44 protein-coding genes and 2 pseudogenes are annotated in these 57,671 nt (G+C 62.0%); 25 read left to right on the plus strand and 21 right to left on the minus strand.

All coding sequences use genetic code 11. From position 1 onward, the window contains the following. Nucleotides 1-89 precede the first annotated feature (89 nt). Nucleotides 90-218: a hypothetical protein gene (locus EDF58_RS26675; RefSeq protein ID WP_279388338.1), complete on the plus strand. Its 129-nt coding sequence runs from the start codon at nucleotides 90-92 to the stop codon at nucleotides 216-218. 16 nt (nucleotides 219-234) lie between these two features. On the opposite strand, the gene EDF58_RS22235 is transcribed toward EDF58_RS26675, so the two are convergent. Next, nucleotides 235-477: a hypothetical protein gene (locus tag EDF58_RS22235; protein WP_165921529.1), complete on the minus strand. Its 243-nt coding sequence runs from the start codon at nucleotides 475-477 to the stop codon at nucleotides 235-237. Here EDF58_RS22235 and EDF58_RS22240 point away from each other — a divergent pair. Beyond that, the gene (locus tag EDF58_RS22240) at nucleotides 476-853 is read left to right on the plus strand and encodes a hypothetical protein (protein WP_165921530.1); all 378 of its coding nucleotides are present in this window, start codon (nucleotides 476-478) and stop codon (nucleotides 851-853) included. The genes EDF58_RS22235 and EDF58_RS22240 overlap by 2 nt on opposite strands. On the opposite strand, the gene EDF58_RS22245 is transcribed toward EDF58_RS22240, so the two are convergent. From EDF58_RS22245 to EDF58_RS22270, 6 genes are all read right to left on the minus strand, one after another. Further along, entirely contained in the window at nucleotides 767-2,497 is a 1,731-nt protein-coding gene (locus EDF58_RS22245; protein ID WP_132269562.1) for an ATP-binding protein, read from the minus strand. The two genes, EDF58_RS22240 and EDF58_RS22245, sit on opposite strands and share 87 nt — an antisense overlap. Before the next feature lie 10 nt (nucleotides 2,498-2,507). Continuing rightward, nucleotides 2,508-3,758 carry a hypothetical protein gene (locus EDF58_RS22250; RefSeq protein ID WP_132269564.1) on the minus strand — a complete coding sequence of 417 codons (1,251 nt, stop codon included), beginning with the start codon at nucleotides 3,756-3,758 and terminating at the stop codon, nucleotides 2,508-2,510. A 153-nt stretch (nucleotides 3,759-3,911) separates the two neighbouring features. Continuing rightward, on the minus strand, nucleotides 3,912-5,069 hold the full coding sequence (locus tag EDF58_RS22255) for a Wadjet anti-phage system protein JetD domain-containing protein (RefSeq protein ID WP_132269566.1): 1,158 nt from the start codon (nucleotides 5,067-5,069) through the stop codon (nucleotides 3,912-3,914). Next, nucleotides 5,066-8,509 (minus strand): SbcC/MukB-like Walker B domain-containing protein, encoded by a 3,444-nt coding sequence (locus EDF58_RS22260; RefSeq protein ID WP_132269567.1) that lies wholly within the window; start codon nucleotides 8,507-8,509, stop codon nucleotides 5,066-5,068. The genes EDF58_RS22255 and EDF58_RS22260 overlap by 4 nt, the downstream gene beginning before the upstream one ends. Next, nucleotides 8,502-9,233 (minus strand): DUF4194 domain-containing protein, encoded by a 732-nt coding sequence (locus EDF58_RS22265; protein WP_132269569.1) that lies wholly within the window; start codon nucleotides 9,231-9,233, stop codon nucleotides 8,502-8,504. The genes EDF58_RS22260 and EDF58_RS22265 overlap by 8 nt, the downstream gene beginning before the upstream one ends. Further along, on the minus strand, nucleotides 9,226-10,638 hold the full coding sequence (locus tag EDF58_RS22270; protein WP_132269571.1) for a Wadjet anti-phage system protein JetA family protein: 1,413 nt from the start codon (nucleotides 10,636-10,638) through the stop codon (nucleotides 9,226-9,228). Before EDF58_RS22270 ends, EDF58_RS22265 begins: the two co-directional genes overlap by 8 nt. 435 nt (nucleotides 10,639-11,073) lie before the next feature. On the opposite strand from EDF58_RS22270, the gene EDF58_RS22275 reads away from it, so the two are divergent. The 4 genes from EDF58_RS22275 (at nucleotide 11,074) to EDF58_RS22290 (ending at nucleotide 17,153) form a co-directional block, all read left to right on the plus strand. Beyond that, complete coding sequence (locus EDF58_RS22275) at nucleotides 11,074-11,733, plus strand: hypothetical protein (protein WP_132269573.1); 660 nt, start codon at nucleotides 11,074-11,076, stop codon at nucleotides 11,731-11,733. Between the two features lie 432 nt (nucleotides 11,734-12,165). Next, nucleotides 12,166-13,914 carry an arylsulfatase gene (locus EDF58_RS22280; RefSeq protein ID WP_243654443.1) on the plus strand — a complete coding sequence of 583 codons (1,749 nt, stop codon included), beginning with the start codon at nucleotides 12,166-12,168 and terminating at the stop codon, nucleotides 13,912-13,914. A 132-nt stretch (nucleotides 13,915-14,046) separates the two neighbouring features. Further along, nucleotides 14,047-16,056: an alkyl sulfatase dimerization domain-containing protein gene (locus tag EDF58_RS22285; RefSeq protein ID WP_165921531.1), complete on the plus strand. Its 2,010-nt coding sequence runs from the start codon at nucleotides 14,047-14,049 to the stop codon at nucleotides 16,054-16,056. Nucleotides 16,057-16,520: 464 nt separating this feature from the next. Continuing rightward, nucleotides 16,521-17,153 carry a tyrosine-type recombinase/integrase gene (locus EDF58_RS22290; protein ID WP_132269577.1) on the plus strand — a complete coding sequence of 211 codons (633 nt, stop codon included), beginning with the start codon at nucleotides 16,521-16,523 and terminating at the stop codon, nucleotides 17,151-17,153. Between the two features lie 350 nt (nucleotides 17,154-17,503). Here EDF58_RS22290 and EDF58_RS22295 read toward each other — a convergent pair whose 3' ends face one another. The 3 genes from EDF58_RS22295 to EDF58_RS22305 all read right to left on the minus strand — a co-directional run bounded on the left by EDF58_RS22295 (nucleotide 17,504) and on the right by EDF58_RS22305 (nucleotide 24,077). Next, a complete protein-coding gene (locus EDF58_RS22295; protein ID WP_243654444.1) occupies nucleotides 17,504-19,897 on the minus strand; it encodes a carboxylesterase family protein in 2,394 nt (797 codons plus the stop codon). Then, a complete protein-coding gene (locus EDF58_RS22300; protein ID WP_207913107.1) occupies nucleotides 19,795-21,054 on the minus strand; it encodes a hypothetical protein in 1,260 nt (419 codons plus the stop codon). Before EDF58_RS22300 ends, EDF58_RS22295 begins: the two co-directional genes overlap by 103 nt. 158 nt (nucleotides 21,055-21,212) lie before the next feature. After that, nucleotides 21,213-24,077: a TonB-dependent receptor gene (locus EDF58_RS22305; RefSeq protein ID WP_165921532.1), complete on the minus strand. Its 2,865-nt coding sequence runs from the start codon at nucleotides 24,075-24,077 to the stop codon at nucleotides 21,213-21,215. A gap of 298 nt (nucleotides 24,078-24,375) precedes the next feature. Here EDF58_RS22305 and EDF58_RS22310 point away from each other — a divergent pair, with 298 nt between their 5' ends. After that, entirely contained in the window at nucleotides 24,376-25,536 is a 1,161-nt protein-coding gene (locus tag EDF58_RS22310) for a lactonase family protein (RefSeq protein WP_132269582.1), read from the plus strand. Continuing rightward, nucleotides 25,533-25,901, plus strand: a complete 369-nt coding sequence (locus EDF58_RS22315; protein WP_132269584.1) for a glutathione S-transferase N-terminal domain-containing protein — start codon at nucleotides 25,533-25,535, stop codon at nucleotides 25,899-25,901. The genes EDF58_RS22310 and EDF58_RS22315 overlap by 4 nt, the downstream gene beginning before the upstream one ends. Nucleotides 25,902-25,937: 36 nt before the next feature. Here EDF58_RS22315 and EDF58_RS22320 read toward each other — a convergent pair whose 3' ends face one another. Next, nucleotides 25,938-28,217 (minus strand): TonB-dependent receptor, encoded by a 2,280-nt coding sequence (locus tag EDF58_RS22320; RefSeq protein ID WP_132269585.1) that lies wholly within the window; start codon nucleotides 28,215-28,217, stop codon nucleotides 25,938-25,940. A gap of 327 nt (nucleotides 28,218-28,544) precedes the next feature. Between EDF58_RS22320 and EDF58_RS22325 the strand changes: the two genes are divergently transcribed. Beyond that, nucleotides 28,545-30,416, plus strand: a complete 1,872-nt coding sequence (locus tag EDF58_RS22325; protein ID WP_243654445.1) for a hypothetical protein — start codon at nucleotides 28,545-28,547, stop codon at nucleotides 30,414-30,416. Between the two features lie 84 nt (nucleotides 30,417-30,500). Here EDF58_RS22325 and EDF58_RS22330 read toward each other — a convergent pair whose 3' ends face one another. Further along, entirely contained in the window at nucleotides 30,501-31,745 is a 1,245-nt protein-coding gene (locus EDF58_RS22330; RefSeq protein WP_165921533.1) for a LysR family transcriptional regulator, read from the minus strand. Between the two features lie 452 nt (nucleotides 31,746-32,197). On the opposite strand from EDF58_RS22330, the gene EDF58_RS22335 reads away from it, so the two are divergent. From EDF58_RS22335 to EDF58_RS22370, 8 genes are all read left to right on the plus strand, one after another. Then, nucleotides 32,198-33,187: a PhnD/SsuA/transferrin family substrate-binding protein gene (locus tag EDF58_RS22335; RefSeq protein WP_132269591.1), complete on the plus strand. Its 990-nt coding sequence runs from the start codon at nucleotides 32,198-32,200 to the stop codon at nucleotides 33,185-33,187. Between the two features lie 193 nt (nucleotides 33,188-33,380). Then, the gene (locus EDF58_RS22340) at nucleotides 33,381-34,406 is read left to right on the plus strand and encodes an amidohydrolase family protein (RefSeq protein WP_132269593.1); all 1,026 of its coding nucleotides are present in this window, start codon (nucleotides 33,381-33,383) and stop codon (nucleotides 34,404-34,406) included. Between the two features lie 296 nt (nucleotides 34,407-34,702). Beyond that, nucleotides 34,703-35,557 (plus strand): amidohydrolase family protein, encoded by an 855-nt coding sequence (locus EDF58_RS22345; protein ID WP_132269595.1) that lies wholly within the window; start codon nucleotides 34,703-34,705, stop codon nucleotides 35,555-35,557. 45 nt (nucleotides 35,558-35,602) lie between these two features. Next, nucleotides 35,603-36,901 carry an MFS transporter gene (locus tag EDF58_RS22350; RefSeq protein ID WP_132269597.1) on the plus strand — a complete coding sequence of 433 codons (1,299 nt, stop codon included), beginning with the start codon at nucleotides 35,603-35,605 and terminating at the stop codon, nucleotides 36,899-36,901. A 131-nt stretch (nucleotides 36,902-37,032) separates the two neighbouring features. Beyond that, nucleotides 37,033-38,031 (plus strand): protocatechuate 3,4-dioxygenase, encoded by a 999-nt coding sequence (locus EDF58_RS22355; RefSeq protein ID WP_132269599.1) that lies wholly within the window; start codon nucleotides 37,033-37,035, stop codon nucleotides 38,029-38,031. A gap of 127 nt (nucleotides 38,032-38,158) precedes the next feature. Beyond that, nucleotides 38,159-39,016, plus strand: coding sequence for an aldolase/citrate lyase family protein (locus tag EDF58_RS22360; protein WP_132269601.1), 858 nt, complete (start codon nucleotides 38,159-38,161; stop codon nucleotides 39,014-39,016). Nucleotides 39,017-39,018: 2 nt separating this feature from the next. Next, a complete protein-coding gene (locus EDF58_RS22365) occupies nucleotides 39,019-40,572 on the plus strand; it encodes an acetolactate synthase large subunit (protein WP_132269603.1) in 1,554 nt (517 codons plus the stop codon). Between the two features lie 17 nt (nucleotides 40,573-40,589). Continuing rightward, the gene (locus EDF58_RS22370) at nucleotides 40,590-41,483 is read left to right on the plus strand and encodes a phosphate ABC transporter substrate-binding protein (protein WP_207913109.1); all 894 of its coding nucleotides are present in this window, start codon (nucleotides 40,590-40,592) and stop codon (nucleotides 41,481-41,483) included. Nucleotides 41,484-41,540: 57 nt separating this feature from the next. On the opposite strand, the gene EDF58_RS22375 is transcribed toward EDF58_RS22370, so the two are convergent. The 3 genes from EDF58_RS22375 to EDF58_RS26480 form a co-directional block, all read right to left on the minus strand. Beyond that, entirely contained in the window at nucleotides 41,541-42,809 is a 1,269-nt protein-coding gene (locus EDF58_RS22375; RefSeq protein ID WP_243654446.1) for an MFS transporter, read from the minus strand. A gap of 268 nt (nucleotides 42,810-43,077) precedes the next feature. Further along, nucleotides 43,078-43,314 carry a hypothetical protein gene (locus tag EDF58_RS26185; protein WP_207913111.1) on the minus strand — a complete coding sequence of 79 codons (237 nt, stop codon included), beginning with the start codon at nucleotides 43,312-43,314 and terminating at the stop codon, nucleotides 43,078-43,080. A gap of 264 nt (nucleotides 43,315-43,578) precedes the next feature. Next, on the minus strand, nucleotides 43,579-43,860 hold the full coding sequence (locus EDF58_RS26480) for a hypothetical protein (RefSeq protein WP_243654447.1): 282 nt from the start codon (nucleotides 43,858-43,860) through the stop codon (nucleotides 43,579-43,581). A 183-nt stretch (nucleotides 43,861-44,043) separates the two neighbouring features. On the opposite strand from EDF58_RS26480, the gene EDF58_RS26730 reads away from it, so the two are divergent. After that, on the plus strand, nucleotides 44,044-44,319 hold the full coding sequence (locus EDF58_RS26730) for a hypothetical protein (protein WP_347812904.1): 276 nt from the start codon (nucleotides 44,044-44,046) through the stop codon (nucleotides 44,317-44,319). Between the two features lie 4 nt (nucleotides 44,320-44,323). Here EDF58_RS26730 and EDF58_RS26490 read toward each other — a convergent pair whose 3' ends face one another. The 3 genes and pseudogenes from EDF58_RS26490 to EDF58_RS22390 form a co-directional block, all read right to left on the minus strand. After that, entirely contained in the window at nucleotides 44,324-44,575 is a 252-nt protein-coding gene (locus EDF58_RS26490; RefSeq protein ID WP_347812905.1) for a DUF1016 N-terminal domain-containing protein, read from the minus strand. A gap of 53 nt (nucleotides 44,576-44,628) precedes the next feature. Continuing rightward, nucleotides 44,629-44,820 (minus strand): annotated as a pseudogene (locus EDF58_RS26495) (DUF1016 N-terminal domain-containing protein); the annotation flags it as partial. Further along, nucleotides 44,820-45,029 (minus strand): annotated as a pseudogene (locus EDF58_RS22390) (transposase); the annotation flags it as partial. The pseudogenes EDF58_RS26495 and EDF58_RS22390, both read right to left, overlap by 1 nt. 387 nt (nucleotides 45,030-45,416) lie before the next feature. Between EDF58_RS22390 and EDF58_RS22395 the strand changes: the two are divergent. Beyond that, on the plus strand, nucleotides 45,417-45,755 hold the full coding sequence (locus tag EDF58_RS22395; protein ID WP_132269607.1) for a response regulator: 339 nt from the start codon (nucleotides 45,417-45,419) through the stop codon (nucleotides 45,753-45,755). Between the two features lie 636 nt (nucleotides 45,756-46,391). Beyond that, a complete protein-coding gene (locus tag EDF58_RS22400; protein ID WP_207913112.1) occupies nucleotides 46,392-46,685 on the plus strand; it encodes a helix-turn-helix domain-containing protein in 294 nt (97 codons plus the stop codon). Nucleotides 46,686-47,068: 383 nt separating this feature from the next. Here the strand turns inward: EDF58_RS22400 and EDF58_RS22405 are convergent, their stop codons facing one another. From EDF58_RS22405 to EDF58_RS22415, 3 genes are read right to left on the minus strand one after another with little or no spacing between them, the layout of a single operon-like run. Then, nucleotides 47,069-48,652, minus strand: a complete 1,584-nt coding sequence (locus tag EDF58_RS22405) for a DHA2 family efflux MFS transporter permease subunit (protein WP_132269609.1) — start codon at nucleotides 48,650-48,652, stop codon at nucleotides 47,069-47,071. Further along, nucleotides 48,649-49,731, minus strand: a complete 1,083-nt coding sequence (locus EDF58_RS22410) for an HlyD family secretion protein (RefSeq protein WP_243654449.1) — start codon at nucleotides 49,729-49,731, stop codon at nucleotides 48,649-48,651. The genes EDF58_RS22405 and EDF58_RS22410 overlap by 4 nt, the downstream gene beginning before the upstream one ends. 14 nt (nucleotides 49,732-49,745) lie before the next feature. Then, nucleotides 49,746-51,197 carry a TolC family protein gene (locus EDF58_RS22415; protein ID WP_207913114.1) on the minus strand — a complete coding sequence of 484 codons (1,452 nt, stop codon included), beginning with the start codon at nucleotides 51,195-51,197 and terminating at the stop codon, nucleotides 49,746-49,748. Between EDF58_RS22415 and EDF58_RS22420 the strand changes: the two genes are divergently transcribed. The 5 genes from EDF58_RS22420 (at nucleotide 51,189) to EDF58_RS22440 (ending at nucleotide 57,562) form a co-directional block, all read left to right on the plus strand. Next, entirely contained in the window at nucleotides 51,189-52,058 is an 870-nt protein-coding gene (locus EDF58_RS22420; RefSeq protein ID WP_207913115.1) for a helix-turn-helix transcriptional regulator, read from the plus strand. The two genes, EDF58_RS22415 and EDF58_RS22420, sit on opposite strands and share 9 nt — an antisense overlap. Nucleotides 52,059-52,456: 398 nt before the next feature. Continuing rightward, nucleotides 52,457-53,350 carry a hypothetical protein gene (locus tag EDF58_RS22425; protein WP_132269615.1) on the plus strand — a complete coding sequence of 298 codons (894 nt, stop codon included), beginning with the start codon at nucleotides 52,457-52,459 and terminating at the stop codon, nucleotides 53,348-53,350. 99 nt (nucleotides 53,351-53,449) lie between these two features. Beyond that, nucleotides 53,450-54,841 carry a hypothetical protein gene (locus EDF58_RS22430; protein WP_132269617.1) on the plus strand — a complete coding sequence of 464 codons (1,392 nt, stop codon included), beginning with the start codon at nucleotides 53,450-53,452 and terminating at the stop codon, nucleotides 54,839-54,841. Then, nucleotides 54,831-55,424: a hypothetical protein gene (locus EDF58_RS22435; RefSeq protein ID WP_207913117.1), complete on the plus strand. Its 594-nt coding sequence runs from the start codon at nucleotides 54,831-54,833 to the stop codon at nucleotides 55,422-55,424. The genes EDF58_RS22430 and EDF58_RS22435 overlap by 11 nt, the downstream gene beginning before the upstream one ends. Beyond that, a complete protein-coding gene (locus EDF58_RS22440; protein WP_132269621.1) occupies nucleotides 55,421-57,562 on the plus strand; it encodes an AAA family ATPase in 2,142 nt (713 codons plus the stop codon). Before EDF58_RS22435 ends, EDF58_RS22440 begins: the two co-directional genes overlap by 4 nt. Nucleotides 57,563-57,671: the final 109 nt, after the last annotated feature.

Below are 57,671 nucleotides of genomic sequence, written 5' to 3' on the forward strand. Positions count from 1 at the left end.
TGGAAGATGCCACCACGTGAGTGGACCATGGCAAAGGCACAGTTTGCCGTGATCTTCGGCGAACGCTTCATCAGAGCCATGGCGGCCTGATGATCGACCGCCTGCCCACACACGGAATTCCTGACAGTCCCGAGGGCATCGAACACGAACTCGCAGCCTATCTCGCTGGTGCATCGCCCACCGCTGCTCTCACCGACGGCAAGAGCATGGTTGCATGAAACGCGCGGTATCGGCCTATTCGTTGTTCTCGACCCTTCCCGGACACCCAGAGCTATATTTTTGCTCACCAAGTGCAGACTGTCCGCTATTCCCGCAGCTATGACGCAATTTGTCGCGCCGGATCTCGTCGAGGGCACGCTCGAACAGGGCTTCGACTTCCTGGAGGTACTCGACGACGCGTTCCAGCGCGCCATGTTCATGATGATCATCGTCAACGAATTGCATCCCTTCGCCGATAGCAATGGTCGGTCGTATCATGATAAACGCCGAGTTTGTCGCGGCCGGCGAGGAGCGGATCATCATCCCGACCGCCTATCGCTTCGACTATATCGGCGCGCTAAAGGCCTTTTCGCAGAGCGGCCGTGCCGATCCACTCATCCGTATGCTGGGTGCCGCGCAGGCCTGCACGCACAGCATCGACTGGACGTCTATGGCGACGGCGCAGGCGCAATTGACCGCCACAAACACCTTTGCCGAAGGCGAGGACGCCAAGCTCAAGTTGGCCCGATCCCGATCATCGTCGACTGGATTGTTCAGGCAGCAGCGCCTATTTGAGCCATTGGTCGAAACTGACCGAGAAGCCGGCCGCATGCCACGGATTTTTCCAAATTTCGTAATAGCGGATGTCATTTGACGACGGCTGGGGCGAACATGGCCTGACATAGACCACGCACGGCATTGTGACGGCATCACCGATGAGCAGGGCCTCGCCCTGTTCAAGCGCCGGGAGGCCAGCGGTCAGATTGCCGAGCGTGTCGGGCAACAGCCGCTTCACATAGGCCTGATCCTCGGGGTTCGTAAGGCGCATAGCGAGGAAGTTGCTGCACTGGGAGAAGATCGTTTCGGAAATCTCCGACGGGCGCTGGCTGGAGATCAGCAGGCTGACCCCATATTTGCGGCCTTCCTTGGCAATCCGCTCGATCGAATTGAGCGAGGCCTTGAACCGCGCGAGATCGCTGCGCGGCGCATATTTATGCGCTTCCTCATACACCAGCAGGAACGGGGTTTCGCAGGTGCCGCTCGTCCGGCGCGCATGATAGGCGAAATCGAATAGGAGCCGCGTCACCAGCGAGACCGTGATGCTGAGCACCTCGAACGGGATGCCGGACAGATCGATGATCGTGACATTGGCGCTGCTCGTCTTCTCATAGCCCGTGATCTGGCGAAGCACGTCTTCCAGCGTGGCTTTCGCGGCCTTATCGCCGAACATGAAATTGAGGCGCGGATTGCCGATCTTGGCCGCGATGCGCCGCACGAACTTGTCGATGCTGCCATCGGCATAGGGGCCCTTGTTGATCTTCGAATGCTTCGTGGCGGCAAAGTCGATCAGCGCTTGAGCATAGGCCGTTAGCCGCGTGCCCTCATCGGCAAAACTTGTGACGACGCCCGCCTTGGTTTCGATGGTGAGCGGGTCGCTGGCATCCTTGGTCTCGCGCGCCAAGTTGGCGAGACAGTTTTGCAGATGGGTGATGTCGTAGGGCACCGGGCTGTCGAAGCTCACCTTGACCGCGCCCGGGTTTGCCATCTCCTTGCAATGCGTGATCAGAGTGCGCAGCAAAGCTTCCTGATTGTAATTGTTGCTGTCACCGGATTCGAGGAACATGTCCTCCATTTCTCCGTCGCTGAGCAGCCAATAGGGGAGGACGATATCGTCGGCGCTGAGTAGGTTCGCACTCGGAAACGCGGACTTATACTCGCCGTGAATGTCGAAGATGACGATGTGCGAATTGTTGAGGCCGGTATATTCGCTGGCCTTAGCCGAGGTCGCTTCCTGAAGGATTGTCGCCACGCTGGACGACTTGCCCGAACCCGTCGCGCCGACGACGGCGATATGCTTGTTGAAGAAGCGATCGCCATGGACAGGGACCTTGACGTCGCGCTGACGCGTGAGCGTCGAAAAGCAACAACGCTGCGCTTCCGCAAAGGCATTAGCGTAGATCGCCGCGATCTCGGCGCGCGACGCGGGCACGACCTTTTTCGGCGGGATGGCCAGCTCATCGCCACCGCGGCGAAACACGCCGCCACACAGTGTGCCGAGCGGATAGGCCTCGACGATATAGACCCGCTTGGTATCGTCGCGCTTTTCGCGCAGCTCGATCGCGAAACTCTCGATGATGCAGATCAGCGATACATCGTCATTGTCCGATATCTTCAGGAACGAGCCGACGCGCAGCGACTGCTCGGCGATCTGAAAGGACGCCAGATCGTCCACCGCGATCCGAACCTTGTTCGGAAAAACCGAGACGACCTCGGCATTGATGTCTTCCTCGCCGCTCATGCCTCACCCCTTAAACGATCTTTCTGGCCATGCTGGCGCTGTTGATGGGTATCGCAATCTGCTGGATCGCCGGCGCGACATCGTGCGGATCGCCAACATGGAGTTGGATCACCAGCCGCGCGCGCTTGGCCGCAGCAAGCGCCGCCTCAAGCTCCTCAGCACTGCCGACGAACCGCGCCGAAACTGGATAGTCCCGCGTCTGCGGCAGCATCAGATGGTCCGTCGAGAACGCAGCGCCGTGATAGGCGAAGCCGTCGGTGATCTTGTGGCCGTCGCCCACCAGCCGCCCTTTGAGAGCCGCCAGCGTCGCCGCCGTCACGCCCGGCAGGAAGAAAAACGGTGCGTAGCGTTCCTTGGCGGGCGTCCTGCCCATCCGGTGGCTGCTCCACCTGCCGATAATATGCTGAACCAACTCATGCAGCTCGTCGATGCTATCGGTTTGGGCGAGGGTCAGGATGAAAAAGCGCTCGCGACTGTCGATGTTCAAGCGCGCGAAATGCAGCTCGCGAATCTTCTTGCAGTAGGTGTTCTCGCCTTCTTCGCGCAGCGCCCAGGCAGAATAGATCGCGACATTGGGGCGGATAAGCTGCAGGAATGCAGCCCGGTTGGTCGTGCGCGCCGACTTTGTCGTGACCGACGACAGGGCGGCCATGGCCGTCAGGGCAGAAGGATAGCTATAGTGTTCGGCCTCCAGCTTCGAGACGCCAAGGGCACTGACCAGCTCCGCGATGACACGGGCGCGGTGGGCATCGAAGGCTTCGCTGAGCTTGACGGAAAAGCGGCTGCAGAAATCCGAAATCTCATCATCCGTCGCACCGACTTTGCTTTGCAGATTGACCTCGACGCGCACCTTTTCGCCGGTCGCCGCGTCGACCCGGTACGGGCGCTGGATAAGAATATGCTGCATGTCCGCGAGGCAATAGGTCGGAGCGGTTTCGGGTGCCTGTTTGAAATGGCCGTACAGGACGTAGCGCTTCCGCTTCCGCATGTCGGCCGGATAGCGCAGAAAGCCCTCAAGCATCGGCAGCACCGCATCGCGGACGGTGGCGTTGGTGAGCTTTTGCGCCTCATAATATTTGACCTGACCGTGCGTGTCAGTCTCACCCGCCAGAACGTCGAAATCTTCGACGCCCTCGACCGTCACCGTCTCGTCGCTCGTTGCGCCAAGCACCGCGAGAATGCTGGCGTCGAACTGATAGATATAGCCGCGGATCGTGGCCGTCGCTTCGCGTTGCGCCTCGATCGCATCGCTGTCCGCCATTAAGCAATCGCCATTAACCATAGTTGCGTGCTCGTCATACCATCCCCCTCCCAAGATTCTGTCGCGTCAAATATATGATGGCATGCCAGATAACGAGCCTCGATCTCGCGCATGGCACGAGAAATCCAGTATAGGTCTCTGCCATCCCGCCTTTCATTCGATCGACTGCACACAAGCTGGCTCCAGAACTTCCTGTTCGAGCCAGTGCGCGTCTTCGGAGGCCAGGAATTGCGCGAGGCCGGCGAAAGCGGAATCCGTTGGCATGACGATCGCGGTTGAAGCCTGCCGCTTGCCGTGCGCCCGCGCCAGCGCCTCCGACATCAAATGCGGCCGTACGCGCAGCCCCACCGCCTCTTCGAGATAGCGGCCGATCCGGATGCCCCCCGGATCGATATCGCCCCAATGACGCAAGATGGTCAGGTTCGCGGCCTGCATCAGATGGCGCACGATCCTCACGACGCCGAGCGGCGGAAATCCAGCGCAATAGACCACGACCCCATCCGGCTCGCGCGCCTCGCGAACATGGCGGTGAAAGCTCTCCAGATTTTCGATCGTGAGCACCGATCGCACCGGCCGTGTCAGCGAAATGGACTCCAGGGATTCGGGCGGAATGCCGAGATAGGGCAGTCGGTCGGCGCCCATGTTCGCAATCTTGATCGGCCCCGCGACCAGTACCGGTTGCGGAAATTTGGCGAGCCCAAGCGCATCGAGCGCCGCCTTGCGGTCGAGCGAATTTTCAAGCCGGCCGCTGCGTTTGAGGTGGCCAATGAGCCGGCTGAGCTGGCGTTCGAGCGCCTTGCTGTCGCCGAGCAGCCGCGCCGACCTCGTACGCAACGGTAGCGGCGCCTCGCCCAGATCGGCAAAAGCCGCGTCCGCTGCACGCACCAGCGCCAGTGCATCGTCGAGCTTGTCCGGGCCAAGCCCAAGATAGGCCGCACCAGCCTGCCAGCGGTGACGCACCGCCTCCAGAATTTCGATGCCGATCTCGCTGTTCGGCGAGATCGTGGCCAGCCCGGCAATCGCCGAAGCTGTAAGCGCCGGCGATGGGGTGCGCCCGAGGTGCCGATACAAGATGTCCGCATCGGCAAGAATGACCCGCGCGACCAGATGCGGTGCATCGCGGTCCCATTCGAGGAGCACCGCACCTGCCTCCCGCGCTGCCGTAAGGCCCGCAATCAGCCCATCGCGCGCGCCGCTGTCCGCAAAGGCTTGCGCCGGGCGCGCGATGATCCGCCGCGTCCGGTCCGATTGCCGTTCGTGCGCGTCGATAAGCCTGTTCAGCAGGCGCGTCGGATTGCCATCACGCTTCATTCCGCCGCATCTTGCGCCAGCGGCCGGAACGCCTCGATCCCGCGATGCGCTGGATTGGCGTCCATGAGCGCCTGTCGCGCTTCCAATCTGGGGTAGGTCACCGTGACGACCGGCTCCTGCGTCGCCGGATGCCGGTTGACCGACACGATCGTATCTACGGTTTCGAGGAACATCGCGCGCACCTTCTCCGGCGCCGCAATCACCGGCTGGAGGCTGAGATCGCGGAAGAAGGCGAGCAATGCCTGCGTGTTGGGCGCATCGAGATTGTTGAACGCCTCGTCGAACACAACGAGGCCGGCCCCCTCAGGTTCGCCATGGCTCGTCTTGGGATAATAGGCGGCCGCCATCGCCGCGCCGACCGCGACATAATAAGGTGCCTGCTTCTGCCCGCCCGATCCGGTCACCGATCGTTTCGACAGTGTCGTTTCCTGGCCCCGGTCATTGGTCATGTGCAGATCGAAGTCGTAGAACCGCCGATAGTCTCGCAAGTCCTTGACCAGTTCCTCGTCGGACAGGCGCCGTTCGAGTTCGCGGAACCCTTCGCGCACCTTGGGGTCGAGATCGACATCGTCGAGCATCGACAAGCCCACACGCGGCTTATCGGCGATGGCTTCGGCCAGCGCATGGATCGGCTTCATTGCCGCATTGATATGGTAGCGGAATGCATAGCGCTGGCCGGTGAAGTGACGATCCTGGAGCGTGCGATTGAGGCGCTCGATCTGCGAGCGGGCCTTTTGAAACTTGTCCGAGAGCCGGTTGATCAGCCCTTCGGTCAGGTCCGCTTCCATCTGGATACGGGCATCCTCGAAGGCCTGGCGATATTGCCGCAGTTCGTCCTGCTCAAGCTGCCGTTCCTTTGTCTGGCACCAGCGCAGGATCGCGATATCGCTGTCGTCGAACAGCGGCGAGGCGCCCAGATAATCCTGGACGAACTTGCCGTAGAGCGCGCGGCCCCGCTTGACGCTCTCATCGGCAAGTCGCGGCAGTTGCTCAGCGTCGCGGCGGGCCTGCGCGACATGATCCGCCAAGCGCGCGACCGGGTCCTTTTCGGCGGGTGACAGGTCGATCAGCACGGCTACGCGCTGGGTCGCATGGTCGATCACATCATCGATCTCGGCAATCTCGATCAGCGTCGCGATCGGCTCGCCGCCCTCCCGCTCGACCGCGACGGCTTCTTCGGCTTCGCGGGTCGTGCGCTCCTTGTCGGCAACGCCGGCCTGGACCTGAAGCCGGGTATCTTTCTCCTGCAATTCCTTGATGCGCGGTTCGATCTCGTCCGCAATCTCCTGGCGATAGCCTTTGATGTCGCTTTCAAGATCGGCGATCTCGGCTCGGGTATGCTTGACCTCGAGCGTTTCCGCCTGCTCGCGGGCCTTGGCGGTGCCGCGCAGCCTTGCCTCGGCTTCCGCCATATCACCGAGCGCAACCGCCAACACGTCCGCGGGATCATCGACCAGCGCCGCCATTGCCGCCAGCCCGGCGAGTATGGCGTCGCGGATGGTCGAAATGGCCGAATAGTTCTGCGACAAGGCGGCCAGTTCGTCCCGGTCGCGCTGCGCCGCCGATGCTTGCGCGGTCTTACCGAACTTGGGTTGCAGGTCCTGATAGACCCGCAGTCCCATGCCGGCGGTTGTCTTGCCGCGCTTGGTGATCGCCTGTTCCATGCGCCGCAGGTCATCATCGGTCTCCGCGCGCTCGAAGCGCCCGACCTGCCGTTCGATGAAGGCGCGCGCATCCGGATTTTCCGTCACTAGGATCGCGGCGATCGAGTTCGACGACACGCTGCCGCGCCACGCAGCCGTTTTGCGCGTATCGATCAGGCGGCAGCCATGGAGGTCGCGCCGTTCGCGATAGAGGATACCAAAGGCGTCCGAGAGGCGTTCGCTCGGCACGATCAAGGCTTCGCGATTGGCGCCGAGCAGCATCTCAAGCGCCATCGCCCAAGCCGGGTCCGACACATCGACGATGTCGGGAAGCGCGACCGCGCTGATGCCGTCAGCGGCAAGCAGCCGCATGAAGTCGCGAACATGACGAGATAAGATCGCGCCGTCGGTCGCGGTCTGGAGGCCCTGTTCCAGCTCATCCATCCGCGCTTTGGTCCGGCCAAGCTCGACCCGGAGCGCTTCCTCCTGTTGCTGCAAGCTCTGGCGCGCGCCGGTAAGAGCAAGAACCTGCGGTTCGAGCGCAACCAGTTCGCTATCCACCGCGCCGAGCTGTTCGGCGCCGCGACCGCGAGTCAGCGCGAGCAAGCTCGACGCCGCGGCAAGGTTCGCACGAAAGACGTTCGGGATGCGGTCGGCGATCCTCGAGAGTTCGGCCAGGCGCGTGAGCTGGGTCAATCGGCGCATCGCGGCTGTCTTGCCGCCGCGCAGCTTGGCCTGCGCCGCTTCCTGCTCGATATCGAGCGAGCGCAACTGACTCGATCCGGATTCGGCGAGGACCGATTTCAGCCGGAGGATGTTGGTTTGGCACTCTTCGATATAGCCGAGCGACAATTGGCGCGAGCGTAGCTCGCGGGCGAGGTCCTGCGCGAGAACCCCGCGGTCTTGCGTGATGCGTGCTAGCACCAGATCGAGGCGGCGGCGATCGCCATGAGCGATCTCGAACCGCAAGACATTATGGCGGACATGATGCCGCGCCCAAAGCTGCATGCGTTGCCGCGCCTCGGCAATCTCGGCGAGCTGCTGTTCGCGCTTCTTCACCTCGGTTTCGAGGAAACGATAGCGCTCGATCGAACCTTTCAGTCCATCGACGTCGATATTGTCTTCTTCGAGGATATGCTTGCGCACGAACTTCGTCGGGTCATCGATCGGCTCGAAGGCGATCGACTCCTTGAAATTCCGCAGCACCTGTTTGGAATCCGGGGCCGCACTGCGCGGGCGCATCGCCAGCAGATAATCATCGACATAGCCGATCGCGGTACCGAGGTGGTTGCGCAACTGCGGACAAAGCACCTTCAACCGGTCGAGCAGTCGCGCCGCGACGGGCATGACCCGGCGATTATCGTCGCGCACCTCGACCAACTGGTCGAGCCTGAGGCCAAGGCCCGGCGCCACGAACCGCGCGCGCAGGTCATGTTTTGCCTCGTCCTTATAGGCCGACAGGATCAGGCCAATGGTGATCGGCGCACCTGACTGACGATCACGAAAGACTAAGGCGATCAGCGAGTCAGCGCTATCGCGGGCGGGACCATCGGTGGAAATATGGCTGTCATAGCCGAGGCAATAATCGCGAATGCGCCGCTCATTGCGTCCGCCCGTCGACTTGTTGAGGTCATAGAAATTGGTGTTCGCGCCGGTGATGATCACCTGCAGCGCATCGATGATCGTGCTCTTGCCGGCGCCGGTCGGCCCCAGAATCGCGACACTGCCGCGCAGGTCGATATCCTGGCTGGCGAGCACACCCCATTGGTGCAGGACGATACGCTCAAGTTCATGCATTGGGATCGTCCTGCGCGTCTGCCTCGTCGGCCATATCAGAGCTTTCCACCGGCTCTGCGCCGAGATTGGCGCGATAGTCGGCAAGATGCGCGAGCATCGAGTCGGTGGCCGGCTGCTGCGCGTCGGCTTCTTCACCAAATGCGCGCTGTTCGAGCCAGAGGATCACGGCTTCGACATAGACATCCGGAACGAGCACGGTAATGCCGGGCATGATCTGAAGCTGGAGGATCTTTTCTTCCGGATCATGTTCGCCGAGGCGTACCAGACCTTTGCGCTGGAACCCTTTTAGGATCTCCACCAGCCGCGTCATGGCTGGCGGCTCTTCACCCGCCGTTCGCAGCCGATCGTGAATGTCGTCGGTATTGCTATACACACGGCCGCGTTCGTCGAGCGAGCTGATGCCCTCGGCATAGAGCAGGCGCAGGATCAGCAGGGCGATCGTCTCGTCCTTCTTGAGCCGCGCCATATGCACGCCGTAGACGACGCCATCCGCTTCGAGCACCACCATGCCGGCCACGGCGTGATTGACGAGCCGGTAGCCAAATGCGCGCACGATCGACTGGACCGTCGCGAAATGCCGGACGATCAGGCGATAGGCCGGTGGATAGGGCCAGTCTTCATAGAGGCACTGATGAAACAGCAGCGCCTGAAGCGCGGTCTGCAATTCTTCTTCGGTGACCTTCGCGCCATCGAGCAGGTTTGCAACCTCCCTGAGTTCAGCCATCGACCGTCTCCAGCTTGCGGCGCACGACGAAGTTTCGGCGCTCGATCCAATCGTTGGCCACGGTCCCGTTCAATTCCTCATAATCAAAACGATCACTCAGCGGCGCCAGGCCGGCTTCGTGCAGCCGTTCGAAGGCCAGGAAGTCGTCCAAATCGCTCACCGGGAACTCAGCGGCAGCGAGTTCTTCCCGCGTCCCCATCGCGCGCTCGACATAGGCGGCAAGGCGCTCGGGCGTGATCCCGACGCGCATCTGGAAGAGATCGACCGCGCGCAAATAGAGCGCCATCGCCGGATCGGGGAGCCTGATCTCGACCTCTCGCTCTTCGGGCGGCCGCCGTTTCCGTGCCGGCAGGTAAAGTTGGGACGTGGCCATGGGCAGCGTTTCAAGCTGTAGGCCGATGCGCGCGCCGACGTCGTCCTGCTCGACGAGCGTCGATTTCCCCAAAAGCTCGATCGCCACTAAAATGCGTTCGGTGCTGATCGTTGCCATGCGGTCGCTGAACCGCACGACGTTAGTCATACGCCGTTCGATCCGATGCGTCGTTGTCTCGATATCGTGCACATGGTCGTCGATCGCGGAAAATACGCGATTGATGTCACGCAGATCGGTGATGATCGCTTCGCGCGCGGCCTCGGCCTTGCGCGCAATACCGCCCGTCACCCAGCCTAGGGCGATGTCGCCGAGCGCGGCCTCATCGGCAAGCAGCCTGTCGCCCAGCTCGATGATGTCACCACGAAAGCGGTAGGGACTCTCGCGCGACTGGAGATTGCGATAGTCCTGCACGACACTGGCTTCAATGAAATCGGAGACGAACCGGCGCACGAGCGCGGTTGCCGTCGGCTGCGCCATGATGAGGTTCTCGACCCGTCGCATGGTGCCGGCGACGGTGCGGAGGTGGTTCATGAATCCCCGCGCGGCGAGCGCGGCTTCGCGGATGTTGAGCGCTTTGGCCGCCGGCTCCTGCTCGACCGACTGCAACAGGGTCAGCACATTGAGGACCGCACCGCCATAAGAGCGGACGCGGCCGCTCTGAATGTCGAGCAAGGTATGGAGCAGCAGCCGGGCAGCGGGGTCGAAATCCACGACCTTGCGATAGCGATCGCGATATTCGATCAGCCAGCCAGTATCCCGGAGCCGGTTATACGCGGCCACATAGCTTGGGCCACTTCCAAGGTCTTCGCCAGAAAGGGCGTCGAGCGCAGCCGCCCGGCCCGAGCGATCGATGAACTCCGAAATCGACCCGAACAGTCGCTTGCGCGTCACGATCTCCCCGGTGACGCCGAAAGGGTCGTCGGCAAGGTGAGTCAGAAGATCGGCGAAGAAATAGCGCGAGGCTCCGCTGAACAACCTGAAAAGGTTGCCAGGCACGGTTCCAAATAGTGGCTTCTCTCCGTCACCGGACACGCCATGCTCCACAATGGCGAGTCCCGCATCGCCCCCTGAACAATATCTCAGACAGACGCCGGCCAATTGCAAGCATCGTGTAAGCGCCGCAACCGTTTATTGGTTCACGGCCTAGCATATGCTGCCCCGGCCGAACGTTAGCACCTTCGATTTCGTTCGAAATGTAGCGATCGCTCCATCCGAAGCGCACCTCAAGCCCTCGTACAGCTAGGTACTACGGCATGCCTTTTCCAGCATCGCGAGCGCTCTTGCCTGTGCACAAAAAAACACATAGGCAAGAGCGCTTTTGGCGAATGCCAGCCGCCGATTACGCTTTATGGCTCCAGGCTGAGGGGTTCGGCGGCATTACGCCCCAGGTGCCCGCGGACAGCTCGAGCCAGAGGAGCCGGATAACCTTTCATTGCTGCGCCTTATGGACCGCTTGCCAAGTCAGATATGACGCTTGCTGCGGAGGCAGTCATAGACCTTGATTTCAGATTATTTTCGACACACTCGTTCGAGCGCTTTGCTCAATCGATGGCGATGCATATGCTTGGATCAGGCATCTTCATTTTTGGTGACGGACCGGACGGCACGCGCGAAGCAACTATGATGGCACGCTCGATTAGGGCCATGCAGCAGTCCGGCCTTCCTGCTCTCCGCGCGACGCATTGCATGAGCGAGCGACTTGCATTCGACCAACAACACCGCGTTATCATCGATCGCGGCTACGTCGATTTGCTTCTTCTCGACTGTGTTCGGACCGAACGGCAAGCAGAAAGTCTCATCGATATTGATCTGTCGGTAGCCAAGCCGGTAGAGTTGGCACCAGATATCGTCCTCGAACTGCACACTATGGCTTTTCGCCTTGCGCAGCCAAGTCTTTGGTTTGAGCGGCGTTTGGCGAGAGCGGCGCGCGCGACAAACAGAATGGTCGTCGAGGCGATGATATGCCGTCCACCGGCTCTCGTTCACAACCGAAAACGCCACAAATCTCTGCGATCGAGTGCAGCGCAGCGACCATTAGCCATTGGATCTGCAACTGAAACGTTCGCCAGCCAGCTGAACGAAAGACAAAGGGCGCATTGTCGCCCTCAAGTTCTCGGCAACCTATGAGCTGTGGAGCTTTTTTGGTCTGCTGTTTTAAAGCCCACGTTCGGGAATGTCCCCTTCCAAGCCGCCGTTGCGGGATCGCGTAGCGGCGAAGCGAACGTCGGCTTTCCCGGGGCGGCCGCCGGTAAGCAGACTGTCGCGAATGTCCCACGTCACGGCGTTTAGGTTCAGCCATAATTCGGTTGAGTAAAGGCCGTGTATGCAAAAAGACCTTTCGTGTATGCAAGATTCGCTCTTGGTCGTCCTTTAAGGCTGGGACAAGCGCCGCCAGCGCCAAGCGTTTCACCCGGCGCATTTCCTGAGATTGGGCGCGAGGATCGCGATAGCCGGGCTTGGAGAAGTTTCTCTACTAATTTAGTTGAGAAATCTTTTTAGACTACCGTGCAGCGCGTGGTTAGGGTTGCCGCGTCATACATAGCTAAGAACGGAACCGACGTGACGGGAAAGTCCGCCTTGATTGCCGCAGCTCTCGTGAGCACCTTGATGTCTCCCATCGCTATGGCGCAAGCGGACCCGGAACCGGTAAATCAGTCGCCCTTGAGCGGATCTTCATCCCAACGTGAGGCTTCACGGCCCAATTTCCTGGTGATCGTGGCCGATGATCTCGGATGGTCGGATCTGGGCGCCTTTGGTGGTGAAATCGCAACCCCGAACCTCGATGCGCTTGCCGCCAGCGGCGTTCGGTTCACCGGATTCCATACCGCGCCGACGTGTTCGCCCACCCGCTCCATGCTGCTGAGCGGAGTGGACAATCATGAGGCGGGGATCGGCACCATGGCGGAATCGCTATCGCCGTCACTTGCAGGCCGGCCGGGCTACGAAGGCTATCTGAACGACCGCGTAGCTTCGATAGCCGAGCTTTTACAGCAGGGCGGCTATCGCACGTTGATGTCTGGCAAATGGCACCTTGGCTTGACCGAGGATCGCGGCCCGGCGGCGCGCGGATTCGAACATTCCTTTGCCTTGCTGCAGGGGCTGGGCAATCATTTCGGGGCCGATCAGGACGGCGCGTGGAAGAAGGCCAAGGCGAACACGCTTTACCGGGCGGATGGAAAGCTGGTCCGGTTTCCCGTCGGACGTTACTCCGCGGACTACTTCGCCGATCAGCTGATCTCCTTCCTGGATGGCGGTGCGAAAGATGCACGTCCTTTCTTCGCTTATCTTACGTTCACCACACCGCATTGGCCCATGCAGGCCCCGGCCGAAACGATCGCGAAGTACAAGGGCCGCTACGATGCCGGTTATGAAGTGCTTCGCGCCGAACGTCTTGAGCGGCAGAAGAAGCTCGGCCTGGTCGCCCTCGACCAGCAGCCCCATCCCCTTGACGGAGTGAAGCCATGGGCCAGCCTGACGAGCGACGAAAAGGCGCTCGAGGCGCGAAAGATGGAAGTTTATGCGGCCATGGTCGATCGCATGGACCAGAATGTGGGCCGCGTGATTGCTGAGCTGAAGCGCACCGGCCAGTACGAGAATACCGTCATCGTTTTCTTATCGGACAACGGCCCGGAAGGCAGTGAGATTAATGCGCCTTTTCAGGTTCGCGGAGTTCCCGGCGGGGCCAAAAAGCTGGGCATCGACAATAGCCTCGAGAATATCGGGAATGCCACTTCATATGTGGGCTACGGCGCCGGATGGGCGCAGGCAAACAGTACCCCTTCCTGGCTAGTCAAAGGCTATCCGACCGAGGGCGGTACCCGGGTCAGTGCCTTTGCCGCTGGCAAGGGCGTCGTCGGCAATCGTATCGCCCGTGGGAATCTGAGTGTCACTGATATCGCGCCAACGCTGCTTGACCTCGCCGGGCTGGCGCAGCCGACAACGTTCAAGGGCCGCGCGATCCTGCCGTTCGAGGGGCATAGCCTGGTGCCGGTCCTCGCCGAGAAATCTGCCGAGGTTCGAACCCCCGACGAGCCTGTCGGCACCGAACTCTTCTTCCGACGGGCGCTTCGGAAGGGAGACTGGAAACTCGTCTACCTGCCGACTTCCGGTTCGACCTATCCTCGTGACGGCGTGGGCGAGGGCAAATGGCAGTTGTTCAACCTTGCGACCGATCCGGCAGAAAGCACGGATCTGGCCGTCAGATATCCGGACAAGTTGGAAGAGCTTGTTGCGGACTGGGGCCGTTATGCCGCGCAGAAAGGCGTGGCAATTCCTGAGGCGGCCACGGGTCAATCGTCCAAGCCCTGATTTAGGCGTAAATTCTACCGGCAAGCGGAGTGTGGGAGAGGCGGGCCCGATTGCACGGCGCGCCTCTCCTTACCTTGAGATCGCCGCCGTCAACCGGTCTTCCATCATTGCTTGAAAATTCGAGAGGATATCATGCATAATCGCAGTGTTTGTGCCGTTTCAACCGCCGTTCTTGCTCTGTTGGCGGTGCCTGCCCTGTCTCAGGAAGCCGCGCCCGGTGGCGCGCCCGAAGTTGGGGCTACGGTGAACGCTGGAAAGCCGGCCAGCGCCGTGACCCGTGAGCGTCTCAGCGCCTTCGCACAAACGCTACCGACGAGCGATCGCGAAGATTATGATCTGGTCCAACGCGGCTTCATTGCGACCGTGGCGGATGGCAAGCTGCGCAATCCGGATGGTCAAGTTGTCGGGGATCTGGATAGCGACGCCTTCTTCAGTCAAGCGTCGCCCGATACGGTGAACCCCAGCCTTTGGCGCAACGCGCAATTGCTGCAGAAGCATGGTCTCTTCAAAGTCGCTGAACGGATATATCAGATCCGCGGATTCAGCATCTCCAATATGACGGTGATAGTCGGCGATACGGGCTATATCGTCGTGGACCCGGGATACGACGCTGAAGCCTACACGGGGATGAAACTCGTTTACGAGCATCTCGGAAAAAAGCCGGTCACGGGCGTCATTTACACCCACAGTCACACCGATCACTATAGCGGCGTGCGTGCGGTGATATCCGATGAGGAAGTCGCGGCCCGGCACGTGCCAGTGATTGCACCGGAAGGCTTCATCAAGGAGATTCTTGGGGAAGCGGTCATCGCAGGCCCGGCGATGATCCGTCGGGCTGCCTTCCAGTTCGGCTTTGGACTTCCCGTTACGGCTACCGGCAACGTCAACCTGGGTCTCGGTCCGCAGATCAAGCCGGTCGAGGCGCAGCCGGGGCAGGTTCCTGCCACACCACGCGCTCGCCTGCCGATCATTCCCAACCACGATATCAAGCAGACCGGCGAAACGCTGACGATCGACGGATTGCGCTTTGAGTTCCAGATGGCTGCGAATACCGAGGCTCCGGCGGAGATGTTTTTCTATCTACCCGAGCTCAAAGCCTTGTGCCTGGCCGAGGATGCCAACGGTACGCTGCACAACGCCTTGCCTGCGCGCGGCGCCCTGGTGCGCGACACCAAGAGCTGGTCAAATGCACTGACAGAGGCGATCAGCCGCTACGGTGGTCGCACCGAGGTTCTGTTCACCTCGCACTTCTGGCCCCGTTGGGAACAGGAGAAGATCGTTGATTACCTGGGCAACCAGCGCGACGCTTACGAATACCTGCACGACCAGAGCGTTCGCTTGATGAACGACGGCCTCACCGGGCCCGAGATCGCGCGCACCCTCCAGTACCCCGATAGCCTTGCGGCCAAATGGTACAATCACGAATACTACGGCACGCTCAGCCACAATTCCCGGGCCGTCTACCAGCGCTACATGGGCTATTATGACGGGAATCCGGCCAACCTCGATCCCATGACGCTGACCGAAGGCGCTAACCACTATATCGATGCGCTCGGCGGCGATGCGCACGTTCTGGCACTGGCCAAAGCCGCGATCGACAAGGGCGACAATCGCTGGGCGGTCGAACTGCTCAACAAGCTGGTATTCGCGGATCCGAAAAACCGCAATGCCCAGCTCGTGCTGGCCGATCTGTACGAGCAACTTGCCTATCAGGCGGAGAGTGCAACCTGGCGCAACGGCTATCTCGAGGCCGCAGTCGAACTGCGACGCGGTCCGCTTGAGCCGAAACGGGCCTCGCCTTTCGCCGGGCTACAGGGTCTGCCGACCGATCTGTTGCTGGATACCATCGCGGTGCGACTGGTGCCCGAGCGGGCAAAAGGCGTGAAGCTTGCCTTCACCATCGTCGACCCGGCGACTGGAAAACGACAGATCGTGCAAGTGCGCAACTCGGTGCTTATCCATGAAGAGGCCGACGCGCCGCTTGGCGGCGCGCCGATTTTGAAGCTTTCAGCCGCTCAGTTCTTTGCGGAATTGACAGGTGATGGTCATTCCATCCTTGGGTCAGACGATTACGCCTTGGTGCGGCGCTTCGCCGGCCTGTTTGACGGGCCTTTGGGCAACTTCCCAATTGTTACGCCGTGAGTATTGGAGCGATCTCCAGGTTGTTCGACTACGATGATCCGAATGGGGCGGATAAGGACTTTATCCGCCAACGCTCATCTTCGCACTGAACCGAAACATGCTCATGATGGAGTTGTGATAAGTTCGCTCCAAGGAGGGCTTGATGACGCTATTACTCACTGTTGAGAAGAGTTACCCGATCAAAATATTATAAAACTGCCCGCTTCTTGGCTGTCTACCGCTATGATCGCGAACGGCTCGCTAGCCAAGACTCGTGATTCGCGTTCAGACTGACGAACGACGGTTTGGGCTCACGCCGGGTTGTTCAGGTTCATCCATAACTGGGAGAACCAACGGCAGCTATCAGGGATCCGAGATCACGTGCTCTACTACCGCTCTGTCGGCGGAATAAGTGCTTTTGGCCCGCGAGCCATGCTTCAATGGAGTATACTCCGACTGGCAGTTGATGCCAATGGAGAAGCGCCATGGGACATTCAGACTTAGATCCTGCCGTTCATGAGCGGCGTCCTTGGAACGCAGGCCAGAATGTGGGGCCAAAACGTCCGCTGAAGTTACGCGACATCTGGGCTATCCGGTTTTACCTCGACGAAAATAGGCGACTGCGCGACCGAGCGCTGTTGGACCTTGCCACTGACAGCAAGCTACGCGGCTGTGATCTCGTGAAAATCCAGATTGGTGATATTGTTAGTCGAGGGAGCATTCGTAGCCGCCCGACGGTTATCCAACAGAAGACCGGAATGCCCGTCCAGTTCGAGATCATGACGGAAGCGCGAAAGAGCCTGACGGCTTGGCTGGACAGACGCGGTTGGAACGTAGACAACTTTGTTTTCCCGAGCCGTGTCGATTATCTCGGTCACATGAGCACGCGGCAGTACGCGCGCCTCATCGACGAATGGGTTACGACGGTCGGCTTGGACAAGCGGGAATACGGCACGCACTCGATGCGGCGCACAAAAGTCTCGCTCATTTACAAGGCGACCGGTAACCTGCGAGCGGTGCAGATTTTACTCGGCCACTCGAACATCGAGAATACCGTGCGTTACCTCGGCGTGGATATCGACGATGCGCTGACTTTATCGGAGCGTACCGAAATCTGAGCAGAATACCGGCTCCGCGACTATTTCAAGGGGCCGGCATGCCGACATTGACAGTCGGCAGGCAACGGCAATGCGTCATGGGACGTTTGGAGGGCGGCTATAACGGCGAATTCACTCACAATTACAGGCTTTCCCACGATTATCGCAAGCGCCTTTGGGCTATCCGGTGAGGCCGCGCCAGTCTTACCCTGATGGAGGCCATTGATCTGCGCCCGGTAAACTTTTCTTCATTGTCATCGACGATTCCTAAACCACCCACGGTGGGCCATGACCAGATAGCGGGACGATCAAATATCAAATAGTCGAATTATAGCCCGAACCAGACTGCCGCTTCCAATTCGTCGGCCAGCTTACCAAGGCGTCTGGGTCGCATAGAACCGTTTCCAGAAGTCGATCTTTTCTAAAGACGCCAAAGGCATTGGGGCGAAATGATCTCCCAACTCCATGACCTGTGGCAGCTGGGCGCTCCAGGCCGGCCATTGTGGGAGCCCGGGACCGTTGGGATTTCCAGTCTTCACAATGTTAGCCCAATAGGATGACATCGTGTCCGCGATCTGGCGGTCTTCGCGCGTCCACGGGAGGTCGACCGCATCCAGACTGTTGAAGGCATAGGGGATCTCAGAGCCATGGAAGGCGCCGCGCGTATCGTGGGTCGGTCCGGGTTGGGCGTGGGTCCAGAAATAAGTGTGGAGGGGCAGAGAATTGGTCTGGCGCCACAAGGTGCCCCAAAGCCAGGTCGAGATCCGCGAATTATCCCTTGCCGAAGCATTATTCTGCAGCGCCGCCTCCGCATCCGTGGAGGCTGGATAGAGCTTGAGGAAATCATCGGCGAGGGGGCCGAACTTGCGACGCACCGCAGCCTGGAACTGAGCGACCGTGACGCTAGTCTGGGGCATCCCAGCGCGAGGCGGGGTCGTGCGGGCGCGCAGCACGGCGAAGGCGGTTTCGGGGACCGCGCCGGTCTCGTCCTTATTGTTGCCCGCCACGTAGGCAACCTTGTTCTGGCTGCCTGATTGATACGTATCCCAATAGGACTTTGGGATCACCCAACCGTCGACCACCGGCCGGAAAAGCGGTGGTTTGCCGTCGCTGCCGGTCTCCACGTCGGGATCGATCGCGGAACTGCCCTCGATCAGTTGCTGCCAGGGCATTTGGCGCAGCGCTGCAAGGGTGCTTGCACCGTGCTGGGCAGCGTACTGCGTGCCGGACTTTTCTGCCGAGGCAAGCGAGCGCCAGGAAACCGACAGATAGCGTAGCTCGGTGTCGCGGGGGTAGCGGGCATGGCTTTCGGCTATCCCGGCGCGGAAAAGGCCTTTCGCGAGGGGTGACATTGAGAGGAAACCGACCGATCCCGCCCCTGCGGACTGCCCCCCAATCGTCACTTTCGCAGGATCGCCGCCGAAAGCGGCTATGTTGCGTTGCACCCACTGGAGCGCGGCGATGTCGTCCAGCAATCCGTAGTTGCCCGAGGCGCCATGCCCGGATTCCCGGCTGAGTTCCGGCGTCGAAAGGAAGCCGAGAACCCCGACACGGTAGTTGAGGGTGACGACCACGATGCCCTTCTTCGCCAGCCCTTCGCCGTCGAATTCAGGACTTGCTCCAGTACCGCCGATGAAGCCGCCACCATAGATCCAGACGTAGACCGGCCGCTTTTCACCGCTGCTCGGCGCGGCCGCCGTCCAGACGTTGAGCGTAAGGCAGTCCTCGCTCTGTGCCATGCCCCGCGCCATGTCTCCGCCGGGCTGCGGGCAGGCTGGCCCAAAGGCATCGGCTTTGCGTACGCCTTGCCAGGCTAGGGGCGCAGCAGGCGCACGCCAGCGCAGCGGCCCGACCGGGGGGGCGGCATAGGGAATGCCCTTGTAGACAGAAATCGAGGGATCGCGGCCAGGAATACCGCTGATAAGGCCGGTCTCGACCCGGATCGGCTTCCCCGTGGTCTGAGCCGCTGCCATCGCCGGTTTCGCGGCGTAGCCCACGAGATCACCCGAGGCCAGCACATGCCCTGTCATCGCTGCCTTGAGCGCCGAGAAGCTCTGGCCGTCCCCATGGGCAAGGACGATGTCGAGCGCGAACACTTGCGTGTGATAGGCGTGACGGTTGGCGTCGTGAGTATGGGGGCCGGCATAAGCGGCGGCGGGGCCGTGGACATTGGGCCCGTAAACCGCGCCGGCAGGTGCCTGCGTCATGCCCTCGGAAAGCGTCGTGGTTCCAGCAGGGAGGTTGTAGAGCACGAGGTGAATACTGGTTACGGCCCGGCCCGGATCGCTTTCTGCAGGCATGCCCTGCATGACCACGACATATGAGCGCGTACCCTGGGGGCCTTTCGACCATGAAAGGCCGGGAAAGCGGTTTTCGCCATATTGCGTGCTGATCAAGGGCATGTTCGCATCGGCTGGAAATGCCGGACTGGTCACTTTCAAGGCTGCGCCGACCCGGGCGGGGACCGCTGCGATCAGAAGCTGCGGGTCGTGGCCGATGGTCGATGCAGCATCTGGTGAAAGCCGCGTGGAAGCGTCCTGAGACCACGCCACGCCGGAAACCGCCAGAGCAAAACCTCCCGCTGCCAGAACAGTGCAATGCGCTAGGGCACGACCGGTTTTCATGGTCATCTTCATATTCCCGTTCTTCCGTGGCTGGAACCTCAATGCACCGCTGCGAAGCGGCCGGGCTTGCTCAACCAGCTGTCGATATGATCGTAAGTCGTCTTTTCGGTATCGCCGAACTCGCCGGGTCTGCGCTCGCATTCCTTGCAGGTGTCATACATGTGCGTCGCACCTTCCACGAAGGCGATCGACTTGTCCGGGCTATGCGAGAGCTGGTAGAGCGTCTCGCTGGCAAGGTATTCCCAGTGCCCGGTCATGCCCATCACCAGCAGGGGCACCTTGATACCCTGCACGTTGCCCGGCGGGCTGGCATAGGTGGAAGTCCAGTCCACACCGTGCACGCCTGTCTCGTCGTAGCCGAAGCCGGGTCCAGTTCGAATTGCATAGGAATTGAGGTAGTTGCGCAAGGTCGTCTTCAAGGCGCCTTGCATGAGCGAAGGAGTCTGGCTGCGGGTGTTCTGGGGCACGCGCACGGTATGGACGATCTCGGTCGTCTCGCGGCCGCCGGCATGAAGCAGGGGCCAGGCCTTGCGGGTATGCGCCATGAGCGCGACATCCTGCGAGAACAGCTTGTTGTTGCTGCCGAGCAGGATTGCGCCAGGCACGACGAAGGGGGCGTCATCCTCGTAGGGCCCCTTGCCAGCGGCGACGGCGGCCAGCCGGCCTTCGGCTTCCGATAGCAGGGCAATGTTTCGAGCACCCTCGGCCTGGAGAAACCGCCGCGTGAAGACGGGACCATACGCAGAGCCGGTCGGCCGGAAGCCGTTGGCGGGCGCGTACATGTCGAGCCGAGTATCGGTGGCCATCCCCCCATCTTCGCCGCGCACGGCAGGGTCGATGCTGAACAGCGTCATCGCTGCCAGCCCCCAGTTGGAATCGATCAGCATGAGCCCGTCCGCTGGAGGAAGGTCCGCCAGGGCATCCGGGCACTTCCAGATCTTCTCTTTCGATCGGCAGGCGTTCGTGCCACCTTCCGCGATGAACTGGTAAGCGCTCATCACCGTGCCGCCTCCGCTGTGGCCCAACAGCACGACATGCTTCACGCCGGGTACGGTGCGCAGCCAGGCGATACCTGCCTTTGCTTCCAGCAGGACCTGATCGAGCATCCCGTCGTTGGAAATGCCGGACTTGCTCGTACTGTTATTGGCGCAAAGCACGCGGTACCCGCGCCGGGAGAGTTGGGTGCAGGCCGAAAAGCTCAGGTAGTCAGCGGAAGAGTGCATCACGAACACCGCCGTTTCGGCCTTGGGGCCGATATTGGCAGGCTCGTAGAGCACGGCCGGCACACCGCGTGCCAAGTGTACGAAAGCGGTGCGGGGCGCGGCTGTCTCCGGGCCCTCGGCACGTGCAGCGGTACCCTGCTGGCACGCCAGCAGGATGAGTGCCCCGCCGAGGGCCGCCTTTATGTTCGAGATAGCGCGAATGATCGCCTCCTGTTCGCCTGCGCGGGCAGGTCTTAACCCTTGACCTTGAACCCGATCACGAACGCTCTGCCGGTGGGGTCGTCGGAGAATTCGTAGGACTGTCCCGCCGAAGTGGTTCCGCTGTAGTAGCCGCTGAGCGGTGGTTTGGCATCGAAGAGGTTGGAGACGCTGAAGTACAATGAGCTGTCGGCGATCTTCCAGGCGGAGCCGGTGTCGAAAGTCAGCGTCAGGTTGGTCGTGGCATAGCTCTTGACGTAAGGGTCCGTGAACACCTGCGTGGCCACGCCGCTGCGGCGGAACTTGTTGCGATAGTGCTCGAAAAGGTCGAGTTTCACGCCGTCCGTCACCTGATAGCTGAGGAAGCCGGCCAGTTGCACGCTTGGGCTTGGCATAAGTCCGTTCTGGCCCCAGCCCGCGCCGCCCTGATCGATCGTGGCAACCCCCAGCTGCTCATAATAGATGTGCGGCTGATAGTTCACCAGGAGTCGCAGGCCGAGCGACCGGCCGGCCAGCGACGTGTTGTAGTCCAGTTCTCCGTCGATACCCCAAGTGCGGACTTTGGCGATATTCTGCGGCTGGATATAGAAGGCGGTTACGTTGCCCGCTGCGTCACGCTGGATCAGCGAGCAATAAGGCGAGGTTCCATTGCTGGAGTAGCAGGCGTTCTGGATCGCGGCGTTGAAGCCCTGAACAGTGGTGATCGCGTCGTCGACGACTGTGTGATAGTAATCGACCGTAAGGGTAAGGCCCGGCACGAAATGGGGCTTGTAGACGCCGCCGAACGTATAGGTATGCCCTACTTCGGACTTCAGAGCGGTGTTGCCGTTGTTGATGGACGGCACGTAGACGGTCGCCCCGGTGGACGTGTCCACGAAGGACCCGGTGACCACCGTTTCCGGCTGGAACAGGTCGTAGAGCGTGGGCGCGCGGATGTCTCGGGAGAGTGTGCCGCGGAACTTCAGGTCATCGTTCACTTCCCACACGCCGCCGAGCTTCCACGTCGTGTAGTGGCCGCTCGTGCTGTAGTCGGTATAACGGGCAGCGCCGTTCAGCGCGAGCGACTTGGCGAAGGCGACGTCCTGCAACAGTGGGAATTCCACCTCGATCGCGGCTTCCTTCACGCTTTGCGAGACGGTGTCGCTGTTCGGGAAGGTCGTGGGATAAAGCGTCGTGGTAGAGGTGCAATTGTAGCGCAGACCCGTGCAGTCGGCATAGTCGGTGGGTGAAGTGGTGCTGGCGGCGTCGAACGAGATCCTGCGCCATTCTCCCGAAAGTGCGACGTTAACCGGGCCCGCCCAGTTGTCGAACACCGGGCCGCTAATCGAGGCGTCGGCCGCATCCATCTTCGTGTGCGTGAGGAAGCCCACGCTGCCCAGCACATAGTCCAGCGCGGCGTCACTGCTGGCGGTCGGGCCGAACAGGCTGAGCGGCACGCAGCCGCCATAAGCAGACGGATTGGTCAGGCTGGCCTGACAGACGATCTGGCCGGTCGCCGGATCGGTGACGGCATCGAGCGCGGCGGCAAGGCGCTGGGCATTGGGCAGGTTGCTGATCGTGGTCTTCAGGCGCGAGGTGCCATGGGTGTAAGTGCCGTTCCAGTCGAAGGCGCCCAGTTTGCCTTCAATCCCGGCATTCAGGTAAATTTGCCGGGTCTTGGACATAGCCTGGATACGCGGCGCCCCGTTCCAGATCTCGTTCATCGTGAAAGTCGACTGGCCTGCCGCCGCGAAGGCATCCTGATAGTCTTGCGCAAGGTAGGCGTTGGTGGCGCTGAAGGTCAGGCCCTGAAGCTGATTCCATCCGGTGTAGGAGGTATTCTTCTTCAGGTTCGCCGCGCCCTGGACATAGACATGAACATCGTCGGTCAGATCATAGTCGAAGCGGCCGAAAATCTGGGTGCCCTGGAAGGGGGAGATCATCGAACTGTTCTGGTAGGCGCCGTCGCCGCCGATCTGGCAGCAGGACGACCCTGTCGCAGTACCCCTGTCGAACGCGCCGATTACGCCGTCGGACGCGAACTGCTGGCCGGAAAATGCGCCCTTGGACGTGATGTAGCCGCCGAAGGCATAGTTACTCAGGCGGACATTCGTGGCGAGCGTATAGGGATTGGCGGCCGTCCCAGCGCCCTGCAATGCAGCCAGATTGTCCCAGTTTCGCGCCGTGGCGCGGTTCAGGATGCCGTCATTCTCGCGGTGCTGGACGCTTGCCTCGAAATGCCCGCGGGAACCGACGTCGAAGCCCAGGGCGCCGCCAAAATCCCGGTTGGCGGCGTCGCCGCGCTGCGAGATACCCGCTTCGGCATGGGCCTGGAATCCGTTGAATTTGCGGTTAAGCACATAGTTCACGACGCCCGAGACCGCGTCCGACCCGTAGACGGCCGAAACACCGCCGGTTACCACATCCACGCGTTGGATCAGTTCCTGAGGGATAAGGTCGACATCGACGGTGGAGTTGTAGAGCGTAGGCGGAATGCGATGGCCGTCGAACAGCACGAGCGTGCGATAGGCGCCAAGGTTGCGCAAGTTGAGGACGTTGGCCGCGCCGTTACCGCCTTGCACACCCGTGGCATTGGAACCTGGGTTACTGAAGGAATTGCGGGAGCCGGAGAAGACCGGGAGGTTGTTCAGCGCATCCGAAATCGAGCCTGAAGGCGCAGCCGCCATAAGCGCGTCAGTGGTTACCGTGGTCAGCGGCGTGGGGCTGGCCGAACCGTTGCGTAATACGCGTGAACCGGTGACGATGATGTCGGCAGCGGAGGGAGCGGCCGGTTCCGACGCGGGTTCGACTTCTGCGGAAATGCCTTCCGAAGCGGCGCCCGATTGTGCGAGAGCAGGCATTGCCAGGCCCAGGGTGCTCACGCCTACCAGCAGGCCGCACGTCAGGATTCTGGTGTTCATCATATTCCTTCCCGATATCGTTCGCGGCGCGCGCCCTTGCAGCGCGTCGTTCCGTCCCGAACGTTCGAGACGCTGATCGCATGGTCCAGGATGTCTGCGGATATCAGTTTTGGTCGGCGCCGAATAAGATCAGCATTATAGAATTGTAACTCTGGCTTGTTAAATCGGCCGCAGGCCTTTCGTCAGGCGCTATGAATCGAGCGCCCTCCGATAGGTTTCGGGAGTACGATCCTGTCCACGGTTCCGGTGGTGGTTTACCTTTGGCGATTCAAACAGTTTGCATTCGGAGAGAGGCGCCATGAAACCAAAGTCTTTGTTGGTCCCTGGAATTGCAGGGCTATTGCTCTCCGGCTGTCAGTTGGAGTCGGGGCCGGTCGCGCAGACTTTGGCTTATGTCGGCACCCAGGCGAGCGGGCCGGGCGAGGGGGTGGTCGCGATCCGGCTCGATGCCGCGAACGGGTCCCTCAAGTCGCTCGGCGTGATGGCGCAAGTCGACAAGCCGACCTGGGTCCTGGCCGATCCGGCGCATCGGCGCATGTTCGCGGTGAGCGAGGTGGGCAACGACGGCAAAAGCGACGGCGCCGTCTTCGCTTTCTCCTACGACCAGGAAACGGGCATGTTGCGAGCGAACGGACAAGGCGCATCGGGCGGCGGGGGACCGACGCACCTGGCCCTGAGTGCTGCGGGTGAAACCCTGTTCGTGGCCAATTACGGCACTGGGCAAGTCGCGGCGATCTCCGTCGGCAACGACGGGAGGCTGGCCACAGCACCGACAAGCATCGCCGCACATAGCGGCACCGGGCCGAACCGCCGGCAGAAAGGTCCGCATGCGCACGGCGTGACGCTGGATCCTTCCGGGCGCTATCTTCTGTCCCCTGATCTCGGTGCTGACAGGGTTTTCGTCTATCGGGTCCAGCCTGGACCACGCCAGCTGGAGCCTGCCGATGCCCCCTTCGTCCAACTCCCGGCGGGATCGGGACCTCGGCATATTGTCTTCGCGCCGGATGGACGCCTCGCGTTCCTCATGGCCGAGATAACGGGCATGATCTTCAGTTATGGCTGGGAGCCGGGTAAGGGCAAACTGACGGAACTGTCGCGAAAGCCCCTCGATAATGCCGGTTACAGCGGCCCGCCCAGCGGCTCCGAACTGGCGGTTTCCCGCGACGGGCGCTTCCTCTACGCCGGCAACCGTGCGGCGGATCGCATCCAGGTCTATGCGATAGCGCGTAGCGGTGCGCTCGCCCTGGTGCAGAGTATCGATTGCGGCGGGAAAGTGCCTTGGGGGTTCGCACTTAGCGGCAGCGGCAAATGGCTGGTGGTGGCCAATCAGGGATCGGGGAACCTGGCGAGTTTCGCGGTGAACAGGTCCAGTGGTCGTCTGAAGGCAACCGGCAATCGACTGGAGCTTGGCAAACCGACCTCGGTGTCGTTTACGGACCGTTGTAAGGACCTGCCATGATCGAAGCATTCCGACCTGTCCTCTATCTCAAGTCCACTTGTCCCCACTGCCTCAAGCTGCGGATATTCCTGTTGGAAGCCGGCTTGCTGGAGCGGTTCGATCAGCGCATCTTCACCCAGGGAGACGATGCGGAAGCTGCGATCCGCGCTGACCTCGCGGCTCATTTCGACAAGGTCACTTTTCCGGCCGTCCAATATGAGCCGGGACGCTTCATGAAGGATTCCGACGCTATCATCGCCCATTACGCGGCGGTGGCAGGGGTGGACGTCGAAGGGCTGCCGATCTTCGCCGCCTATGCACAAGGCGTGCTGCCGAAATACATGGAAACCCGCCGGGAATTGACTGCGCTGAAGCAGGATGCCTGACGTGAGGGGGGACCGTGCCGGTCCCCCCTCCGTTCCTCAAAACTCGAAGCCTGCCGTTACCCCGTAAGTGCGCGGTGCTGCATAAGTGCCGTTGTCGCCGCTGTTGGTGGCTCCGATTTGGCTCCAGTAGAACGTATCGGTCAGGTTCTTGCCCCAGAGGCGCACGAAGAGATTTTCGCTTGCGGGTCGCCATGTCAGCGAGGCATCCAGCGTCTCGTACGACTTCTGCTTTACGCGCTCATCCGGCGAACCGACGAAGCCGGAGTTGTGGTAGAAATTGCCGGCAAGGGTGAATTTGCCGATACCGGTCCGCAAGTCGTAGGCACCGCCCACTGAGGCGGTGAAAGTGGGCGTGTTTTGAAGGCGGTTGCCCGAGGCGTCCCCGATCAGCAGGCAATTGCCGCCCAACTGGGCGTATGGGCTGCCATTGGTGCCAAGGCAGGTCTGGCCCACCGGGATCGTGAAGCCGGTCGGCAGCGGATAAGGCGTGGTGATCACGGCCGTATCGAAGTCTGTATAGCGGGCATGAGTCCAGTTGAAGCCACCGAACAGGCGGAAATCGTTGGTCACTCGCCACGTAAGGTCGGCATCGATGCCGTAGATATGCGCGCCGTCGGCATTGTAGACGGTTTGTGCGCCCGAGATTACCTGCATCACCTGGATGTTCTTTTCGTCATAGAAATAGCCGGACACGTTGAAGCGCACGCGGCGGCCGAACAAGTCGGATTTCAGGCCCAACTCGTATGCGTCGACGATTTCCGGCTGGAGCAGGACGATAGGATCGGATTGGGTGATGAAAGTGCCCGATCGGAAGCCGCGGTTATAGCTGGCATAGGCAAGCAGTTCGGGCGAAAAGCGGTGGTCGAGCGAGAGACGCCAGGTGACTTTGCTGAACGTCTTGCCTTCGTTGACCGTGTCGCTGGTTGTCGTCAGTCCGGCCGGAGGCACATTGCCGTTGAGCGACACGTCGTAGGCCGAGAGGTTGCGCTTGTCGCTGGTGTAGCGGATGCCGGCGATAAGGTGCGTGCTCTCGCCGAAGCTGTAGGTTCCTTCCGCGAAGCCGGCATAGCTGTCCAGCTTGATCGAATTGTAATCGTCGACATAGCCGTTGTTGCCGAAAGTGAAGAGGCCGGTGGTGCGCGATCCATCGTTACCGGCGTTACCATGCATGTAGAAGCCGCCCAGCACCCATTTGAACGGGCCGTCACCTTCGGAAACGAGGTTGATTTCTTGGGTGAACTGTTTGTCGTAGAGATGGTTGTCTACGACGATGCGCTTCACGGTCGTGCCGTCTGGATCGAAGTTGTAATTGAATTCGGAATGGCGGTAGGCGGTAATGCTCTTGAACGAAACGCCGCCAAGGTCCTGCTCGACAGTCAGGCTGGTGCCCCAGGCCCGTGTTGTCATGTTGGGATCGACGTCCGCCAGGATGTCGCGATGTGGATCGCCGCCGAGTGCCTCGATCTGCGCCGGCATATTCTGGCCAAGGGCATTGGTGGTGAAGTTGCGGAAGGCCGGCGCTGCGGCATTGCGACCGTTGAAGTCGCCGGAGAGCGTTACTTTGGTGAGTTCGCTGGGCTTCCAGAGCAGCTTGGCGCGCCCAGCCCACGACCTGCTGGTCTGGATGTCGTTGCCCGTGAATAGGTTTTTGCCGTAGCCGTCCTGCTGGTTGTCGTATTGACCCGAGAGACTGATCGCGACGGTATCGGTCAGCCCACCCGAGACATAAGCAGCCGAATGGACCGTATCGTAGTTGCCGTAGCCAATCTCCGCCTTGCCGTTCCAGTCGAAATCGGGGCCGAGAGTCGACATCTGGATCAGGCCGCCGGTGGCGTTCCGCCCGAACAAGGTGCCCTGCGGGCCCTTGAGCACTGTCACCTGGTCGGTGTCGAAGAAGTTCTGGAGGATACCGAACGAAGCGCCGTAATAGACGCCGTCGACATAGACCGCGACCGGGTTCTCGATGCCCGGTCCCTGGCCGGTGGCGCCGATGCCGCGGATGCGGGGAAGTCCGATGCCGCCCGTGCCCGTCGTGATATTGAGGGCTGGCACGGCCGCCTTGAGATCCAGAGTGCTGGTCACGCCGGCACTCTTCAGCTGCTCGCCGCCGAGTGCGGTAATGGCGATCGGCACGTCTTGTGCGGATTCGTCGCGCTTCTGGGCCGTGACGATGATCTCCTCCACGCCGCCCGCATCGGCGGACTGCTGCCCCGCCGACTGCGCTGCGACAGTGTGCGGCGCGCAGGCGGCGAAAGCGGCGCCCGATAGAAGCGCTTGGCGCAGCGAAACGAATAGCGATCTCGAGATATGCTTCACGGTTTTCCTCCCAGGTTCCGACCCTTATTGGATCGGACAATTTCCCCCCCGATCAATCGCCGCCCTGCCTCATGATGCCGAGAACCGGCGTGCCGGTCTGACCGGCGCACAGGGCGCAATTGCGGTATGGCCTCGATGTAGTCCGGGAAGCGGAGCCTGCGGATATAGGCACTCGACCGGCGCCGATAATTTCGGCGACGGCGCTGATGCAATGAACCGAAGGGTCGCCTAACACGAGTGTCTGCACAGGAAACGGCTTTGCAAGGGGCCGTACCGGGAAAGCAACTTGTCCAAAAACGCGAACCGGGTTGGCGGGGAGAGAGTGAAGTGAAGCGTAGAGATTTCCTGGCGGTCGTCCCCGCATCCGTCCTCATCAGTCAGATCGGGATCGCCAAGCCGGTTCCGGCAAAAAAGGGCGTGATGATGATGAACCGCATCGCCCCTTCGGTTTCGGAGCTTTACGTCGCCGCCACAGACGGTAGCGGAGAACGCAAGGTGTTGGCCGAGAGCGCCTACGACTACAACGTCGCGCTGTCGCGCAACGGCGCCCGCATGGTGTTCACCTCGGAGCGACTGGGCGATGGCAACTCCAGCCTGTTCACGGCGAGCGGGGACGGCACCGGCGTCAGGGCGATTGCCGGAGGACCGAGCGTGGACGATGCCGCCGCCCTGTCGCCGGATGGCAAGTGGCTGGCCTTTGTTTCGACACGCAACGGCTACAGGGCGAATATCTGGCTGATGAACATCGATACCGGCAAGCTGAAGCAGCTGACCGGTATCGGCGAAGTGAAGGGTGCGGCCGATAGTCCCGACACCTACTTCCGACCCGCCTGGTCACCCGATGGCAAGTGGATCGCCTTCTCGTCGGATCAGAACACCAGTTGGCGCGGGCATGATGAGGGGCACGGTTGGGAACATACCCAGGAACTGGCCATTTATCGGATCCGTCCGGACGGGACCGGCTTTGCGAAAGTTTCCGCGCGCAAGGAGTGGTGCCAGGGATCGCCCACCTGGTCGCCCGACGGCAAGCGCATCGCCTTCTACGAACTCTCCACCGAGGCGACTTGGGGCGCGCGCCGTCCCGAATGGATCGGCCGCGTGACCTCGCAGATCGTCTCGGTCGACGTCGAGACGGGCGACAGAATCGAGCACACCGATTCACCGGGGCTGAAGGTCTCGCCGCACTGGATCGACGCCGACGAGATCGGCTATGTCGTGAAGGGCGGCCCGGACGAGGGCATCGCCTATACTTCCGGTCGGCTCGGCTTCAAGAGACAGGGCCTGCGGGCGCCGTTCTGGACGGCGGACGGCAAATCGGTGATCTACGAGGTGCAGGCGTTCCGCCCGGTGCGCAAGCTCGACAAGCCTCTGTTCAGTTGGGACCCGGCCTACGACTACCGTTTCATGGACGTTTTCCCGATCCTCTCGCGTCAGGGCATCATGGCCTTCACCGAGAAGCAGACTGGCTCTTCCTCCATCGTCACTTGCCGCCCGAACGGAACCGAACGGCGCGTGGTGTTCGACAATACAAAATCCGGGCTCGATCCGGAGATGGTCAGGAAGGGGCTGGCCGGGGCGTTCCAGCCCTGCTGGTCGCCCGATGGCGAATGGCTCGCGTTCGGCGTCGGCACCTGGTTCGGCGAGCGGTCTCACTCGAAGGCCGTGGTGGTGCGGGTGCGCAAGGACGGCACGGGACTGGAAACTCTGACCGACGGCAGCGTTCATTCGGGCTTCCCCAGCTTCTCGGCAGATGGCAAGGAACTCGTCTTCCGGGTTTGGGGCCAGGACGGAGAGCGTGGCCTCCGTATCCTGAACCTGGAAACGCAGCAGGTCCGGGTCCTCACGCGCGAGCTGGACAACCTGCCGGGCTGGTCGCCCGACGGCGAACGCATTGTTTTCACACGCAAGGTCGACGGCACGACGTTCCAGGTCGCCACTATCCGGCCGGATGGCAGCGACTACAAGGAACTAACCACTGGCAAGCAGAGCGATGGTCACGCCGTCTGGGCGCCGGATGGCCGCGTCATGTGGTCGGGGTCCGAGCACGGGTTCCGCGACGAGGCGGCACTCTACGACAACACCTTCCAGCAATATGGTCAGATCTACGTGATGGATGCCGATGGCCGCAACAAGCGCCTGCTGACCGACAGCAAATGGGAGGATTCGATGCCGCTCTATATCGACAAATCCTTGCTCTGACCCGCTCTCTCCCCTGACGGGACAACCTTCGGGGAAGATGCCGCCTCGGCATCCTCCCCGTTTTTCGTCAAGCAAGGGTCTGGTTCAGCCAGCTTGTCGAAGCAGCGGCGGCGGCGCGCAGACGTGCGTGCGGATCACCTCGATGAAGGCGGATTGCACCGGTGTCGGCATCCACTCCGCGCGCGTCGTGATGCCGATGGCGGGGACCGGCTCAATCGGTCCGCAGTGCAGAGTTCGCAGGCCTTCCTCGAAGCTGATCTCGTAGGAGGTCATCAGCGTCAGGCGATCACTCCCTTTGAGCAGGTGGCGGATGACGGGCAGGGCGCAAGTGGCAACGTGGGTCTGCGGTCCTTTGGTACCCTCGAAAATCCGGTCGAAGCAGGCACGGCGGCTGGAGCCTGCCGTGCCGGTGATCCAGTCGTAGGCCATGAGCTCCTCCACCGTGACCTTGCCCGCGCGGGTGAGCGGATGGCCTTGCCTGGCGACGACGGCATAAGGCGTTTCGATCAGCGGCTCGCAAACAAGTTCGGGCGGGGTTTCCGCCGGCAGCAGGCCGACAACGAAGTCCACTTCGCCGCCGCGCAGGCACTTGGTCATCTCCACCGCGCTTTCGTTCATGATGCGGATGTCGGCGCTGGGGTGGCGTTCGAGGAAGCGATCGAGCACCGAGGCCAACAGCACGCTGCCACCAAAGGGCATGGCGCCGATCACCACCGGCGTCGCGGTGCCGTCCAGCGCGGAGTCGATCTCCCGCACGCCCCATTCGATCTCTTGCAGCGCCAGCTTGACCATCAGGCCCAGCTTCATGCCTTGCGGGCTGACGAGCATGCCTGCTGCCGTGCGGTAGAACAGAGAGACCCGCAAGTTGCCCTGCAAGTCCCGCGCGGCGCGCTGGAGCGATGCGGCGGAAATGTCGAAGCACTCGCTCGCCTGCTCGAAAGAGCCGTGCTCCATCACGCCCACCAAAGTGCGCAGTTGCGAGCGGGTGAGGCGGTTGACGATGGCGCGGGCGCCGTCGGCATTCACGGCGGCGCCGATCTCGATCACGGCGCGCTCGGTCTGTTCGAAGAAACGCTTCACGCGGGCATGAAACACCATGCCGAATTCGTTGAGGTAGCTGCCGCTGGCGCGCCGGTCGACCAGCGTGGCGCCAAGCTGCGCTTCCATCTTGGCAAGGGCTTGGGTGACGGCAGGCTGCGACAGGCTGCATGCTTCCGATGCGCGGCGCACGGACTTGAGATCGCCGATGGCCTCGAACAGGCGAAGCTGGCGAAAGCTCAGGCTCTGGGCGCGTTCGTGGCCCGAGGTCTTGTGACTCGTTTGCGTCATGTTTTGATCCTCTCTCCACTGCGGACCTAGCGCGAAATTTATCAGGGCTGCAATGAGTGCAGCTATCACCCCGGCCTTCGCGGTTGCGACAGAAGAGGAGGGGTGGCTCACGTCCGAACGCCGGATATACTGACGAGAAATGTTGCAAAACAGCCTCTTGCGTTGCGGATCATTTGGATGATGGCGGAGTCCGCACCGCATCATCCTGCGACAGTCCTGTCAGCGAACCTATTACGCCCGGCGCTGGATTTATATGCCGGGCGGCGCAAATTCTATCACAAGGCCCCGGTGCCAAGAGGTTAGCCTCTATAAATTGTGTGCTCGCGCCGACCGGTTCGGGATGGGGCCGCGTTGACTTGGAACCGGGCTGGGCGCTTTTCGGGGGGCAACCGGTATCGGACGTTGCAGCAAACGCCGATAGCCGTCTTTACTCATTCCCGAGGAGAGCGACCTTGAGCCAGAAAGTCCGCCTGAAGTTGGCGATTGCCGACCATCCGCACACTGCCGCGATCCGCGACGGCAGCATTGAGATCGAGGGCGTGGACGCCGAATTCGTGACGGTGAAGCCGCAGATCGGCGCCTTCCGCCGCATGGTCCGCGATGTCGAATTCGACGTCTGCGAACTGGCACCCACCACCTACATCATTGCCCGCTCCTATGGCGCGCCCTTCGTCGGCCTGCCGATCTTCGTGGTGCGCCGCTTCCACCACGGCGGCATGCTCGTGAAGCCGGATTCGGGCATCCGCCACCCGAAGGATCTGGAAGGCAAGAAAGTCGGCGTGCGCGCCTATTCCGTGACCACCGGCGTGTGGATCCGCCAGGTCTTCATCGACGAATACGGCATGGATAACGACAAGGTCACCTGGATCGTCGATGACGAGGAGCACGTGACCCAGCTCCAGCTCCCCGCCAACGTGCAGCACACCCCCGAAGGCGTGTCGCTGGCGGACATGATGGCCAGCGACCAGATCCAGGCCGGCGTCGAGGCTGCCGCCGGCATCGGCCGCACCGGTGCGCCGACCGGCGGCTGGCAGGAAGTCGACACCAGCATGTATGTCGACCTGATCCCGGATGCGGCCGAGGCCGAGGCGGAATACTATGCCCGCACCGGCGTCTATCCGATGCACGGTACCATCGTCGTCAAGGACGAGATCCTTGCGGAGCACCCGTGGATCGCGCGTTCGCTGAACGACGCCTTCACCCGCGCCAAGGACGAATGGCTGGCCAAGCTTAACTCGGGCGAGGCGACCGGCAAGGGTGCGGACAAGTACCGCGCGCTTCAGGAGATCGTCGGCGCCGATCCGCTGCCCTATGGCATCGAGGAAAACCGCGCGACGATCGAAGCGCTGGAGCAGACCGCCTTCAAGCAGGGCCTGACGCCGCGCCGGATGACGATGGAAGAACTGTTCGTCGATCCGGCCAAGGCGCCGGTGCGCGTTTGAGTCCGACGCTGAGATAGCACCCTCGTCGTCCCCGCGCAGGCGGGGACCCCGCTTGTTCTTCCGGCGTTGCGCCGGGATACAAACAGGAAGCGGGACCCCGGCTTCGCGCGGGCGACGGGGTGAGGTTGGCGAGCGAACTTGCTTAATTTCGACTGACCCTGTCCGTCAGCCATAAAATTCCACGGAGAATCCCATGATTATCGACTGTCACGGTCACTTCACGACGGTCCCCAAGCATTTCCGCGAATGGCGCAGCGCGCAAGTCGCGGCGGCGGACGATGTGGCGAACGCGCCGCTCGTCGCCGATGCGCATGTCAGCGACGACCAGATCCGCGAAGGGATCGAGGGCGGCCAGCTCAAGCTCCAGCAGGAGCGCGGCAGCGACCTCACCTTGTTCTCGCCGATCGCCGGCCTAATGAGCCATCACCTCGGCAACGAGCGCACCAGCCTTGAGTGGGCGAGCGTCTCCAACGACCTCGTCTACCGCGTTACCGAGATGTATCCGGATAACTTCGTGCCGGTGGCCATGCTGCCGCAGAGCCCCGGGGCGCCGCCGAAGAACTCGATTCCCGAGCTTCGCCGCGTGGTGGAGGAACTGGGCTTCGTGGGCGTGAACGTGAACCCGGATACCACTGGCGGCTATTGGACCGGCAAGCCTTTCACCGACAAGGAATGGTATCCGCTGTTCGAGGCTATGTGCGATCTGGACGTGCCAGGCATGGTCCACGTGGCCGCGTCGTGTAATCCGAACTTCCACGGCACCGGCGCGCATTACCTGAACGCCGATACCTCGGTGTTCATGCAGATCCTGCAGAGCGATCTGTTCAAGGACTTTCCGACGCTGCGCCTGGTCATCCCGCATGGCGGCGGCGCGGTTCCCTACCACTGGGGCCGGTATCGCGGCATGTCGCTGGAGATGATGGACCGCCCGCTGGAAGGGTTGCTGGACAACATCTACTTCGACACTTGCGTCTATCACCATCCCGGCGTGGAGCTGCTGACCAAGGTGGTGCCGACGTCGAACGTGCTGTTCGGCTCGGAAATGATCGGCGCGGTGCGTGGCACCGATCCGAACACCGGGCATTACTTCGACGACACCAAGCGCTACGTCGATGCTTGTGACGCGCTGTCGGATAATGACCGTTTCGCGATCTACGAAGGCAATGCCCGCAAGGTCTATCCGCGCCTCGACGCGCGGCTGAAGGCCAAGGGGCTTTAAGGGCTCCGACCCGACCGCTGCCCTTGCTACCATAAATTCCGTCATCCCCGCGCACGTGGGGATCCCGCTTGTTCTTCGGGCCTCGCGCTGTGGGCAGACGAAAGCGGGGCCCCCGCCTGCGCGGGAGGCGACGGAGTGGTTTAGGATAGGTCGGTCTTGCACTCTACGACAGCGGCGGAAGTTATGCCTCGCGGCTGACAATCAACTCCCGCCGCCGCCGCCCACCCCGCAAATTGACAGCAACCAGAACAGAGGCCCGGCAGCGAAGGACCGCTTCCGGCAGCGGAGACAGATGCATGACGTCCAAGTTTGTCGATATCCATCCCCACGTCATTTCCGACGACGAAGGCGCTTATCCGCCCGCGCCGCTGTTCGGAAAGCGGTCCGACTGGTCGCAGGAGCGGCCGAGCACGGTGGAAACGCTGATCGCCTCCATGGATGAGGCGGGCGTGGCAAAGGCCGCCGTCGTCCATTCCTCCACCACGTATGGCTTCGACAACAGCTACGTGGTGGATGCCTGCAACCGCTATGCGGATCGCCTGATCGCGGTGGGTTCGGTGGACGTGCTGGCGCCCGATGCCGTCGATACGATCCGCTCGTGGGTGGACCGGGGCCTCAAGGGCCTGCGCGTGTTCACCGGCGGATCGACCAAGGAATTCGATCCCAGCGAACTCGACGATCCGCGCGTCTATGCGGCGTGGGAACTGCTGGGCGAACTGGGCCTGACCATGTGCATCCAGACCGGCCCGGTCGGCCTTGCCGCCGTGACCGCGCTAGCCAAGCGTTTTCCGAATGTGCCGATCATCCTCGATCACCTCGGCCGTCCGGATGTGACCGACGGCGCGCCTTATGCGAATGCGCAGAGCCTGTTCGATCTCGCGCCGATCGAGAGCATCTATCTGAAGCTCACCCCGCGCATCATGGGCGATTCGAAGAAGGGCGAGGCCACGCCGGAAACGCTGTTCCCCAAGTTGGTGGACGTGTTCGGCGCGCAGCGCATGGCCTGGGGCTCGAATTACCCGACCTCGCCCGGCACGCTGGTGGAGATCAAGGCGACCGCAGAGGCCCGCCTTGCCTGCCTGACGGATGCCGACCGCGAATGGATCTTCGCGAAGACGGCGCAGAAACTCTACTCCGCTCTGGACGACTAAGCGCCAGACGCGACAATAGGTGACATAAACGTGGAGAGAGACGAGATGGACAAGGCACTGGAACGGGGCGGGGCAAGCAGGGGGGCGAGTACCGCCGCACCCGCAAGCGCGGCCGCCTGGGCGGTGCTACTGCTGCTGGCGCTGGGCGTGATGATCGCCTTCGTCGACCGCACCAGCATCTCGTCGGCTCTCGCCGATGGGCCGTTCATCCAGCACTTCGGCATGACCGACATCGACCGGGGCTGGGTGAACGCAGCGTTCTTCTGGTCCTACGGCTTGATCCAGATTCCCGCCGGATGGATCGTCGATCGCTATGGCGTGAAGACGCCCTACACGGTGTGCTTCGTGCTCTGGTGTCTGGCGACGGCAGTGACCGGTCTGATCTCGACCATGTTCGCTCTGATCCTGATGCGCTTCATCGTCGGCGCGGCGGAAGCGGTGGTGATGCCGGCCAGCTATCGCTGGATCCGCAACAACTTCAAGGAAGGGCAGAGCGGCACTGCCGTCGGCCTGTTCGCGATGGGCAACAAGTTCGGGCCTGCCATCGGCGCACCGATCGCGGCCTGGCTGATCACCGCCTATGACTGGCGCGTAATGTTCATCGCCACCGGCGCGGTCGGGCTGGTCTGGCTGTTGCCGTGGATCTTCCTGGTGAAGAATGACCTGCCGCGCCGTGAAGACATGGCTGCAATCAGGCGCAAGGCGTCTTCCATCACGTTCGCAAGCATCCTCTCCAGCCCGCTGGTCTGGGGTACCCTCGTAGTGAACTTCTGCTATGGCTACTTCACGTTCTTCTGCATGACCTGGATGCCCAGCTATCTAGTGGAAGAGCGCGGGCTGAGCCTCGAAAAGTCTGGCCTGTTCACGTTCTTCAGCTTTGCGGGCATTGCCATCGTCGCGCTGATTGCCGGGTGGACGGCCGATAAACTGATCGCACGCGGCGGCGATCCGGTGTTCGTGCGCAAGGCCTTCGTCATTGCTGGCTTCATCGGGGCCTGCACCGTGCTACTGGGCGCCAAGGCGGAATCCCTGAACGCGGCGCTGTTCTGGAACGTCTTCTCGCTATCGTTCCTGGGGCTTGCCACGGCTAACAACCTCGCGCTCTGCCGCCTGACCCTCATCCCGGCGCCCGCCGTGGGTCTCGTCACCGGCGTACAGCAGGTGGCGACCAGCCTTGCAGGCGGTGTCGCCGCGAGCCTTTCGGGCTGGCTGCTCCACATCTCCGGCAGTTACGACCTGCCGATGCTGGTGATCTTCGTCTTCCTGGTGATCGGTGCGCTGACGACGTGGCTGGTGCTGCGTCCCGAATGGGCACCGAAGATTTCCCTCGCAGCAGACGAGTGACGCTGCGCACCGGGCGGAAGCACCCCGTGGGGCGGGTTGCAATCGCCTGGAGCGTAGATTGGATTGGTCGGCCCGACGGGGGCGGCCTAGATCTGCGACACGCTCGCAACAGATGATTGAAAGAGGATGTAATGGCGCAGATCGTATTCGGCATGGCCGTTCCGCACAGCGGAATGCTGGGTCAAGCCCCTGAGGACTGGCTGACCAATGGCGATCGCGACCGCAAGAACCCGGAGCTCTGGTATCAGGGTCGCACCTGGACCTATCCGGAACTGGAAGCCGAGCGCGGCGCCGCTTTCGCTCCGTTCCTGACGCTGGAAGAACGTACCGAACGGGCCGGCCGCTGCCGGGCCGCGCTGAACGAGATGGCCGAGGCTTACAAGCGCGCCAAGGTCGATGTTGCCATCGTGCTGGGCAAGGACCAGAAGGAAATCTGGCCCGACCAGTCGCCCTCGATCACCATCTACACCGGTGAAGACGTCCACAATGGCCCGCCGCAGCGCCCGGTCTATGCGCCCGACCACCATGTGGTGCATCAGGCCTATCCGGACTTCGCGACGTATCTGATCAAGACCTTCCAGGGCCACAACTTCGATCTGAACGACCTGCAGAAGTGGCCGCAAAACACCTGGATGGAATCGCGGCAGGGCTATGCGCCGGACTATCCGGTGGTCCCGCATGCCTACAGCTTCGTCTATCACCAGATCATGGGCGACGACGTGCCGCGCCACGTGCCGGTGCTGTTCAACCTGTTCTATCCGCCCACGCAGCCCTCCATGGCGCGCTGCATCGAATTCGGCCGCGTGCTGCGCGAGGCGATCGAGGCCTGGCCGGAAGACGTGCGCGTGGCAGTGATCGCTTCGGGCGGTCTGTCGCACTTCGTTAACGACGAGGAGTTTGACCGCGACGTGATGGAAAAGCTGGCGAGCTACGATTACGAAGGCCTCGCCGCGATCCCTGACGGTTATTACCAGTCGGGCACGAGCGAGGTGAAGATCTACTCGATCGTGATGATGGCCCTTCAGCACACCGGCGCGAGAATGACCTTGGTGGACTACGTGCCTTGCTGGCGCACCGAGGCCGGAACCGGCGAGGGCATGGGCTTCATGTACTGGCAGCCTGAAGAGTGAGTTGCGAACTGGCCCGTCTTTCCTGAAGGCGGGCCGGTTTTCGATGACGGCGGTCGCCGGATCAATCGGGTGCGACCGTCCGGGAAGAGGTACGGGCAGAGCACGCCCGAAAGGAAAGATCCAAGCAATGACCCAGACGCGCCTCAACGGCATCATCCGTGCTCTCGAAGCCGGCATGCCCGTTTTCACCTGCTTCTCGAAGGTCGACAAGCTGACCGCGCAGGAACTGACCGATGCCCCCTATGACGGCATCGTCTTCGAGATGGAGCACAACCCCTACGACGTCGCCGCGCTGGGCGATGCGCTCCAGTATATGCTCAATCGCAAGAAGATCGCCGAGAGCGGCTCGGTTGCGCCTGCGGTCACGCCAATCGCCCGCATCCCGGCGAACGGCGGCGAGATGAACCAGTTCCAAGCCAAGCAAGTGCTGGATCGCGGCGTCTACGGCGTGATCACTCCGCACGTTTCGACCGTGGAGCAGGCTTACAACATGGTCGCCTCCGCCCGCTATGCGAAGCCGACCGGCGCCGCGCTCTATGAGCCCAAGGGCATTCGCGGCGACGGTCCGGCCACTGCCGCGCGCTACTGGGGTCTCTCGCAGCCTGATTACTACGCCAAGGCCGACGTCTGGCCGCTGGCACCGCATGGCGAACTCCTGGTCGGCATGATGTGCGAGAGCCCGGAGGCGATCGAGAACCTGAACGACATTCTCGCCAATGTCCCCGGCATCGGCCTGGTGCTGATCGGCGAGGGCGATCTGTCGCAGGCCCTCGGCTACCCGCGCCAGTACGACCATCCCGAAGTGGTCAGCGCGATGAACAGGATCGTCGAGGTCTGCAAGAAGCACAACGTCGTCGTCGGCAACCCGCACACCAATGCCAAGAACGTCGAGCGCCTGATCGGTGAGGGCTATCGCTTCCTGATGTCCGCGCCGACGCGCAGCTACGGCGTCGTCGGGCAGGGCCGCGAACTGGCGGGGTACTGATCATGGCCAACGGTGCAGAAACCCTCGTCAACACGCTGGTCGACAACGGTGTGGAGGTTTGCTTCGCGAACCCCGGCACTTCGGAAATGCACTTCCTGGCAGCGCTCGACAATCCGCGCATGAAGTCGGTGCTGTGCCTTTACGAAGGCGTCTGCACCGGCGCGGCGGATGGCTGGTACCGGATGAAGGACGTGCCGGCATCCACGCTGCTGCACTTGGGCCCGGGTCTCGCCAACGGCCTGTCCAACATCCACAACGCCAAGCGCGCCTCGTCCGGCATGGTCAACATCGTCGGCGAACATTCGGCATCGCACCTGAAGTACGATCCGCCGCTGACGTCGGACATCGAAGGCCTTGCTCGCCCGCTCAGCCACTGGGTGCGCCGTGCCGAGTCCGCGACGACGATTGCTTGGGACACCGCCACCGCCTGCGCCAAGGCCAGCGAACATCCCGGCCAGATCGCCACGTTGATCCTGCCGGGTGACACTGCATGGAAGGACGCCGGAATGCCGGTCGTGCCGCAGGGCCTGACCCGCGCTCGCTCAGCACCGGATCAGGCGCGCGTGGATGAAGTGGCGCGCGTGCTGCGCTCGGGCGAACCGACGCTGCTGATCCTTGGCAACAAGGCCACGCGCGGCCGCGCGCTGGACCTCGCCGGCGCGGTTGCAGCCGGCACCGGCTGCCGCCTCGGCTCGCAGTTCTTCACCGCGCGGATCGAGCGCGGCGCGGGCCGCACGCCGCTGGAACGCATTCCCTACGCGGTGCCGCTGGGGCAGGCCTTCCTCAAGGACTTCAAGCACATCGTCACTTTGGAGACCAAGGAACCGGTGGCGTTCTTCGCCTATCCGGACAAGCCCAGCCTGCTGAAGGCGCCGGGCACCGTGGTCCACTCGCTAGTCGCGGATGACGAGGACAGTGCGCTCGGCCTGGAAATGCTGATCGACGCGCTGGGCCTGAAGGGCGCCGCGCCGCTGGTGCAGGAACGGATCGAGGCGGGCGTGCCCAGCGGCGCGCTCAACCCCGAAAGCATCGCCCAGGCCCTTTCGGCAGCGCTGCCGGAGAACGCGATCCTCGTCGACGAGTCGCTCACCACTGGCCGCCAGACCATGGGCCTGACAATGGGCGCGCGTCCGCACGACCTCATCAACAACATGGGCGGATCGATCGGCTACGGCACCCCCGTCGCCACCGGCGCGTCGATGGCCTGCCCGGACCGGCGGACCTTCTGCATGGTGGGTGATGGCAGCGCCATGTACACGATCCAGTCGCTCTGGACGCAGGCGCGCGAAGGGCTGCCGATCACCACGATCATCTTCGCGAACAATCAGTACGCGATCCTCAAGGCCGAATACACGAATATGGGAGCGGGGCAGCAGCCCGGCCCTCAGGCCATGGCGATGATCGATATCGACCGTCCGACCATCGACTGGGTGGCCATGGCAAAGTCCATGGGCGTGCCCGGTGTGCAGGTCGACAATGCCGAAGACTTCCACAAGGCGATGGCACGCTCCACCGAGATGGACGGCCCCTGCCTGATCGAAGTCAAACTTTACTGATCGGGAGAAGGATCACCATGACCACCACCGACGTCCTGACACTCAGGGCAAACGTACAGGATTATCCGCAGACCAAGGCGCTAAAGGACGGGCGGGTTTCGTCCGATATCGTCAGCCTCGATTTCTGCGGACCGGAAAAGGCGCACAACGGCTTCAAGGCCATGCTGCGCGAGAATGCCTTCGATTGCGGCGAACTGGCCATCGTCACCTGCCTGCAGGCGAAGATCTACGGCAAGCCTTTCGTGCTGCTGCCGGTGCCGATCTCGGGCCGTTTCCAGCACCACTGCGCGGGCTTCAACCGTGACCTCGGCCATCTCGACCCCAAGGATATCGAGGGCAAGCAGGTCGGCGTGCGGACCTATGCGCAGACCACCGGCCTGTGGGTGCGCGGCGTGCTCCAGCATGAATACGGCGTCGATCTCGACAAGGTGACGTGGATGACCGTGGGTGACGGTCACCTGCTGGAATACACCGATCCCGCCAACTCCGTGCGCCTGCCCAAGGGTTCGGACATCGGCCAGATGATGCTCGACGGCGAACTGGCGGCGACGCTGCAGGGCGTCGATCTGCCCAAGGACCCGCGCGTGGAACGGCTGATCCCCGATCCCTTCAACGCTGCCAAGGACTGGTTCGCGCGGGAAGGCGTGGTGCCGATCAACCACATGTTCGTGGTGCATCAGGACCTGACCAGGAGCCGCCCCGATGTCGTGCGGGAACTTTACCGCATGGTGGTGGAGAGCCGCGACCTGACCGAAGGCGGTCTGCCCGATCCGTTCCCGCCGGTGGGGCTGGAAGCCAATCGCAAGGGGATCGAACTGGCCATCGACTGGGCTTTCGAGCAGAAGATCATCCCCCGTAAGATCACTGTCGACGAGCTGTTCGATGACGTGACGGCAAGCCTGGGGGCCTGACGCCGAAGGTGCTGACGCAAAGGGGGCCGGGCAGATTGCTCGGCCCCCTTTTTGCGTTCAGCTGACGGGCGCGCGTGCCGGTTCGTGATCGAAGCTGTCGGCGTTGCGTAGGGCTGGGAACCACCGCGCCCAGAGCGCGACCACTGCCAGTGTGCCCACTCCGCCCAGTACTACCGCCATGACCGGGCCGACCGCGGCGGCGAGGAAGCCGCTCTCCGCCTCTCCTAGTTCGTTCGAGGCCGAAACGAACAGCGAGGAGATCGCCCCGACCCTTCCGCGCATCTCGTCCGGCGTGGCGATCTGCATCAGCGACTGGCGCACATAGACCGAGATCATGTCGGCCGCGCCGAGGATCGCCATGCAGGCGAGCGAGAGCAGCAGTGATCGGGACAGGCCGAAGATGATCGTTGCGATGCCGAATATCGCGACTGAAGCAAGCATCTTGATGCCCACTTGTCCCTGAAGCGGCCGCCACGAAAGCCAGAGACCTGAGGCCAACGCTCCGATGGCAGGCGCCGCCCGCAAATTCCCGAGGCCCGCCGGGCCGACATGGAGAATGTCGCGCGCATAGACGGGTAACAACGCGGTTGCGCCGCCCAGGAACACGGCAATGAGGTCGAGGCTTATCGCGCCGAGCACTAACTTGTGGCGGATGACGAACGTGAGCCCGTCCATCATCTGTCGCAGCGGATGACGATTGCGGTCGAACGGCTGTCGTTCCATCCCGCGCATGGCGAAGAGAGCGCAGGACGACAGCAGCAAGAGCGCTGCGCTCAGCGCGAAAGCCAGATAGGGAGCAACGGCATAGGCATAGCCGCCCAGTACCGGCCCGAGGATGGCGCCGATGCGTCCTGCTACTGCATTCGCGGCGACTGCGCGAGGCAGTAATGCGCGGGGCACCGTATTAGGCGCGAGCGCAGTGATGGCGGGGCGATAGACGGCGCGGGTAACCCCGGTGAGCGTGGCGATCAGGAAGTAGACCATCAGGGTTCCCCTGCCGTCATGGACCAGCCATGCCAGGAGAGCCGCTCCGGCGAGCTGGGCCACGCAGGACCAGCCGGCCATGAGCCTTCGGTCATAGCGGTCCGCCATCCAGCCGGTCAGCGGCGTGAGCACGAACATCGGCACGAACTGAACGAGTCCGATCAGCCCGAGCTGGAGAGCAGCTTCCCGCACGTCCATGGACCGCCGCGCGACATCGTAAACGAGCCAGCCCAGCGCGATGACCAGGCTGCTCTGCGATAGCATGGAGGCCATACGCGCGATCCAGAACAGGCGAAAGTTGCGATAGGAAAAGGCGCTGCGGCCGAGATGCATGTTGCTCATGAAATCATCCAGTCCGTCTTCGGCCGATCGTGTCCACCGTGATTTTTTGGCTGCGACTGCGGTCCCTATGGCAAGCGATCTAGGTAGCCCTATCGAAGGCGTGGCGCGGGCGATAGGTTTACGATGCACGCGAGCAGTTGCGCCGATTGTGCTCCTTTGCAGAAACAATCCGATTACCGAATTGAATAAAATAAATCTACGTATAATTGCATAACTTTGTCGTATTCAGCCGGGTGGCTCCAGTCGGCTACGATAGATTATGAATAAATTATCGAGAGGAAGTGTCGGACTGCAAATGCTCGCAGATGCCGGACAGATCGACGAACCTGTCATTCGATCGCAGCAGATGGCCTGCGGGCACGTGCCGTTCCACGTTGAAGCTGTAAAACAGCGCCTCCTGCGATATCGTCGACTTGCCCGACATCGACCTGTGTCCGTCCTGATAGAACAGTGAATCAAACACGCAGGCTACTTCAAGCCAGAGTTTTTCAATATTATCTCTCATTTATGGCCGTTCATCGTGGCTGGCCTTTAGGTGATCGATGGCCGCTTCGCAGAAGCTCACAGGAGGTGTTGAATGACGGCTTTGTCGGCGAAGGCTGAGCTACGACAGGCGGCGGCCAGCAGGCCGCGACCTAATCCTCGCCGTTCCGAGTTGGCTTCCTGATTGTCCGCCTCGCGCCTTTCGGAGTGGATCCGTCGTGGACTGGCTTACGTTTTGCAGAATCAGTTCATTCCGGCGTAGCTAATCGTTCCTGCTGCCCTCCCGTTATGTGGATGTGCGATAAGCTCGGATATCAAACAGGAAGCGATTGGCAGTCGCTGAGGCTCGTTCGGCCTCTTCTGCCGGGATGTCGATCCGGTGCGCGGCCTTGTTGAGACTGCTGACGATGCCGATGAAATCTTTCGTGGAGGGCAGATCGCACACCCCTTCGTTTAGACGCACCATTTCGCTTAATACTAGTGGGCGGTCGCTTTCGACGCCGTCGCCCTCGATCAGAGCGCGCAGTTCGCGCCCTATATCGATGCGGAGCTTGACGAGCGTCATCATTGGAAATTCGCGGGCCAGGTCTTCGGCGGTTGGCAGCGCAGCCTGAAGGGGGGGCAGGGAGGGCCGCCGACAGCTTGTAATCCGCAACTCCCATCGGTTTAATGGAATCCCGCAACGCATATTCTACTACGGCGGCGTTCTTGCCTTGGCATAAAATGATACCATTGTCGGTGCGTCGTCGGCATGCCCCAGAAGGTCATCTACTGCCGAGAGGTAGAAGTTCATTTTGCCTGCAAACTCAGGCTTGAACTCTTCAATTTTCAGCTCGACCACCACGAAGCATCGCAGCTGCAAAACGTAGAAGAGGAGATCAAGGTAATAATCTTGTTCTGCAACCTCGAGATGGTATTGGCTCCCTGCGAATGCGAAGCCTTTGCCGAGTTCGAGAAAGAGCGACCGCAGGTGATCGAGCAGGCTGCGCTCCAGTTCTTGCTCGGAGATGTCCGCGCCAAGACCTAGGAATTCAAAACTGTAGGGATCCTACGAGCGCCTGTGCCAAATCCGACTGTGGAGCTGGTAGCGTTCTTGCAAAGTTAGTGATGGCCTTGCCCTGCCGAGCGAAAAGATCGCTGCGGATCTGGTGGGCGAGGACGTTTCGGCTCCAGCCGTTTTCCCGCGCTTGCTTGGCACACCAGATACGCTGATCGGATACCTTGATAGCCTCCATGAGCGTGATCGCATGGCCCCATGGCAATTGTGCAATGACCTGTTGCACGATTTCGGTATCGGGAACGCCTCGGCCAATGCGCGCATATATTTAAGGTTGTGAGGCGAGAAGCCTGTCATTTCCGGAAAGTCGCGCTTCAGGTCCACCAACAGACGATCGACGATCTTTGCGCCCCAACCGGAAACTCCCTGACGCTCGAAGATATCGCGGCCGATCCCCCAATAGAGCAAGATCAGCTCCTCGTTGACAGCAACCGCTGCCCGCAGCCGTGCGGTGCGGATCCGAAGCTTCATTTGGGAAGGAGCCTCCACGCGCAGCCGCTTGCCGCAATGCAAAGCAAGGCATTCACCACTTCGCGCATGTCCGTGGAGCGACGCCGACCTCCGCGCGTGGCTGGCGGAATAAACGGCGCGGCCAATTCCCACTCCCTGGCCGTCATATGGCTGGAATAGCGTAACCCTTTCCGGCTATGCTCCTGCTGGGCAATACCAGTCCATGCCATCGATCACTCCATCTCTCGCAGGACGGCGTGAATCACAACATGCTGGCATTGCTTAACAACTTTCGGGGTGGCTCTTACAGCTAACAGAGACGCCCAGACGCGGCGAAACGTTCTTAATTCGGCTTAAGCGGACATTGAAGATGCCGGATGGCACACCATCTCACGACCGCGAAATAAAAGGCCAAGGACGCTGATAAGAAGTTGAGCTATTCGAAGGGCGTGTGCTGATACGCACAGACTCGGAACCGAAACGGCGGCGTGCGTTCATAGGCGAAGAAGCGGTGCACGAAACCGGAGAGATAAAGGTGCGGCGGGATAATGCTAGGTGGTGATGTGAAGCACGAAAGGGTTAAGCGTTCCAGTCGCTGGGATATGAAGCCTGCTATATTGATTGTCGACGACGCCCCGTTCGTTGCTCTCGATCTGGAAGACGCCGCAGTGGCTGCCGGTTTCAGGGTCATTGGGCCGTGCGGATCTGTTTCTGCAACGTTAGGGGAAGTCAATCGCTGGACGCCTGCTTGCGCCATTCTGGATGTGCAACTTGCCGACGGCCCGGTCTTCCCTGTCGCGGATTTTCTACAAGACGCGGGGGTTCCTCTCATATTTCACTCTGGCACTTCGGCCGGCGATGAGCTGTTGGACCGCTATCCCGGCGCGCGGTTTTGCGCCAAACCCAGTCAGCCCGCGGATTTGATGAATTTCGTGCGACAAGCTGTCGATTTATGATCGGGTGCAAGTCTCATAACGCTCGGAACAACGGCGCGCTCGCTGGTTCGGCGCTCCGTCATGAGGAGCAGGCGACCGGTGGCTTGGCCGTTTGTGCTTGGTACAGGTATCTACCCCGGTGTCGTGCGTGAGCCTCAGGCGGCATGCAGCTCGCCTGTGAATAAGCGCAGGCGTGGGCATGGTTCGCCCCTTAACGGCGGACGGCCCGCGGTCATTATCTCTCGCTCGAAACAGCCTATCAAAGAGATCGGATACCGACGCCCCCGAAATCCGGAGCGGAACGCTCGTGTAACCGTGAAAAGCGCAAATCTTGCGGGCTCCTTGCCTCAGCCCGGCAGCGTATGCTGAACATACCTGTCCGCGATTAATCAGCTCTTTGCAGTGTTTCTGCAACGCCTTCATCGCCGAAATCAGTTTCTTGCGCGCCGGCCCCCAACGAGGAAGTGCAAGCGGTAGTTGTCCATCTAACCTCATTGAGTCGCGCCCTCAGGTAACAAACCAGTCACGGCTCGAGGCCTTCGCTTTGAGTCAGGCTAGATCGTGTCCCAGGACGTGGTGTAGCTGAAGGCTGAGGTGGTCACCGTGATTTCGGGTAGGTTTGGTTTGCGAAGCTCCAACCTGACGAAAGGAATCACGATGATGTCGCCAGGCTATTTCATCAAGGCGTTTAGCAGCACAGTGGGCATAGCGCCTTATGCCTGGTTGATTGAGCAGAGGCTCGCCATGGCATGTTCCTTGATCGACAGTTCCGTTTACCCACTGGCGCAAATCGCGCTCGATTGTGGGTTTTTCCGACCAAAGCCACCTAACGCGAACATTCGTGAAGCGACGGGGGATGACGCCGGCGCGTTGGCGACAATGGCGGCGAGAGGAGCAGTTAGCTCTTTCGGATCGGTGATCTTGCGCGCGCAAATTGAGGTGTACAATTAAATGGGCGCCCGTCGCATGCATCCATGCCATCGCCTTGGCGGAACACCCACTACCGCTGCCCCGAACACTCTGCTCCGCCAGCGTATGTTGTAGGCTGGTGCAGGCATTTGACGATACTCGGTTTATCCGCATTGGAGGCGCCGATGTGAGGTGTGAAGCGGCAGCTATGTCGGCTGAGCAGGGCAGCGGGTATCGGCATGTCGCGACCCTTTGCAGCCGTTCAGCCGTCATTTCGAGGTGTTCACCAGCGGACGTTCCGCTTCCGGCATGTCGCGACCAGATCTGGTCGTTCATGGCATACCACAGGACAGCTAATTGCCGGCAAGCGGCCGTTTTAACGATCGCTCACGTGAACGGCAGGTGGTCTTGGATGCCGCTCTCTTTCAAACTTGCCGCTTTATGCTTCTGAGCGCAAAGCTGCCGGCGGCACACAGCAACATGCACAGTCCGGCCACTAGAAAGGCATCGCTGTAGGCCATCAGCAGCGACTGGCGATGCAGTGTCTGTTCCATCATCGCCAATGCCTGTTGGCGCAGTGGCTCGGCGGCGCTGGCATGAAGCGCGGCATGCGGGTCCAAAGCGTGATGACCAAGCGCCTGGACCCATTCGACCGTTCGTTCCCGGAAGGTCGAGGAGAACGGCGTCACGGCTTCGCCGAGGCGCGCGGCGTGGAGCTTTTCGCGTTCCACCACAAACTGCCCGGCCAGCGCGATGCCGATGGCCCCGCCTAGATTGCGCACCGTGGAGAACAGGCCGGAGGCAGAGCCCATTTCCGATTTCTCCAGCCCGTTTACGGCCATGACTCCCAGCGCAACGACAATGAAGGACTGGCCGATGCCGCGCACCACCAGAGAGGGGACGATGACATTTGCGGCGGCATCGCCGTCCAGATGGATGTTCATAAGGCACCCCGCCGCCATCACGACGAACCCCAGGATGATGATCGCGCGGGCGCTGGTCCAGCGCATCAGCGGCGGCGTGGCGAAGGACATGACGAGCTGGACGAGGCCATAGGGGATCATCGTCAGGCCGATGTCCTGCGCGTTATAGCCCTGCGTCTCCGCGAAATAGTTGGGCACCAGGAACACCACTCCGAACACCACCGCGCCGAACGTGAACTGCATCAGGCTGGCGATGCCGAAATTGTAGCGGGCGAGCAGGCGCAGGTTGATGAGCGGACTGCCGCCGCGCAGCTCGATCAGGACGAATGCCCCGAGCCCCACCATGGCGACCATGGCAGCATCGACGATAAAGGAGGATGCAAACCAGTCTTCCCGCCCGCCTTCCTCCAGCATGATCTGAAGCGCGGCGAGCCCGATCGCCATGGTCGCGATGCCCGCCCAGTCGCCCTTTCGCAGCCGGTCGAGCGCAGCGGCCGTGCGCGGTGTCGCCCAGCCGATTGCCGCGAGCAGCAGCAGGCCCGGCGGCACCTGGAGGTAGAAGATCCAGCGCCAGTCATAGGCCTCTGTCAGCCAACCGCCGAGCGAAGGGCCGGCCGCCTGCGCGACATTGTTGGCGACTGCGAACAGCGCCATGCCGAAAGGCAGGCGGGCCGGTGGCAGCTCCGTCGCAATGATCTGGAACGAGAGCGGGATCAGAACGCCGCCGAACGCGCCCTGCAAGGCGCGGGCGACAATCATCGTGTTGATGTCCGCCGCCAGCGAGCAAGCGATGGAGAAGAGGATGAATCCGCCCGTCCCGACCATCAGCACCCGGCGCATGGAAAAGACCGACACCAGCCAGCCCGCCATGGGTATGACGATGATCTCCGCCACCAGATAGGCGGTGGTAATCCAGGAGCCTTCCTCGAAGGAGGCGCCCAGCGATCCGCGCACCTGCGGCAGCGAAGCATTGGTGACATGGACATTCATGCCGGCCATGAAGCAGCCGACGACCCCGCCCATCACCGCGACCCAGGCGCGCAGCGATACGGAGGGCGGACGGGCGTCCGGTGTTGCCGCGGTCATGCTCCGGGCTTCGATATGTCGATGCTGGTTTCCACCGACATGCCGGGGCGCAGCGCCGCGGCGGCGCGTTGTCCGGGATCGATGCGGATACGCAGCGGCATCCGCTGGACGATCTTGGTGAAATTGCCGGTCGCGTTGTCGGGCGGGAGCAGCGCGAACTGGGCACCGGATGCCGGGGCCAGGCTCTCGACATGCCCGCGCAGGTCTTGGCCCCCGAAGGCATCGACTGCGATCCTAACGCTTTGTCCCGGACGGATGTGCCGGGTCTGCGTTTCCTTATAGTTGGCGATCACATAAGTGTTGGCGGGGACCAGCGCCATCAGGGGGGCTCCGGCCTCGACATAGTGGCCGGCGCGAACGCTGCGCTGGCCGATCCGCCCGGACGCAGGCGCCCGGATGACCGTGCGCGAAAGATCGAGGCGGGCGGCCGCCAATACGGCTCGGGCGCGGCGCAAGCCGCCTTGGGCCTTGGCCAGATCCGCCACGGCACCGGCCCTTTCGGTGGAAAGAACCGGCAGCTGCGCGCGGGCAACGGCCAGACCTTCGCGGCTGCCGCCCAGTTCCGCACTGGCACGGCGCGCGGCCGCTTGCGCCGACTGCAGGATCTGCTCGCTCGTCACCTGCTGGCGGGACTGCAGCACCTGCCGCCGATACTCCTGGCTCGCGAGCGTGCTACCGGACTGGCGGGCGGACAGCTCCGCAGCAGCCTGCGCAATCACACCCTGCTGCTGGGCCGCGCGCGCATCCAGATTGGCGATGCGGGCCTGTTGCGCGGCGACTTCAGCCTCTGCCGATTGCATCGCGCCTTCGGCCTGCTCAACCCTCTGCCGGAAATCGCTCTCGTCGATGCGCGCCAGAACGGTTCCCGCGCGGACCCATTGGTCGTCGGTAACGGTCACGGCGGTTATGGTTCCCGCGACGCGCGGCGCGATCGTCACTACATCGGCCCGCACGTAGGCATTGTCGGTGATGACGAGAAACCGGCCTGTCGTCCACCAGTGCAGGGTATAGGCTCCGCCCGCAAACAGGGTCAGGGCACTGCCGCAGATCGTCAACTGGCGGCGGGTGGGGCGAAGCATTCGGTTCATCCTGCTCACTTTGAAAAGGCCTTCGTCATGGCAACGGGCGGTAGGGTGACAGCGGGTGCATCTTCCCAGCCACCGCCCAGCGCCTGGAAGAAGTGGACTTGCGCAGCGGCAAGTTCGGCATCGACCCGCGCCAGCGCGCGGCGTGCCGAAATGTCCGCCTGTTCGCTGTCGAGCATGTCCAGCGCGGTCGCGGCCCCGGCGGTGCGGCGCGCAAGGGTGATGGTTTCGGCGCGTTGGCTCCGTTGCCGGGCGATGCGCCATTGCGCCTGCCGTTCGAGCGCGGCGCCATAATCCTGCGCCGCCTGATCGGCTTCGCCCAGCGCTGCCAGTATCACCGCGTCGAAGCGGGCGAGCGCGGCCGCCTCTCCTGCACGCGCGCCGGCAATGCGGGCACGCGCGGCACTGACGTTGGGAAAGCTCCAGCTTAGAAACGGTCCCAGACGCCACACCGCATTCAAGCGCGAACCGAGGCCTGCCACTGACGGCGATGACAGGCCCAGCCCGCCGCCCAGTTCGATATGCGGATAGAGATCGCCCACGGCGACGCCGATCTGCGCGGTCGCTGCGGCGAGCCTCTGTTCCGCCGCCTTCACGTCCGGACGGCGGCGCAGCAAGGTTGCGCCGTCGACCGCAGGCAGCTGCGTATCAAGCACCGGGAGGCGGGTGCATGCAGCGGCGGTTGCCGATATATCCGAGGGCGGACGACCGGTCAGGATCGCCAGTTCAGTCAGCGCCTCATGCCGGGCGGCTTCGAGCGCGGGAATCTCCGCTGCAACCTCGGCGACCGCTGCTTCGGTATGCAGTAGGTCGACGGGCAAGGCAGCGCCTGCAACATCGAGTTGCCTGGTAAGATCGCGGCGGCGCTCCGCCAGTACCTCGGCTTCCCGCGCGAGGGCCACCTGATCGGCCATGCCGCATGCGCGCAGCCAGGCATCGGTCACGCGGCCGGCGATCAACACGCGAACGCCGTCCGCATCGGCGGCGGTGGCCGCGACTTGCGCCCGGGAGGCCCTGACGTCGGACCTGAGACGCCCGAACAGGTCGAGTTCCCAGGACAGGTCGGCTCCCGCGTCGAAACGGGTGCCGGTACGGACAGGTTCGCCGTCTTGGGCCGCAGCGGCGATCTGATCCTGCAAGGTGCTGCCATATCCGGCACCGGCGGACAGACCGGTTGCGGGGCCGCGCCGTGCTTGTGCCTCGCCCAGTTCCGCGCGGGCTTTCAGCAGGTTGGCGGCGGCGACCCGCAGGTCGCGATTGTTCGCCAGCGCCTCTTCCACCAGCGCATCCAGCGCCGGTTCGCGGTAAAGCCGCCACCATTGCACTGGCGGCGCCTCGGCGCTGCCATCCGTAGATGCGGCGATGGTCGAATGCGGAGGCGCGGACGGCACGGCGGCGCAGCCGGTCAGCAGCGATGGGACGAGGATCACGGCGCCAAGGACGCGGATGGTATGGGACATGGGCTCTGCTCGGTGGACACTGCCCGCCTGCTAGAACGCTTCCGGTTGTCATTCTCTCGGGAAAATGACAATCATCGTTGCGTTATGGACAAATTGCGCACAGTAGAGGATTGCGAAGCGGCGCTTCGCCCGGTTGCGGCATTCGCCAGCGACCACCCCGATGGTGAGCACATCGCCCCCCATCGCCATGCTCGGGCACAACTGATCCACACGCTGGGCGGCGTCATGACGGTAACGTCGCCGGAAGGTGGCTGGATCGTTCCCCCCGGCCGCGCTGTCTGGATGCCGCCCCAATGCGATCATGCGATCCGGATCGCGGGGGATGTACCCATGCGCACCGTTTTCGTGCGGGAAGATGCCAGGCCCAGCCTGCCCCGACAGTGTGAGGTGATGGAGGTGTCTCCGTTCCTGCGCGAGGCCATTGTCGCCGCTACGCGCATCCCGCTCGACTATGCTGCCGGCGGCCGGGACGAGCGGGTGATGGATCTCATCCTTGATGAGATCGAGGCGGCGCCGCGCCTGCATCTGCACGTTCCGATGCCCCGCGACCCGCGCCTTGCCCGGCTGTGCCAGAAACTGATCGCCGAGCCTGCCCGCCCGGTGACGCTGGAAGAGCTTGCAAGGGAAATCCACGTCAGCAGCCGCACTTTGGCGCGTATGTTCCACCGCGAACTGGGGCTGAGTTTCGGCGACTGGCTGCGGCGAATGCGGCTCCTGCTCAGCCTGCCACGGCTGGCGGCGGGTGCCTCCGTCCTCAGTGTCGCGCTGGAACATGGATATGACAGCCCCAGCGCGTTCGCCGCCATGTTTCGGCGAACGATGGGCGTTTCGCCCAAAGCATACCTAGAAGGGCGACTGTGAGGATTTCGGACCAATCTCGTGTCGAAGCAGCGACGACAACTTTTGGTTGAGGCCGTCGTTCACGGATCGCGTGGCAAAAGGCAGGACAGTCCTACGACACGGCGGTCGGGGCAGCGAACGACCCTTGTCGGTCAGTCAGCGGATCACTCCGGCCTCCCGAAAGCGGACATAGATCAACGGAATATCTGATGTCCGGGCCCGGACGGATAGCTGCCCGGCAGTATTCAGATCGCAGACCGGCCGAAACAGACCGTTGAACCGGAGAAATTTTCGGTGTGCGCAAAGCGTTTCAAACCAAGGCTACACAGATAGATCACCGCACTCGCCCGCAGCATCGGCCTTTATTTTTTTTCAGACTAGCGATAACGTCGTCGGAATGGTTTGGAGGGCCCGCGCCGGTGATCGACTTGCACGAACGATTATCGGAGTTTTCCTACGGCTATGGCGTTACGCGCGAGGCGGAATTGCTGCTGGCGCAATGCGGTATCCAGACCGTGCCCTTCCTCCCCAGCCTTATCCAAGAGAAATCCCTGGGGTTCGACGTCGCGTTTAATCGCCCCGGCACTGCGCTGATGCTGCAGTTCAAGCTCGGACAGTCCCTCACTCGCTTCCATCGTCCAGACAAGAGCGTACCGCCGCCTCCCTTGGTGCGGCCATTCTGGCGCTTCGCTGTTGATACGGCGGAGCCCGATGGACAGTTCGAAACGCTGTTGAAGGCCGAGCAAGATGGCGCTGAAGTCTATTACGCTGCGCCGCGCTTCAGCGACTGGCCTCAATATGCCTATTTTTTCGAACAGAGCCAGGTCCTCGATAATTCCGTCCTCGTGCGTCCCTCCGCCATTCGACAGGGACTGGATGATCAGGGCGCGATCGACGGAGCCCATCGGATCGTCTATGACCGTTTCACGGTGCACGTCTGCTCGACACCCCGACGCATTCCGGAGGCGGATGGTGAGGAGGCAATGACGAAGCTGGCTGGCCGTATTCGAGAAAAGAAGCAGCCATTGGGTGTCGCTCTCGAGCGAATCTATACGGGATTTGAGGATCGCGCATCAATTCGCAGGCACGACCATGTTCTCGATGAAGCGAAGTTCGTAGAAGACGGGGATGGCTTGGGAGGACGAACCGCCGGCGACGTTGCCCGCTTCCAACGGAGCGATCGGCTGGCAAGATTGAGAGAGCGCGCACAATCGCCGGACGACGCGCTGGCGGCCGCGATCGGCATCGAGCTCTGGACGCTAGGCATTCAGCTCGTCATCGCGGTGGATGAGCCGGCAGCCATTAAAATTTGAGGCTGTCCATTTCAGCGCACCTCGATGGCCAATCCAAAGCCTTCGACTTTGAACGCCATTCGGCTATGTCACGATGCTCGAGATTATCAGGGGCGGGACTTGACGATCATTCCACCAGATTTACTGCAAGCGCTCGCTGCAAATGGTGGTGGCCAAGTCGCGTTGGTTATCGGGGCCGGTTGCTCTATCGAGCAGCCCACCGCCATCCCGCTAGCGGGCGATCTTGCCGAAACGGGCGAGCGTACCCTTGTTCTCGACGGTTTATTACAGCCTCACCAATGCCCGAATCCTCGAGACCTCGCTGAATTGGCAACGCTGGTCTTCGAGCTCACCGGCGAACAGGCTGCCCTCGTTCGATGCTTTCCGATCGAGCAAATGCGTCTGGCGAAGCCCAACCTCGGATACAAGTTGCTGGTCGCTCTTATGGCGGAAGGCGCGATCACCCACGTTCTCTCGCTCAACTTCGACAAAGCCGTACAAAATGCGGCGGCGGAACTGGGTGTTCAAATCGCCGTGGTCACAGAACCAGGGGACGGGGTTCCAATGCGCGCAGCATTGGTGCAGCTGCACGGTAACGCGGATAGTGTTCCCGAAGCGATGATATTGCGTACCGAAGTTCTCAATGAGGGCTGGATCGGACAATGGCATCAGCTCGTCGCCCAGCAAATCCTGGCAACCCCTGCCATTCTGTTCGCTGGCCTTGGCTCGGCCGCTCCCGTCCTGTCGACGACGATCGATATGATTCAGAACGCTCTCGCCGGTGGCAAGCAGCTTTACCAAGCCGACGCCGCGCCCTTCGATACCAATGTGTTCGCCCAGCAGCTTAGCATCCCTGCAGATCGCTATATTCACGGGACGTGGGGCGTCGTTGTCTCAAAGCTAGCGGAGCGGATCGCTGCGGCACAGGTCGATGCGTTGCGAGCCAATGGCGCAGCCCTCCTCGCGGAGAACGGCGTTGAGGCCGCCGACCGTGACAAGTTCGTCGCGCTTACGGAACGGCTGCGCAATCAGGCGTTGCTAGTGCTGGGAAAATTCCGCGCCCACGCAGTGCTGGATCGCGCCGCGCTCTACCGGCCTCATTCCCTGCACACGGATGAACTCCTGGCCGAACCCTTGCTGAGGCTCGCGCAACTGTCGGAGCATTTCGGATGGACCGCCCTCCCTGCGCCCGGTGGAACATGGACTCTCAACGCCGATGGGCGCGTCATAGGCCACTTGGTGCTCGCATCAGGCGGCGGCGTGCGACGCCTATCGGCGCTTGAACCTAGTGCGAGGGCGGTCTGCGAACGGATCAATGAGAACGCCGTGATCCCTGCCGATTTCGTGCTGGTCGGCGCGCCTGCAGCAGAAGCTCCGCCCCTTGCCCATGTTGATCTGATTGCCGACGAGGATCCGGCCGATATTATTGGCGGACCAAGTGAGGCACTGATCATCTCTGCAAATGATCCCGATTATCTGGATCGAATAGGACGTCTGCTCCATGCCGCCTAAACGAGGTGCCCTCGACACATCGACGATGCTCGCGCTCGCGAGCGAGATATTGTCGCGCAGCGGGTATCGAGTTGCTCGCGATTTCACCGAGATGACGCGCCTGGGTGAAGGCAGCCTCGTCGCCGAGGACGCGTTCAGCGTCGTATCGCTGGTGGCGTTCGAGACTTGGCAGCAACTCGAAACCGAGTGGCTCGAAGCCCAGGCCGATCTGGTGGACCTCCTGTCTCGTCGTCTGGCACGCGCTGCCCCAAAAGCGTGGGACGGCTATTTGGTGCTGTTGAGTGTCAGTGATCCGATCGATCCGCTTGCAGCGGTGAGGATCGAACGGGACACCACACGCCTACGCAAGATTATCGCTACTGGAAGCATACTGCAGACGGCCGGAGACGTCGAACGTGTCCTGGACCTGTTGCTACCGCTAAAGCTTCCGGACACGCTTTCCGCGGTTGAGGACGTGCTTGATACGCTCCCGGATCTTATGAAGGGATCGATCGACCCATCAGATCTTCAAACGGTGGTTGACGCGTTCCGGACGATGGAGCCCCCGCTCGAGCGGCTTCATGCGCGCAGAGCAATCCCATGAGGCTTAAATCCATCGCCATTGAAGGCTTCAGGGCATTCGGGCGACAAGCTACTTTCGATCTCGACGCCGATGTCATCCTTCTTCACGGCCCAAACGGCGTCGGAAAGACATCACTGCTGGACGCGATCCTCTGGACGCTCGCGGGCGAAATTGCCCGCTTCGAGGATCTTGGCTCCCCCATCTCCCTCTATGCGCGCGAGGGGCAGGCCCGGTGTGAACTGGTGCTGTCGCACGACAGCCAAGATCTAACGATCACGCGATCCGCTGCGGGCGATGAAACAACCGTGCGGGTCACAACCCACGAAGAGGTTCTGGATGGCGCGAGCGCGGAACAGGCCCTTGCACATCTTTTGCTCCCTCATCTCAAGGATCGAGCCGGAGCTCGCGAGGCCCTCGGGAAAGTCCTGACTCGCGCCGTGTATTTGCAGCAAGATCTTGTGCGGCAATTTATCGAGGAAGACTCCGCTGTCGATCGTTTCAGGCTTGTCAGCGAAGTGATTGGCGCCGGCGCCGTGATCGAGCTTCAGGCAGCATTGGAAAGAAGCCGCCGGGCTTGGGCGCAAAGCACGAACAGCTTCCGGAAAGATGAGATCGAACCTGCCCAAGCTCGTCTCGCGCAACTTCAGGATCATTTGTCGCGCCTATCCGACGGCGTGATCGTCGAGAGTGCCGATGCGCGCGGCGCAGCGGTTGCTATCTTCGATAGGGCGATTGCCATAGTCGGACAGTCTCGCCTTGGCCAGGACGAGCCTCCCCTCACCCCAGCCCGCCTCGACCGGTTTCTGAAGGCATTGCGGTCCGAACGGGAGCGCCTTTCGCGGGAGGCCACCATGACAATGGGGCTGCTCGAACAGATCACCGATATCGCCGAGCCGACATCCCCCTTGGACGATGAAGCGCGCACATTGACCGGGATGGAAGAGAACCTTCTGCGTCGGATGGAAACAGCAGATTCCAGGATCGCCGAGGAAATAGCCAAGCTCTCGCAGCAACGGGCGCTTGCGGTCGCGGCGGCCGATAGTGCAGATCGTGCGGCGACACTTGCACGCTTGGCCCTGCAGGATCTCGGGGCGACATGCCCGGTTTGCCAGCAGCAGCACGACATCGAGGCCACCATTCATCATCTGCACATGCTGATCGACGCGGCCTCGTCACCGTTCCTCGCACAACCGTCCAGCATCGATCTAAGCGCGCTCAACCAAGCCCGTTCTGACCTGCAGCGAGAGCTCGAACAAGCGCGCGCCGCCCTTCGAACTATCCAGGATCGTCAGCGCGACCGCGACGCGAGGCGCAAACTGCTTGAAGTTCGTCTGGCCGATCTCGGCCTCGCCATGGATGACGATGTGAGCGACCGGCTACGGGAGCGCGATGAGCGCGCCCGGGCGTCGTTGGCAGCTCTGGATCATCTGATTGCCGACGCAGAGCAGTTGTCACTGGCAGTGCTGCGGCTTGGCGAGCAACAGCAGCGCGGCGCCCTCGAGGAGGAGCGTACCCAACTGACCGCAAAATTGCGCGAGGCTGAGCTTCGCGCGGAGAGTGAAGACGCGACCCATGCGCTGGCAGGCGGGATCATCGAGGGTCTGCGGGGCGCTTCGCTTTCTGTCACCGAGCGCCAGATCCGACAGATCGCGCCGCTCTTCCAGCGGATATATAGCCGTATCGATCCACACCCAACGTTTCGAGTGACCCAGATCGTTGCAGGGATGGAACGCGGCAAAGGGCGGCTCGACGTGGGCGTCTCGGATCCAGACGGAGACGCGAAGCGCCACAATGCGAGCCCCCTGCTCAGCAGCTCGCAGCTCAATTCGTTCGCCGTTTCGCTGTTCTTGGCCATGAACCTCGCCCTCCCCACTTTAAAGCTGGGCGTCACCATTCTCGACGATCCGCTGCAAAGCCTCGACTCCATCAATCTCCTCGGGCTCGTAGACGTACTTCGGCGCTTTGGTGCGCACCGTCAGATTATCATTTCGACCCACGAGGAACGTCTATTGGGCTTGCTTCAGCGCAAGCTGCGTCCGGTACGAGAGGGCGAGCGCCTCGTCACTATCACCTTCGAAAGTTGGTCTCGGGAGGGGCCGGCCTATCGAGTGGCCGGCGTTGATGGCGGGTCGGCCGCCCCCCAGATCATTGCCGCATGAAAGTGGCTGCCCGATGGCTCGCGATGCGGAGCGCGGAGTTACTGCAGGCCGAGGAAGCACGACACGCACCGCCCGTCTTGGCGCTCGGCATCCCCCGGGCTGATCGCGG

This window comes from Novosphingobium sp. PhB57 (assembly GCF_004342985.1).
Taxonomy (GTDB): Bacteria; Pseudomonadota; Alphaproteobacteria; order Sphingomonadales; family Sphingomonadaceae; genus Novosphingobium.

Excerpts from the sequence above, each read along its gene's own strand:
- EDF58_RS22250 (WP_132269564.1), bottom strand. The coding sequence starts at position 3,758 with ATGGCGGACAGCGATGCGATCGAGGCGCAACGCGAAGCGACGGCCACG.
- EDF58_RS26730 (WP_347812904.1), top strand. The coding sequence starts at position 44,044 with ATGCCCCAGAAGGTCATCTACTGCCGAGAGGTAGAAGTTCATTTTGCC.
- EDF58_RS22420 (WP_207913115.1), top strand. The coding sequence starts at position 51,189 with ATGGGACATGGGCTCTGCTCGGTGGACACTGCCCGCCTGCTAGAACGC.
- EDF58_RS22295 (WP_243654444.1), bottom strand. The coding sequence starts at position 19,897 with ATGCGAGCGCAGACCCGGCGAGTTCGGCGATACCGAAAAGACGACTTA.
- EDF58_RS22285 (WP_165921531.1), top strand. The coding sequence starts at position 14,047 with ATGCATAATCGCAGTGTTTGTGCCGTTTCAACCGCCGTTCTTGCTCTG.
- EDF58_RS22415 (WP_207913114.1), bottom strand. The coding sequence starts at position 51,197 with ATGTCCCATACCATCCGCGTCCTTGGCGCCGTGATCCTCGTCCCATCG.
- EDF58_RS26480 (WP_243654447.1), bottom strand. The coding sequence starts at position 43,860 with ATGATGACGCTCGTCAAGCTCCGCATCGATATAGGGCGCGAACTGCGC.
- EDF58_RS26675 (WP_279388338.1), top strand. The coding sequence starts at position 90 with ATGATCGACCGCCTGCCCACACACGGAATTCCTGACAGTCCCGAGGGC.
- EDF58_RS22365 (WP_132269603.1), top strand. The coding sequence starts at position 39,019 with ATGGCCAACGGTGCAGAAACCCTCGTCAACACGCTGGTCGACAACGGT.
- EDF58_RS22240 (WP_165921530.1), top strand. The coding sequence starts at position 476 with ATGATAAACGCCGAGTTTGTCGCGGCCGGCGAGGAGCGGATCATCATC.
- EDF58_RS22375 (WP_243654446.1), bottom strand. The coding sequence starts at position 42,809 with ATGAGCAACATGCATCTCGGCCGCAGCGCCTTTTCCTATCGCAACTTT.
- EDF58_RS22435 (WP_207913117.1), top strand. The coding sequence starts at position 54,831 with ATGCCGCCTAAACGAGGTGCCCTCGACACATCGACGATGCTCGCGCTC.
- EDF58_RS22400 (WP_207913112.1), top strand. The coding sequence starts at position 46,392 with ATGATGTCGCCAGGCTATTTCATCAAGGCGTTTAGCAGCACAGTGGGC.
- EDF58_RS22275 (WP_132269573.1), top strand. The coding sequence starts at position 11,074 with ATGACGCTTGCTGCGGAGGCAGTCATAGACCTTGATTTCAGATTATTT.
- EDF58_RS22310 (WP_132269582.1), top strand. The coding sequence starts at position 24,376 with ATGAAACCAAAGTCTTTGTTGGTCCCTGGAATTGCAGGGCTATTGCTC.
- EDF58_RS22260 (WP_132269567.1), bottom strand. The coding sequence starts at position 8,509 with ATGCATGAACTTGAGCGTATCGTCCTGCACCAATGGGGTGTGCTCGCC.
- EDF58_RS22340 (WP_132269593.1), top strand. The coding sequence starts at position 33,381 with ATGATTATCGACTGTCACGGTCACTTCACGACGGTCCCCAAGCATTTC.
- EDF58_RS22360 (WP_132269601.1), top strand. The coding sequence starts at position 38,159 with ATGACCCAGACGCGCCTCAACGGCATCATCCGTGCTCTCGAAGCCGGC.
- EDF58_RS22315 (WP_132269584.1), top strand. The coding sequence starts at position 25,533 with ATGATCGAAGCATTCCGACCTGTCCTCTATCTCAAGTCCACTTGTCCC.
- EDF58_RS22355 (WP_132269599.1), top strand. The coding sequence starts at position 37,033 with ATGGCGCAGATCGTATTCGGCATGGCCGTTCCGCACAGCGGAATGCTG.
- EDF58_RS22330 (WP_165921533.1), bottom strand. The coding sequence starts at position 31,745 with ATGACGCAAACGAGTCACAAGACCTCGGGCCACGAACGCGCCCAGAGC.
- EDF58_RS22405 (WP_132269609.1), bottom strand. The coding sequence starts at position 48,652 with ATGACCGCGGCAACACCGGACGCCCGTCCGCCCTCCGTATCGCTGCGC.
- EDF58_RS22350 (WP_132269597.1), top strand. The coding sequence starts at position 35,603 with ATGGACAAGGCACTGGAACGGGGCGGGGCAAGCAGGGGGGCGAGTACC.
- EDF58_RS26185 (WP_207913111.1), bottom strand. The coding sequence starts at position 43,314 with ATGAGAGATAATATTGAAAAACTCTGGCTTGAAGTAGCCTGCGTGTTT.
- EDF58_RS22265 (WP_132269569.1), bottom strand. The coding sequence starts at position 9,233 with ATGGCTGAACTCAGGGAGGTTGCAAACCTGCTCGATGGCGCGAAGGTC.
- EDF58_RS22440 (WP_132269621.1), top strand. The coding sequence starts at position 55,421 with ATGAGGCTTAAATCCATCGCCATTGAAGGCTTCAGGGCATTCGGGCGA.
- EDF58_RS22345 (WP_132269595.1), top strand. The coding sequence starts at position 34,703 with ATGACGTCCAAGTTTGTCGATATCCATCCCCACGTCATTTCCGACGAC.
- EDF58_RS22370 (WP_207913109.1), top strand. The coding sequence starts at position 40,590 with ATGACCACCACCGACGTCCTGACACTCAGGGCAAACGTACAGGATTAT.
- EDF58_RS22410 (WP_243654449.1), bottom strand. The coding sequence starts at position 49,731 with ATGCTTCGCCCCACCCGCCGCCAGTTGACGATCTGCGGCAGTGCCCTG.
- EDF58_RS22290 (WP_132269577.1), top strand. The coding sequence starts at position 16,521 with ATGGGACATTCAGACTTAGATCCTGCCGTTCATGAGCGGCGTCCTTGG.
- EDF58_RS22255 (WP_132269566.1), bottom strand. The coding sequence starts at position 5,069 with ATGAAGCGTGATGGCAATCCGACGCGCCTGCTGAACAGGCTTATCGAC.
- EDF58_RS22305 (WP_165921532.1), bottom strand. The coding sequence starts at position 24,077 with ATGAACACCAGAATCCTGACGTGCGGCCTGCTGGTAGGCGTGAGCACC.
- EDF58_RS22235 (WP_165921529.1), bottom strand. The coding sequence starts at position 477 with ATGATACGACCGACCATTGCTATCGGCGAAGGGATGCAATTCGTTGAC.
- EDF58_RS22245 (WP_132269562.1), bottom strand. The coding sequence starts at position 2,497 with ATGAGCGGCGAGGAAGACATCAATGCCGAGGTCGTCTCGGTTTTTCCG.